The organism is Enterobacter cloacae complex sp. ESBL7 (assembly GCF_041679625.1).
Lineage (GTDB): Bacteria > Pseudomonadota > Gammaproteobacteria > Enterobacterales > Enterobacteriaceae > Enterobacter > Enterobacter asburiae_B.
Genome location: NZ_JBGORN010000007.1, coordinates 1 through 56,092, shown reverse-complemented (window position 1 = coordinate 56,092; position 56,092 = coordinate 1). Strand labels below are relative to the sequence as shown.

The window sequence follows — 56,092 nt, the reverse complement described above, 5'->3', positions numbered from 1 at the left end:
ATCGTCCGTTGGACGGTATTTGAATTCGCTACGCACAAAGCGGGAGAGCATCCCTTCACAAAACGCCAGAATCTGGCTCGCCAGCAGCGTTTCATCAATGGTGTAACCTTCGCCTTCACGCATTTTCTTTTCGCGCAGTACCTGGCGCAGCTGCGCTTCAATACGCTCGAAAAGCTGGTTAATGCGGCCCTGCAGTCTGTCCTGTTCAAACATCAGCGCGTGGCCGGTGAGGATACGGGTTAAGCCCGGATTGCGTTCACCGAAGCCCAGGATTAACAGCACAATCAGACGCAGACGCGCGGTCGTGTCTTTTTCGTCTTTCAGAATCAGGTTGATGCGCGTGATCAGGCTGTCTTCAATAAACTCGATCAGACTGTCGAACATCCGGGTCTTGCTCGGGAAATGACGGTACAGCGCCGCCTCAGACACGCCTACAGAGGCGGCCAGTTTAGCGGTGGTGATGCGTTGACTGCCATCGCTGGATTCAAGCATCAGAGCCAGAGATTGAAGTATTTCTTCGCGACGATTCCTTTTCGCGGTTTGTTTTTCTGCCATGTTACAAAATACCCCTGAAAATAAGCACTTGCCAGGCTGGCATCCACACAGCGACCGCAAACGGGCGTTTGCGGTTTGTTATTGCATTATGACGCTGTGAGATACGTGTCTTTCGGGCCGTTATTTGCGCCCGGAATGGCCGAAGCCGCCTTCGCCACGGTCGGTGGCGTCAAAGTCTGCCACCAGGTTAAATTCTGCCTGCACCACCGGTACAAAGACCATCTGGGCGATACGCTCGCCAGGTTCAATGGTGAAGCTGTCCTGACCGCGGTTCCAGACGGAGACCATCAGCTGACCCTGGTAGTCGGAGTCGATCAGGCCGACCAGGTTACCCAGCACAACGCCGTGCTTATGGCCCAGACCAGAACGCGGCAGGATCACTGCTGCCAGAGACGGGTCAGCAATGTGAATCGCCAGGCCAGTTGGAACCAGGGTAGTGGCACCCGGAGCCAGTTCTACGGCGTCATCGAGACAGGCGCGCAGGTCAAGACCGGCAGAGCCGGAGGTGGCATAGGTTGGCAGCGGGAATTGCTCGCCAACACGCGGGTCCAGAATCTTAACGTCGATTTTTTTCATCATAACGGGTAACGATCTCGTCCAGTAATTGTTGGCCCAGGAGTTCCTTGCGCTCAAGCGGTAAGACTTTATCTCCATCCTGCCAGAAAAGGTGCAGTGCGTTGCTGTCGCTGTTAAATCCTTGTGTGGCCAGCGATACGTCGTTCGCGCAAATCAAATCGAGGTTTTTGCGGGTACGTTTTTGCCGGGCATATTCTTCCACATTATTCGTTTCTGCGGCAAACCCAACAACGTATGGACGATGGCTTTTTAGTGCGGCGACACCGGCGACAATGTCCGGGTTTTTCACCATTTTTAGTGTTAATTCATCGCCTTGCTTTTTAATTTTAGCCTCGGCGATAGTCTCGGCACGATAGTCTGCGACGGCCGCACAGCCGATAAAAATCTGCTGGCTTTGCGCATGTGCCTGCACGGCGGCTTCCATCTCCAGCGCGGTGGTGACGTCAATTCGCTTCACAAACGCAGGGGTAGGCAGCGATACCGGGCCGCTCACCAGCGTGACGTTCGCGCCACGCCTTGCGGCGGCGGCGGCAATCGCAAAGCCCATTTTGCCGGAGCTGTGGTTGGTGATGTAGCGCACCGGATCCAGCGGCTCGCGCGTGGGGCCCGCGGTAATCATGATGTTGAGATGTTGCAGATCGTTGACAGGCGAAAAATGGGCTGCGGCCATATCAACAATCGTCAGCGGATCAAGCATGCGACCCGGGCCAACGTCGCCGCAGGCCTGGCTGCCGCTGTCCGGACCCCAGATAAGCAGGCCGCGTGAGGCCAGCGTCTCAAGATTATGCTGGGTGGCCGCGTTACGGTACATCTGCTGGTTCATGGCAGGAACGACGGCAACAGGCGCAGGCGTGGCCAGACAAATAGTGGAGACCAGATCGTTTGCCATACCGGCCGCAACCCGAGCGATTAAATCAGCCGTGGCGGGGGCGAGGATAACCAGGTCTGCCCATTTTCCCAGCTCAATATGGCCCATCGCGGCTTCGGCGGCCGGATCGAGCAGGCTGTCAGATACCGGGTATCCTGAAACGGCCTGCAGGCTCAGGGGAGTGATAAAGGCTTTACCGCCTTCGGTTATCGCGACCCGCACGTCAGCTCCGCGCTCGCGCAGACGACGCACCAGCTCCGGCGCTTTATAAGCAGCAATGCCGCCGCTCACGCCAAGAACGATTTTTTTACCGGCCAGGCTCATCATGATTCTTTCCTGTTGGGTTTCACCAGAGAGCGGGCATTTTATCACAATCCCCAAAGCGGGGTGATTTTGTCCTTCGACCACTTTGCGAGGCGCTACGCAAGAACGCAATGTGGCCGTCGAGCGACGGATTGGCCTGTGGCAGCATGAGGTTAAAAAGGGGAGAAAGAGCATGGAAGAAGAGGATGAGGAGCTGCTGCCGCGCGAAAAACTGCTGCGCTATGGCGTTACCCTGTTAAAAGACGATGAACTGCTGGCGCTCTTTTTACGTACCGGAACGCCCGGAAAAACGGTATTTACGCTGGCAAAAGAGCTGATCGCACATTTCGGTTCGCTGTACGGTTTATTGACCGCCGATATGGCGCAGTTTAAGCACGTTGAGGGAATTGGCGTGGCGAAATATGCCCAGCTGAGGGGCATTGCTGAACTTGCCCGCCGTTTTTACAATGTCCGCATGGAGAAGGAAGATCCGATCCTGACGCCTGAAATGACGCGCGAATTCCTGCAAAGCCAGTTAACCGATATCGAACGCGAGATCTTTATGGTGATCTTTGTCGATAACAGAAATCGGGTGCTGAAACATAGCTGTCTCTTTGCGGGCACGTTGAGTCACGTTGAGGTGCATCCGCGTGAAATTGTGCGGGAAGCGATAAAAGTGAATGCAGCGGGCGTGATCCTCGCGCATAATCACCCCTCTGGCTGTGCAGAACCGAGCAGAGCGGACAAAGAAATCACCGAACGCATTATCAAATGCTGTCAATTCATGGACATTCGTGTGCTGGACCATTTGATAATTGGCCGCGGTGAGTACATTTCTTTCGCAGAACATGGCTGGATTTAGGCTATTTCTCGCGATCCATCGGGATCTTTGTCTGTTCGGGACTTGAGCACACCGCCGAGTCAGCGTATACTACGCCACCTTTGAGAATCTCGGGTTTGGCATTTGGGCCTGGCAATCGAGAGTTCACTTAGAACTATGCGATGACCGGGCTGTAAAGCCTGACGAGGCGCCGATACCCCATACGAAGCTCGAGCTAATTTGATTTTTGGAGAATAGACATGTCCCGAGTCTGCCAAGTTACTGGCAAGCGTCCGGTGACCGGTAACAACCGTTCCCACGCACTGAACGCGACTAAACGCCGTTTCCTGCCGAACCTGCACTCTCACCGTTTCTGGGTTGAGAGCGAGAAGCGTTTTGTCACCCTGCGCGTATCTGCTAAAGGTATGCGTGTAATCGATAAGAAAGGCATCGATACAGTTCTGTCCGAACTGCGTGCCCGTGGCGAAAAGTACTAAGTACTTAAAGAGGAAATAAATCATGGCTAAAGGTATTCGCGAGAAAATCAAGCTGGTTTCTTCTGCTGGTACAGGTCACTTCTACACCACCACGAAGAACAAACGTACTAAGCCGGAAAAACTGGAACTGAAAAAGTTCGATCCAGTTGTACGCCAGCACGTACTGTACAAAGAAGCTAAAATCAAATAATTTTAGTCTCCTTGTATCGAAAAACCCCGCAACTGCGGGGTTTTTTGCATTCTGAATCTCAACGGAGGAACCATGCCAGAATTACCTGAGGTAGAAACCAGCCGTCGCGGCATTGAACCCCATCTGGTCGGCGCGACGATTCTTCACGCGGTGGTCCGCAATGGACGTCTGCGCTGGCCGGTGTCCGATGAGATCCATGCCCTGAGCGATAAACCCGTCCTTAGCGTACAGCGCCGCGCTAAGTACCTGCTGCTGGAGTTGCCCGACGGCTGGATTATTGTCCATCTGGGGATGTCCGGGAGCCTGCGCATTCTTACCGAAGAACTGCCTGCGGAAAAGCACGACCACGTCGATCTGGTGATGAGCAACGGCAAAGTGCTCCGTTACACCGACCCACGGCGCTTTGGCGCGTGGCTGTGGACGAAGGAGCTGGAAGGTCATAACGTGCTGGCGCATCTGGGCCCGGAACCGCTTTCAGACGCGTTTAACGCGGAATACCTCAAGGCGAAGTGTGCGAAGAAGAAAAGCCCGATTAAGCCCTGGCTGATGGATAACAAGCTGGTGGTCGGCGTGGGGAATATCTACGCCAGCGAATCGCTGTTTGCGGCGGGGATCCATCCCGATCGGCTGGCCTCTTCGCTGTCGGCGCAGGAGTGCGAGCTGCTGGTCCGGGTGATTAAAGCCGTATTACTTCGCTCGATTGAGCAGGGCGGGACAACGTTGAAGGACTTCCTGCAAAGTGACGGCAAGCCGGGCTATTTTGCCCAGGAGCTGCAGGTGTATGGCCGTAAAGGCGAACCGTGCAGAGTCTGCGGCACGCCAGTGATTGCCACGAAGCACGCCCAGCGCGCCACGTTTTACTGCCGTCAGTGCCAGAAATAGGGTTACTTTAGCTTTTCCATCAATGCCTGGTGGACGTTAGTCGGCAGGAAATGGGTGACGTCGCCGTGATGACGCGCCACCTCTTTTACCAGCGTGGAAGAGATAAACGACCACTCTTTGGAGGGCATCAGGAACACGCTCTCCAGCTCCGGCATCAGGTGGCGGTTCATGTGCGCCAGCTGCATCTCATACTCGAAGTCTGCCACCGCGCGCAAACCACGGATCAGAATATTGGCCTGCTGAGCGCGGGCGAAGTTTGCCATCAGGTCGCTAAACCCGACCACCTCAACATTCGGCAGATGCGAAATGGCATCGGTGGCGAGCTGTACGCGCTCGTTGAGATCAAACATTGGCTTTTTGCTGGGGCTGGCGGCAATGGCCAGGATCACCTTGTCGAACATGCACGCCGCACGGGTGATGATATCAAGATGACCGTTGGTGATCGGATCGAAGGTACCCGGATAAATCGCTTTTGTGCTCATGGCTCACGTTTTCTCTGAGTAGCCGCGGCAGAGCGCCCACAGCTCGGTGTATTTGTTGAAAGTATACTGGGCATTCACAACCGCGAGTAACCAGCCCTGCTTGCCGTCCAGGACGCCACCACGCAGCAGCAGCGTTTTCAGGAACGCGCCCAGCGTGTGGGTGAAGATACCCGTCAGCGAGGCCTTCTTGCCGCGCTGGTGACGCTCCTGAGCCCATGCGGTGGCATAGTTGAGCTGTTTACGCTGGAAGCTCGCGAAATCACGACAGGTCAGGTGCAGCAAATCGCCCGTCAGGGGAATGACCAGGGCGCTATCGCAGCTCAGGGATTCATGCACCAGATTGTCGTTGTATTGATACCGCTCGCGCTCGTAGAGGCGCATCACGCGGTCAGGGTACCAGCCGCTGTGGCGCATAAAACGGCCAAGAAAGTAGTTGCGGCGGGCAATGCTGTACACGGCGCCAGGCTGGGGCGAGGAAAGCACAGCCTGAATGGCCTGCTGAAGCTCAGGCGTGATGCGTTCGTCGGTGTCGAGCATCAGGACATAATCACCTGTGGCATAGCCCTGCGCGCGCTGGCGCTGGATGCCATAGCCCTGCCAGTCAGCGTCGACAAAGACTTTTGCGCCCGCTGCCCGGGCAACGTCCACCGTGTTGTCCGTGCTTCCGGAGTCAAGAATGACTATCTCGTCAGCCCAGTCAACCGACGCCAGGCAATCCGGAAGCAGGTCGGCGGCGTTTTTGGCGATCATCACGACCGACAGACGCGTTGACATCAGTGGCTCCGCTGGGGCAGATAAGGTTGCAGAAGCTGCAGCAGTCGGGTCAGTGCGCCCTGGTTCTGGTGCAGCACTTCGACGGCATGGCGCCCGTACCACAGGCGATAATCTTCGTCAGTCAGAAGGGTCGATACCTCTTTAACCACCGAATCCGCATCGGTCACGGTAATTAAACCATCGGCCTGCTGTAGTTTCGCGCAGATATCTTTGAAGTTAAACGTGTGCGGCCCCATCAGCACCGGAATAGCGTGGGCTGCCGGCTCCAGCGGGTTATGACCGCCGCGCTCGACCAGGCTGCCACCGACAAACGCGAGGTCAGCAATGCCGTACAGCAGCATCAGCTCGCCCATCGTATCGCCAATCACCACCTGGGTGCTGCCGGAAGGAATTTCACCGCTGCTGCGCAGCGTGAAGCTGAAGCCGCCTTTCTGCACCATTTCACGGGCATCTTTAAAACGCTCCGGATGGCGAGGCACGAGGATCAGCAATAAATCAGGGAATTTTTCCAGCAGCTTGCGGTGAGCCTGCAGGATGATTTCTTCTTCGCCATCATGAGTACTGGTGGCAATCCAGACCTGACGACGCGGGGCCCACTGGCGACGCAGCGTGATCGCACGGGCGGCGAGTTCAGGGGTAACGGAAATATCGAATTTCAGGCTGCCCGTTACCGCAAGCTGGTTGCGTTTCAGGCCCAGAGAGATAAAGCGTGCCGCATCTTCTTCGTTCTGCGCGGCAATCAGCGTAATTTTGCTCAGCAGGCGGCGCATAAACTTACCCAGCTTGCCGTAACCTTTCGCCGAGCGATCTGACAGGCGGGCGTTGGCAATGACCAGCGGGATTTTACGGGCATGCAGGGCGGAAATCATATTCGGCCACAGTTCGGTTTCCATCACGATCACCAGCTTCGGGCGAACGGTATTCAGGAAACGATTCATGGCGCAGGGCAGATCGTAAGGCAGATAGACGTGCTGCACGTCTTTACCGAAAGCGGATAACGCGCGCTCCGAGCCGGTTGGCGTCATCGTCGTGACGGTGATTGGCAGCGAAGGGTAGCGGTGACGCAGGGCGCGAACCAGCGGGATCGCCGCCAGCGTTTCACCGACAGAAACGGAATGCAGCAAAATACCGTCCGGTACGACTTTATTGCGGCAGAAGCCATAGCGTTCAGCCCAGCGTTTACGATACGCAGGCGCTTTTCGGCTACGAAGCAACAGTCTCAGCCACACCAGTGGCTGAATGATGTAGAGCAGAGCGGTATACAACAATTCCAAGCGATTATCCGTTTTTTTAGTTTCGGCGGGCAAATTCTAAGCATTTAGGCCAGGTAAAGCTATCTCTTATGCCAGATACCGTTTCAAACGGAAATAACGTCGACCCAGCCGCCAGCGCAGACGCGGACTTTTTGCACTTTTCCAGATGAGTTTCCAGATGCCTGTTTCGAAGAACTCTTTAATAATCATTGATTTCTTCTTCTCATCCTTCATGTTGTCGAAGGTGTGAATAATGCCCAGGCCCTCTTTGGCAATTTGCCAGTGGCAGGCAGGGATCCCTTTCACTTTATCCGGGTAGCGCTGATTGATGGCGTCGAGCATCTGCAGGATTTTCATGTAGTGACGCGCGGAACGAATCAGCGTGTCGTCATTGTCCGGCATATGGGACACCGATGCAGAGTGAATGTAGTAGTCGTAATAACGTTCACTGGTGTACTGAACCCGCTCTGCCGCAAGCAGCACTTCGGTGGTCCACGGGATATCCTGATGGCGCAGGCCGGGTTCGAAATGGAAATTGTGTTTACGGATAAAGTCGTGGCGATAGATGTTCAACCAGGTGACGTGAAGGAATTTACGAGAGTCCAGCGCCATTTTTAACCACGCAGGGCCAGCCATGACCCCTGTCGAAGCCAGTTTGTCTTCAGGGAAGATCGGGCGCGAGGGTTTCTTGTTATTCTCCCAGACGTAGTTCCCGTTACAGGTGGCGACATCCAGATCCTGCGTGACGGCCATATCCAGCAGGTGTTGGTACATGCCGGGTTTAAAGACATCATCAATATCCGGGAAAGAAAGATATTGACCCGTCGCAACGGCCAGACCGGTGTTACGCGCGATGGATACGCCCTGGTTTTGCTGTTCTATGACCTGCAGCTGCGGCAGTTTTTCTCGCCAGTTTTCGACGATCTCCATCGAGCGGTCAGTAGAGCCGTCATTGACAATGATGACTTCCATGCTGTCGATGCGTTGATTGACAAGGCAGGTAAAGAACTGATCCAGGAAAGCTTCACCGTTATAAACGGCAACCACCACGCTTAACAATGGGGCTGAATTTTGCATAAGAAACCTGATTATTTTTGATTGTCGACCAGAGCAACATATTGCTGGCAAATGGCATTGATACCGAACGACGCGATGGTTGTATCGCCAACGACCGGCGGGGCGGTATAAATATCCGCCAGCGTTTTTGCCAGTGACTCGTCATTTAACTCTGCCAGCCCGCGCGCTAAAGCGCCGGTGAGGATTTCGGCAGGGCCTCCGGGGCAATTTGTACTGACCGGTGGCGTCTGGCAGATAATGGCTTCGACCAGCACATTACCAAAACCTTCGCAGTCAGAACTTAACACTAAAAGGCGTGCCTCTTTAATCCAGGGATAGGGATTAGACTCGAACGGGCGGAAAACCGTTTTGTTTTCAATACCCAGCTCGGCAGCAAGCTGCTTGAGTTTTTGAATTTGAGCGTCAGATCCATTGCCCATCATGACCAGCGTGGTGTCAATTTTACTCAGGGCGAACGCACGTAAGAGTCGGTCGTGGCGTTTGTGCTCATGGAAGCGGCCAACATGAATAATGTAATCCTTTCCCTGCATCTCGAAGGGCGCATCCGCCAGACGCTGAATTTCAGGAATATCGAAAGGATTATGGATAACCGCTTTGCGTCGAAGATTGAGCGACAGCGTCTCGGAAAGATCTGTCAACACGGCGCCTGAGACGGCGACAACGTTGCGGTTTTCGTAGGTATGACGAATTTTAAGATGTTTAAACCAGCGCGAAAGTCCGCTGCGATGGCGAAGATAGGAGAACGAGAACATGCCGTGCACGCAGAACCAGACTTTATCACGTTCCAGCGCGCGGCAGTGCGACACAATGCGGTCGGTTTTGTGCAGGTGAGAGAACACCACATCAAATTTGCCGCTGCGCTCAGCTTGCTCAATCGCCTGATCCAGCAGTTGGGCGCGGCGTGGGATTTCCGTCAGCTTTCGCCACGGTTTTTTACATGTGTCCTGAACAACCTGATAATCGATGCCGTCCGGGATGGCGTAGTCGCACACTTTCCGCAGAGAGAATAGAGAGACCTGATGTCCCATTTCTATTAATCCACGGGAGAGTGTAAGAACCGTTTTTTCAGCTCCTCCACCGGGTAAACCATCAATAATCATTAGGATGCGCATTTTTAATCCAGTAATTTTTGATAAAGCGTAATAAGCTGACTTGATAGTTTTTCGGGAGTGGCGTCTTTTACACGTTCACGTGCCGCTCGTCCCATATTGTTATTTTTTTCCAGTGAAGGAATGGCGGCTACCGCTTCCTTCAGTGTACTGATATCAAGTGCGTCACAATAAAATCCGTTCTGGCCTTGTTGAATAAACTCTGCACCACCGCAACTCTCTGAAGTAATGACGGGCAAGCCGCAGGCCATCGCTTCAAGAATGACGTTAGGAAAGGGATCATACAGCGTTGGCAACAGTAAACCATCGGATAGCTGATAAAAAGGCAGAGTTTCTTTTTGCACCCCCAGGAAACGGATTTGCCCCTCGCAGCCTAACGAACGGGCGAGGTCGCGATAACGACGTTCTGCTTTATCTTGCCCAACCACAATCAGCCAGGCTGATGTTCCAGCGATAGCGCGTATGGCGCTGGCTAATCCTTTTCGTTCAAACCCTGAGCCAACAAAACAGAGCACAACGGCATCGGCTGGCAAACCAAATTGCTGGCGCAGCATCGCACGCTGTGCCTCCTGGGCCGGAACGAAGCGGCTGGAATCAATAGAATTATAAATCACATGAATTTTATTTGCGTCAATATCAAAGTCTTCAACGATTTCGCGTTTGATCATCTCCGCATTACAGATTACGGCTTTCAACTCAGGCGCCTGATACATTTCCCGTTCCGCACGCATCACGTAGCGGTGATAGCGGTCATACATCAGCATTTGCGCACGCCAGGCAGGTAAAATACGTGCGCGCTGCAGCAGCCAGCGACGATGCACCCCATCACCCGCGCGATAGATATCACAACCCGGGATGCGCTCATGGCTTTGAACAATATCAAACTGCTGTTGCTGCCACAGCGCGCGCGCGGCCTGTGCAAATCCGCGCTCTCGACTGATGCGGCCCCATTTTTGAGGGTTGCAAATATGGATATGCCAGTCGTCTTGCTTCTCTCCCTGCCACTCACGCGTGATGACGTTGAGCTCAAGGTTCTGATTGCTCAGCGCGGTGAGAGCGCGCGAAACGAAGCGTTCCGCTCCGCCATCAGGGCGATACTTTTGGCGAACAATGGCCAGACGATGGTTTTTCATGACAGATATCTCCTTGCGGCGGAGACGACAGCATCAACGGGAATGGCGTCGAGATAGCGTTCTTTCGTTTTGGTATCAATGGCATCCGGATCGGGTAGCGGGCCGTAATCGCCGGCCCAGATGACTTCACCGTTGACTTGCCATGGAGACCAAAACGTGAGTTTAGAAGGACCAAACAGCGCCACGCAGGGTGTTTGCAGCGCGGCGGCCATATGCATTGGAACGGAGTCAACGCCGATAAAAAGACGCGCATGATCGATAAGTGAGGCCAGCTGGCGCAACGTTAGCTGGCCCGCCAGCGAGACGACTCCCGTCTTTGGCGAGGCGGCGAGAATGCGATCGATCATCGCCAGCTCTTTTTTATCCGGCCCCGCGGTGAGCACAACCGTATGACCATCCTGCTGCAGTGCAGTAATGGTTTGCGCCATTTTGTCTTCGCTCCAGCATTTAAAGAACCAGCGGGACGTCGGCTGGATCACGATATAGCTGTCACCCACAGCCGTCTGCGTCAGCTTTTGGCGGGCATGATGCCAGTCTTCTGCGGTGTAAGCCATGGTGACGGCAGGCTGCGGCGCGACCGGTAATGGCGCCAGAATGGAAAGATTCTGTTCGACCGTATGCAGGGATTTGTGGCCGTCGACAGAGACCAGATCGGTGTGACAAAAACGCCAGAATGCACTGTTGCGTTTGTTAAACGCGAATCCGAGGCGAACGGGTGCACCGGTGAAACGGGTGACGATCGCGCTACGCCATTGATCGGCAAGGTTAATCACCAGATGATAATGCTGATTTCTTAACGCACGCAGCAACTGCCACTCTTTTTGAAGATGCTTGAGCGTGCCAAGCTGTTTCCATTTACGATCGATTCCATAAATTGTACCGATCGCCGGATGCGCGGCGAGCATATCGCGCGTTTCTTCATACAGCAGGACATCAATCTGCGCCTGCGGCCATTTTTGACGTAGCGAATCAATGACGGGAGTGGTCAGCAACATGTCGCCATGATGGCGGAGTTTGATAAGTAAAATGCGCAAATCAGGTGTGTCAGGTAAGTTATTCATCATCATCTTATCGGCGTTGTACTGATGGCAATTCTAATAGACCTGATAGCGACTTGCACTCTTTCTCCATAATCTCAGTAATTTCCCTGGAAGGGTTTACTCATGCTTTGGAGAGTGCGTAACATAGCGCTAACTTTCCTGTCTTGCGGACTCATTATGAACAAACCAGCGTTTATCATCACAATTGATACTGAGGGCGATAATCTCTGGCAAAATCACCGCGTCATTAAAACGGAAAATGCGCGTTATCTGGCGCGTTTTCAGGCGCTTTGTGAGCGTTTCGGCTTTAAGCCCGTGTGGCTGACCAATTACGAGATGGCGATCGAACCCGTTTTCATCGAATTCGCCAGGGACACAATCGCCCGCGGTCAGGGGGAGGTGGGAATGCACCTTCACGCATGGAATAGCCCGCCGGAACACGATCTCACGGGCGATGACTGGCGATGGCAGCCTTATCTGGTTGAATTTTCGGATGAGGTGATGCGCGAAAAAGTGCTGTTCATGACCCGCCTGCTGGAAGAGACCTTCCAGACCAAAATGTTAAGCCACCGTGCCGGACGTTGGGCATTTGACAGTCGCTACGCAAAATTGCTCGTTGAACTGGGTTACCAGGTGGATTGCTCCGTGACGCCACGCGTGAACTGGCGCAATGCGAAAGGCGCCCCGCAGGGTAATGGCGGAACGGATTATCAGCATTTCCCCGACCACGCCTATTTCATGGATTTAGACAATATTTCCCGGGCAGGCAATAGCCCATTACTCGAAGTGCCGATGAGCATTCAGTATAAACACCCGTCGTGGTTGAACACGATCAAACAGGGTTACGACAGGCTTCGCGGTAAATACCGCTCTCCCTCTGTGAACTGGCTAAGACCGTCCGGTGGGAATGCGGCGCAAATGATTCAGGTCGCACAGCAATGCCTGTCGCAGGGAAGTGAGTACGTGGAGTTTATGCTTCATTCGTCGGAATTTATGCCTGGCGGAAGCCCAACGTTTAAAGATGAGGCGGCGATTGAAGGGTTGTATCAGGATTTAGAAACGCTCTTTAGCTGGTTATCAGATAAGACGGTAGGGATGACGCTGGCGGAGTTTTATCAATACAAGAAAAAATAATGCCCGCCAGGCGGGCATTATCATTAGCGTTGCCTGGTTTGCGAAAAGGGGGTACTCAGCGCAAACACGGTGACAAAGAAGATTAAAGCTTCAGAACTCAACAGTATGACGTCAGTCAGGCCATAGAGTAATAAAAGAAGCATGGTCGTCAGCAGCAGGCCATTTCTGTTTTTAAGGGCGTAAGCGATCATCGATATATAGAAAAACACTAATATCGCCAGCCCTGGGATCCCCTGCAGAGAATATTTTTCAATAAACTCATTGTGCAGATGCACCCTGATAAACTCGAGTGCAGCCGCGAGGTGTGGGTGCCCATTTTTCACATATTGCTGTGTCCATATTTCGCGGTCTTCAACTGACTGCCCTAAAGGATGGGCCAGCCCGTTTTGAATGCCAACACTCCACATAGAAAAACGTGCGCCGAGTGAGGTTGCATCATAGCCTTTCTGATAACTTTCAACTTCAGCTTGTGTTTGTTGTATCTTAGGTAAGATTAATGGCTTGTAGCTAACGATAACAATACCCGCCACAATACATAAGAAAATCAGCGTAGATTTAAGGTGGATTCTTCTGAAGTGATAAAGCGTGAGTACAATCGCCAGGAGTAGATATAACCCCATTGCGGCACGGGTGCCCGTTAGAAGAATGACGAAATAAGATATTAAGATGATAAGTCCTGCGGCTACATACAGTTTGATATTTTTCTGTAGATAAAGGCTATATACAAACGCCAGTGACAATACAGAATAAACATAGGCCGACACGGTCGCACGGTTTATGGCCATCTCGATACGCCCCATACCCTGTGAAGCCTGCCATAAGCCATAGCCAGTGGCGAGTATAAACCCTGCACCAGAGGCGTATAAAAAATATTTCTGGAAGGATGCTCTATCAATATAAGACTTAAACCGGTCAAGGTAAAAAATGAGAATACTTGCCAGAATTAATTTTTTACTTGCACCGAGATAATCGCTATAAACGTTCAGACCTTCGCTATGATATTCATACACCAGATACCAGCCAAGATTAAGCAGGCCAATCAATAAAATCGGCAATGCGATAGAAAAAGGACGCACTGTGATTTTTTTAAATTCGCACGCCAAGCCGATAATGCTGGCATAAATCGCAATATAGAAAAACTCCCGCTGCTTACCTGAACTCAGCAGCGCCAGCGCAAGCGAAATAAGGCTCAAAATCAGCGTCAGCTGATAAAGCCGCAGTTTTACTTTTTCCATAATGCCTCAATGACCCTTTTTTTGTAGCTGAAACGTACATCTTTGGTGAAGAAGAAAGAGAGAGAATAAAGTGCATTGACCCGCTGTTTAACCAGTTTGAGTTGCTGGTCAGTCAGATGCTGTCGGTGGTTTCTGTAGATATCAAACCAGTGACAATTCACAAGATGCTTAAAAGAACGAGGGAATGTTTTTTCCATTTGTAATGTGCAATCAACCAGCGTAGCGATTTTACTGGCGTCGAGACGGCTCGACAAACTGTCGTTACGTTTGATGTAATAATAGTGTCCCTGACGCTGATAGACTATTTTACTCGATTGCATCAGCATGCCGGGAAACACGGCGAAATCTTCATAACAAATCATCGAAGGAATCGGGTTATTTACATACAATTTCCGATGAATGAATTGCCCTATGAGATGTGCCTGAAAATCTTTGTGCTGCAGGAACCGCTTTATTGCCTCATGTTGTGACAAAGCAACAGGAGAGAACCCCTGCCAGTCGGCTGTAATTTTTTTGGTGTCGCGAATTTCCAGCAGGCGCGTCAGGAGCATTTCAGGGCGCTCTGATTTGAGAAACGCCACAGCGTCCCTGATGCTGCCCGGTTTCATCCGGTCATCGCTATCCAGCATGGTGATGTATTCACCTGTGGCCAGCGAGAGGGCACTGTTTCGAACATGGCCTACGTTACGGTACTCGACGTATCGGGATTGCGCATTCGGAAGTATTGGCAGCCACGCTTCAATAATATCCTGCGTTGAGTCATTGGAACTGTCGTTAAAGATAATGATCTCTACATCATCCCCCGCACCCTCAATCGCGTTTTGCAGGCTTTCTAGCGTGGTGTGAAGCGTATCTTTGGCGTTATGCGCGGCAATAATGATGCTTAGAAAAGCCATAATAATTAGTTTCCCTGAGCATCAAAGGAGTATGCGTCTGTATTAATTGTGGGTAACTCGCAAATGAAGTGTTTGAGTTCACGTAGCGCTTCGTCTGTTACAGCGAAGAGTTCTTCCCGGCTCTGTGAGAAGTAATATCGTGTTTCAAAAACATATGAGCAAATGTTGTCATCATTACCAATCAGCAATACGTTGCCCAGCGGACGCTGTTCATAGTGGCAACAAGGCCCGAACAGTAAGATTACCGGCACGCCGACCGCATCGGCAATATAGATATTCCCCGAATCAGACGCGATATAGCAATCCATTTTAGAAATGGCCCACGGCAGCTCTTCAAGCGAGATTTTGCCAATCAGGTTAATAAAGTTGGGCAGTTCACCGTAAGCGCGGGTGATATCATCCATCCACGATTGTTCATTCGGGGCGCCAAACACATAAAATTCGCAGGGCAGGTCGGCGAGACGATCGGCAATTTGCTTCCAGATGACCGGCGGAACGGTTTTCGCTTTATTCCCGGCGGCTACGCTGATGCCAATGCGGATCACGCCGGGTTTATCGAGGATTGCCGGATAGGTCGCAGGTTTGAAAAGTGGCTTTGTGGCGTGCTTTGGCGAGTCTTGCCAGGTTAAGGTGCGATCGGCCAGTTTGAGATAGTTCGTGACTGAAAGAGCCTTCTTACCGTGTTCAACAGTACCGTCTGCCGTTGCATAGAAAATACCGTGATACCATCTGCGCGTGTAAGTGCTTAAAAACTGTTTGTTTTTAGCGTTACACACGGAGGCGAAAAAGAGGTTCACGCTGTTGGGTTGCAGGAGATAGACATTGTCATAGCGGTTCATGATCCGGCAGGCAAAGACCAGCTTTCGCCACAGGTTACGCTTATGCTGCTCGATAAAAAAAATCTCATCGATCGTCTCATCATGCTTCGCCAGCGCACCTACGCTACGACTGATGAGCACGTCGCTTGTTTGCAGGTATGCCAGAAGGGGCGTTGCATTAACAAAATCGCCGATTTTTGCTGTCTGAATGACCAGGTTTTTACCTGTCTCTTTGCGGAACAGCTTCCGGATAAGCTTCACCGGAAAGAGTAAAATCAGCAGAAATACGTAACTCATGCGTTAGATATCCCTGTTGGAAAGCCAACGGCTGCCCTGTAAAAATGAAAAAATAGCATCTGCGCTGATATCCTTCGTTTGCTGGGTCGGGCTGACCATCTGATGCTGGTTTTTACCGTAACCCCCGATCAATCCGGGATCGGTCGGACCAAAAATCGTAATATTCGGACGATCCAGCGCCGCGGTTAAATGGCTTAAACCTGTATCAACGGAAACAACAGCATTCGCTCCCGCCAGCTGCGCGGCAACCTGCGCCAGCGTGAGTTTCGGCAATACCTCGACGTGTGAAAAACCTGCTGCCAGACGCTCTGCACGCTGCCGCTCATGTTCAGCGCCCCAGGGCAGTTTAATATGGATGCCGGTAGGTTGCATTAGTTCAATCAGGCTTCGCCAGTGCGTTTCCGGCCAGTGTTTATCGTCGCGCGTTGTGGCATGCAGGAAGACAAGATAAGGCTGCGCACAGGGATCTGTATTGCGCAAAAAGTGCTGCGCAATGGCGTAGTCGCCCTGGGTTTCCGGTTTCGCATAGCCCAGACTTTTTGCAAACAGCTCGCGGGTACGTTCTACGGCATGCTGTTGCTTTACGATGTGGTGGCGACGGTTATAGAACAGGCTCGCCAGCGGTTCGCGGGCGGTATGCCAGTCCATGCCGTGCTTTACGCCGTGTGCCAGACGCGTCACCAGCGCGGCGCTTTTCACCAGCCCCTGGGCGTCGATGATGGCGTCGTAATGCTGTGCCCGCACCGCCTCACGGAAGGCTTTGCGTTCGGCTTTAATCGGCGCGGAGAACCACGCTTTGCGCCAGCGACGGATCGCCACCGGGATTACGCGGTCAACCGCTTCATGCCAGGTGGGGATCTGCGCGAAGCCTTCTTCCACCACCCAGTCAAAACGAATGCCGGGAATGGCCCGCATGGCGTCCGTCAGTGACGGGAGCGTATGCAGAACATCGCCCATCGAAGAGGTTTTAACGATCAGTACCCGCATTCGTTATCCTTCTTCGCTCAACAGCAGTTCGTTAAGCTCTTCGAGAACGCGCTCTGGCGTAATGTCGATCAGGCTCTGATGGTAGCCTTCTGCGGCATCGCCCTTGCGTACTTTGTGATAGCCGGTGATCAGGCGGATGACGCGCGCTTTATGAGAAAGCGGGGGCGTGAAGTCCGGGCTACTTGGGCCATACAGCGCCACCAGCGGGCGGTTGAGCGCGGCGGCGACGTGCATCAGGCCCGAATCGTTGCTGACCACGGCCTCACAGGCGGCAATGAGAATAACAGCCTGTTCAAGCTGCGTTTCTCCCGCCAGGTTGCGGCACCAGGCCTGCTGTTCATTACTGAGCGTCGCGAGAATTTCGTTGCCTGCCTCGTGGTCCTTTGCCGAACCGAACAGGACAATCTGGTAGCCTTCGTCAATCAGCTGTTTCGCCAGCTCCGCATAGTGATAGTGCGGCCAGCGTTTCGCCGGGCCGAACTCGGCGCCGGGGCAGAAGCCAATCATCGGGCGTTCAGACGATAGACCAAACGCGTTACAGGTCTGGGATTTTTCACCGTCGTTAACCTGAAGCTGTGGCCACAGCAGCGGCTGCGGCAGGTCTTTCGCACTGCGCATCACGCCTTTGTCGTAGGCCAGCGCCACATAGCGCTCCACCATCAGCGGCCAGGCCTCTTTATCCAGCACCCGCGCATCGTTCAGCAGGCCGTAGCGCATTTCACCGCGCCAGCCGGTGCGATGTGGGATGCCCGCAAAGAAAGGCACCAGAGCGGATTTAAAGGAGTTTGGCAGGACATACGCCCGATCGTAGCGCTTCTCGCGCAGGCTATGACCGAGCTTGCGGCGTTCGCCAATTTCCAGCGCCCCGTGGCCAAGCGGCATCGGGATCGCCTCGTTCACTTCCGGCATACGCGACAACAGCGGACGGCACCACGCGGGTGCCATCACGTCGATTATCGCCTGGGGATAACGCGCCTTGAGCGTGCGATAGAGACTTTGCGACATCATCATGTCGCCCACCCATGACGGGCCGATCACCAGAATCTTCATACTTATGCGTCGCGGTTCAGCCAGGCCATATATTCCGTTACGCCTTCGGCAACGGTCTTGAACGGCTTGTCGTAGCCTGCGGCGCGCAGGTTGGTCAGGTCAGCCTGGGTGAACGCCTGATAACGGCCTTTCAGCTTGTCAGGGAACGGAATGTACTCGATGCTGCCTTTTTTGTGATACGCCAGCGTTGCGTCAGCCACCGCCTGGAAGGACTCTGCGCGGCCGGTACCCAGGTTGAAGATGCCGGATACGCCGTTTTCCCAGAACCACAGGTTCACTGCGGCTACGTCGCCCACGTAAACGAAGTCGCGCTTAAAGCCGTCGCTGCCTTCGAACAGTTTCGGGCTTTCGCCGTTATTCAGCTGGGTGTTCAGGTGGAACGCCACGCTCGCCATGCTGCCTTTGTGGCCTTCGCGCGGTCCGTAAACGTTGAAGTAGCGGAAGCCGACGATCTGCGAGTTTGCTTCTGTCAGAACCTGACGCACGTACTCGTCGAACAGGAATTTGGAGTAACCGTAGACGTTCAGCGGCTGCTCGTACTCGCGGGACTCGATAAAGTCCGAGGTGCGGCCGCCGTAGGTTGCCGCGGAGGAGGCATACAGGAACGGAATTTCACGCTCCAGGCAGTAGTGCAGGATCTCTTTGGAGTACTGATAGTTGTTGTCCATCATGTACTTACCGTCCCACTCTGTGGTGGAAGAACACGCACCTTCGTGGAAGATGGCTTCGATCTCGCCGAACTCTTCACCTGCCATAATCTGGATAAGGAAGTCTTCTTTATCCATGTAGTCAGCGATGTTCAGATCCACCAGGTTGACGAACTTGGTGCCGTCTTTCAGGTTGTCAACCACCAGGATGTCGGTGATGCCTTTGTCATTGAGAGCCTTAACAATATTGCTGCCGATAAAGCCCGCGCCGCCGGTAACGATGATCATAACTGTAACCTTTGAAGTGTGGAGCCCGGGGACAATCCCGGACGCTAATGTCTCTATCATATCATTAGTATGGCTGCCCTTCAGCCATTCACCTTCACAGCGCAGGGGTACGCGTGATTTATGCTGCAAAAACGACAAGAGATGACGTGTCATCTCGTCATGAACTATAGGTTTGGGTAATATGTCCCGAAATTTGCCGAGTCTGGAGAATTGCAATGCGTGGTGATTTTTACAAACAGTTAAACAGCGACCTCGACACCGCACGTGCGGAAGGGTTGTTCAAGGAAGAGCGTATTATCACGTCTGCCCAGCAGGCGGACATCACCGTTGCCGACGGCAGCCATGTGATCAACTTTTGTGCGAACAACTACTTAGGTCTTGCGAATCACACTGAGCTGATTGCCGCTGCAAAAAACGGCATGGACACCCACGGTTTCGGCATGGCCTCCGTACGCTTTATCTGCGGTACGCAGGACAGCCACAAGCAGCTTGAGCAAAAGCTGGCGAGCTTCCTCGGAATGGAAGACGCGATTCTGTACTCCTCCTGCTTTGACGCCAACGGAGGTCTGTTTGAGACCCTGCTTGGCGCAGAAGATGCGATTATCTCCGACGCCCTGAACCACGCCTCCATCATCGACGGCGTTCGCCTGTGCAAAGCGAAGCGTTTCCGCTACGCCAACAACGACATGGTTGAGCTGGAAGCGCGCCTGAAAGAGGCGCGTGAAGCGGGTGCTCGCCACGTGCTGATCGCCACCGACGGCGTGTTCTCCATGGACGGCGTGATCGCCAACCTGAAGGGCGTGTGCGACCTGGCGGATAAATACGACGCGCTGGTGATGGTTGATGACTCTCACGCGGTCGGTTTTGTCGGCGAAAACGGCCGTGGCTCGCACGAATACTGTGACGTGATGGGCCGCGTGGACATCATCACCGGTACGCTGGGCAAAGCGCTCGGCGGCGCGTCCGGCGGCTATACCGCCGCGCGTAAAGAGGTGGTCGAGTGGCTGCGCCAGCGCTCCCGCCCGTATCTGTTCTCCAACTCCCTGGCACCGGCGATTGTTGCCGCCTCCATCAAAGTGCTGGAAATGGTGGAGTCCGGCGCTGAGCTGCGCGACCGCCTGTGGTCCAACGCCCGTCTGTTCCGTGAAAAAATGAGCGCCGCAGGTTTCACCCTGGCCGGTGCCGATCACGCCATCATCCCGGTGATGCTGGGCGATGCGGTCATCGCGCAGAAATTTGCCCGCGAACTGCAGAAAGAAGGGATTTACGTCACCGGGTTCTTCTTCCCGGTGGTACCAAAAGGTCAGGCGCGTATCCGCACCCAGATGTCTGCGGCGCATACGCCTGAACAAATTGAACGTGCGGTGGAAGCCTTTACCCGCATCGGCAAACAGCTGGGCGTAATTGCCTGAGGACGTGTGATGAAAGCGTTATCCAAACTGAAAGCGGAAGAAGGGATTTGGATGACCGACGTGCCGGAGCCGGAAGTCGGTCATAACGATCTGCTGATCAAAATTCGTAAAACCGCCATCTGCGGTACTGACGTTCACATCTACAACTGGGATCAGTGGTCGCAAAAAACCATTCCGGTACCGATGGTTGTCGGTCACGAATATGTCGGCGAAGTGGTGGGTATCGGCCAGGAAGTGAAAGGCTTCCAAATTGGCGACCGCGTCTCCGGTGAAGGCCATATTACCTGCGGCCACTGCCGTAACTGTCGCGGCGGGCGTACGCACCTGTGCCGTAATACCATTGGCGTGGGCGTAAACCGCCCGGGCTGCTTCGCGGAATACCTGGTGATCCCGGCGTTTAACGCGTTCAAAATCCCGGACAATATCTCTGACGACCTGGCCTCCATCTTCGACCCGTTCGGCAACGCGGTGCACACGGCACTCTCCTTCGACCTGGTCGGTGAAGACGTGCTGGTCTCCGGCGCGGGCCCAATCGGCATTATGGCCGCTGCGGTGGCGAAGCACGTGGGCGCGCGCAACGTTGTGATCACCGACGTGAACGAATACCGTCTGTCGCTGGCGCGCAAAATGGGCGTCACCCGCGCGGTGGATGTTTCGAAAGAGAGCCTGACCGACGTGATGGAAGAGCTGGGCATGACCGAAGGCTTTGACGTTGGCCTGGAGATGTCCGGCGCGCCGCCGGCATTTCGCACCATGCTCGACACCATGAACCACGGTGGCCGTATCGCGATGCTGGGTATTCCGCCGTCAGACATGTCTATCGACTGGAACAAAGTCATCTTCAAGGGGCTGTTCATTAAGGGCATCTATGGCCGCGAGATGTTCGAGACCTGGTACAAGATGGCGGCGCTGATCCAGTCCGGTCTGGATCTGTCCCCAATTATTACTCACCGTTTCTCCATCGATGAGTTCCAGCAGGGCTTCGACGCGATGCGTTCCGGCCAGTCAGGGAAAGTGATCCTGAGCTGGGATAAGTAATGAAAAAAGGGGCCTGAGGCCCCTTTTTTACTGATTCTTTTTCTCTTCGTCCGTCAGGTAACGCACCTTGCGGGTGTAGTCCTGGCCTTTGAACAGCAGTTTGTTATTCGGCGATTCAAGATACTTCTGCCATTCGGAGAGAGGGAAGCCGCCGTGCGCGCCAATCACCTCTTTCGGTACAACGGCTTCCTGACCACCGATCTTCTTGGAGACCGGCCAGTTCATCCAGTCACCCAGGTTAACCGTTTTTAAATCCAGCATGTCCAGCAGCGCGGCGAGCGGCAGCTGATCGGTCGGCGGCTGCGTGTCGTCCATCAGCTCCCAGGTATCCTGGAACAGCGTCAGCCACAGCGGGCAGATACGGCGCCAGGTTTTTTTTGTTGCCGCAAGAAACGCGCCGTTAACGTGATCGACCAGATACGGGCGCACCGTCTCCTTGTAATACGCCGGCACTTTCTCCGCTGGCGCACCGTCCAGCTTGGCAATCATTTTGCCCTGACGGAAGCTGGAGTAGATATGCATGTCGGCCATGCTGATCTCGGGCATCTTGAGTAGGTTGAGATCGGAATCGATCATCAATATCCCTTCACCGCGCGCCTGCAGCGGGGCGTTAAGCTTCACCAGACGGCTGAGGTAGATTTGCTTATAGCGGTAACCTTCCTCACGAACCGGAAGATTAAGCGTCACTACGCGGGTTTTAGGCGGCAGTACCCCAAAGGCGGATTCAGGCTGATCGCTGACGATGACGATTTCGCTTACCCCGGTGGCATAACGTTCCGCGAAGGTGGCAGAGAGTAATGCTTCTTCGACGAAATCTGCGCCGGTACACGGAATCACAATAGAATCCACCGCAGCAAGCGCGCCCGTCACGGGCAGAGAGCTGTAAGGAATGTTGTGTCGCCCGGTGATATGACGATAGCGAGCATTAAGAAATTTAAACATAGTTATCTCGTTTGGTTAGTGCGCGCCAAGCACGGCTTCGACACCGCTGACATAGTTTTCGATGGCATAGGTATGACAGACGTTCTGGTATGCAGCCGCAGCCAGTCGAGCCCGCAGCTCCGCGTCTGCCCAGATATTGTCCAGATGCTGTGCAAGCTGTGAAACATCGCTCCAGGGGAAGAGCAGCCCTGTCGAATCATGATCAATCAACTCTGCCGTGCCGGTCACCTGAGAGCCAATCACGGGGATATTGAGAAGCATCGCTTCCAGCACCACGCGCGGCAGCCCTTCGCTTTTTGAGGCCAGAATAAAGGCGTCAAACGTAGCGAGGTAATTAAATGGGGTATTCTGAAAACCGGTGAAGATGACGTGGTTTTCAATTCCCAGCGCTCGGGCCTGTTCCGCTAAAGCGCGACGCTCGGCACCTTCTCCGACCAGCACCATTTTCCATTTCGCCTCGGGATGCTTCTGGCTGAACTGTGCCAGCGCCTCCAGCGTGTGGTGGTTGGCTTTGCGAGGGATTAACGACCCAATACTGCCGAACACAAACGTGTCGTCATCGATGTTCAGGCGCTGGCGCATCGCGCGTCGGTCAGGTAAAGGCTGGTGGATGTCGATGGCATTATTGACCGTCGTACACAGTTCGGGCCGGACGCCATGCTGAAGCAACACGCGTTCAACGCCGTGCGAGACGGCGATGATTTTTGTGGCATGGGCATTAACCAGCTTTACCAGCGGCGGGGTCAAAACGGGCTCAATGCGGCAGTGCTGGATCAACCGCGCCTGCAGGTTCGCCGCCGCCAGATAGCCTTCCTCGTTTGAGCCCGGCTGGTTATTCATATAGAGCGTATCGAAACCGCCCTGCGTGAAAAGGGTTTCGATTTTGCTGACGTTAGGCCTGATGCGCCACATGATATCCACGTGACGCGTCAATGCCTTGCGGGCGCCGCGTGAGAAAAACAGCAGGCTACGTCCCGCTTCCTTCAACAATTTGGCCCAGACCGGCTGCGGACGTTGAGGGATCACGATGAGCGGGATGCCGATGCCGTTGAGCACCTGGCCAATCGTCTCACCTTCAGCACGACTATAATCACTGTAAAAACAACAGGTAATATCGAATTTATCGCGATTGATTCGCTTCAGGAGCTCAAGCATACTGTTGGTGCCTCCCCCCCATTCTTTACCCGTATCCAGGAGGAGAATTTTACTTTTGTGCGGCATGTCTGAATCCGTGTGCTACCCTTCATCTGACTGCATTATAAAGAATCTGTTGAAATAAAATAGATTTTTCTATTTTATTTCCCTTCAGAATTAGACAAAATTTCAAGCTTGCTTATTTGAAAAGTGTGATTCAGGACTTTAATCGTCTCTCCTCATTTATATAGTATTAATAATATTAATTTAGGCTGCTATTGAGAGTGGGAAAATGTTTAAAATAACGGTCTGCTTATTAACGTTTAATTCAGAAAGATTATTGCACGATGTTATCCCGCCTCTTTTGAAAATAGCGGATGAAATTGTCGTGGTCGATTCTGGCAGTACGGACAAAACACGATATATTTGTGAAAGTTTTGGACTGCTACCTGTCTATAAAAAATTTAGCTGGCATGGCGAGCAGATGAACCATGCCATATCCTTAGCCAGCAATGACTGGGTCCTGTGCATCGACAGCGACGAAATTCTTGACCACGAAACGGTTAATGCCGTTTTAACGTTAAAAGCAGGCGATGAGCCAGACCCCGGAATAGCATGGCGAATATGCCGCCACTGGTTTGTTCTGGGTGAAGAAGTCCGGACGATTTATCCAGTTTCATCCCCTGATTATCCTGTGCGTCTTTTTAACCGTAAACAGTCCCGGTTTAATAACCGACCGGTAGACGATCAGGTCGAAGGTTTTCTCCGTTGTGAACGTATTCCGGGTTATGTAAAACATGATACGTTTCCCACGCTGCATGAGCTTTTTAACAAATTAAATTGTTATACAACCCGCCTGGTTCAACATCAAAAAATACGGCCCTCTATAGGGCGCGGCGTAATCAGCGCCATCGGGGCTTTTTTCAAATGGTATCTGTTTAGCGGCGCCTGGCGTAAGGGCAAAGTGGGGGTGGCGACGGGACTGTATGCCACAGCCTATAGCTTTTTGAAGTATTTCAAATCCTGGTATCAGCATCAGGAAAAAAAAGAGTCCGTTGCTAACGAGCAGACGGACTCTCAGATTGCGAAATAAGCGTCAGGCTTTCTTACCCCATCCCTGCCACTGCTGCTGGACGTATTTCACCAGGGTACTGTTACTGATGCTGTCTCCGATGACGGAGAAGAAGCGGGTCGCATAGACCGGTTCAAGCGGTTGCTTCGGTACACAGCGCTTCACGCCGCGGAACGGATTACGCGGCGCTGTTGGGACGGGCTGCGCAGAATTTGGTGTAGAGGTATCTACCTGCGGCTCGTTCAGCAGATCGCTCGGACGCACCAGCGTGATATCGGCAGGCAAGGTCGGCAGCATCTGCTGCAGGACGCGAACGGTAGACGGGTGCGGGTGACCGATGGCGATGGCTGAGCCATTGCGGCGGGCCAGCTGTACCGCGCGATTAAACTGCATGCGGATATCGGCTTCGTTCTGGGTATCATCCAGGAACACCTTGCGCTTAATCACCTTTACGCCGGTTCCCTGAGCGGCACGCATCGCCTGGCTGTTGCCGATAGTCATGCTGTCGAGGAAGTAGAGGTTGTAACGCTCCAGCGCCTGCATCACTTTGAGCATCCCGTACAGGCTTGATGTCATCGCGCTGCCCATATGGTTGTTCAGCCCTACGGCATACGGCACTTTGTTATAGGCGTCGCGGATGATGCGCTCAATCTCCTCGCTGCTCATGTCCGGGCGCAGGGTGTCTTTTTCCAGCGGCTGCTTGCTGAGCGGGACCATCGGCAGGTGGATCAGCACCTGATGACCGCTGTTATGGGCTTTGGTCGCCATCTCACGCGCGTGGGGCGCATTTGGAAGGACGGCGACAGAGATGGCCGACGGCATCGCCAGCACCTGATTTTCATAGTGTGGACGATAACCGAAGTCATCAATCACGATAGCGAGTTTACCTGCGTATACCGGTGCAGCCAGCGCCAGCGCGCTGACGACGGAGAAAACCATTCGACGAAATTGAAGCAAAACTTATCTTCCCAACCACGGCTGTGGATTGACCGCCTGACCCTGGCGACGAATTTCGAAATAGAGTGACGGGCGGCCCTGACCGCCACTGCTGCCCACAAGGGCGATGGGTTGGCCTGCGCGCACCTGCGTGCCGACGCTGACCAGCGCGCTCTGGTTGTAGCCGTAAAGGCTCATGTCACCTTTACCGTGTTCGACCACCACCACCAGACCGTAACCCTGCAGCCAGTCAGCCAGAATCACGCGGCCATCGGCAATGGCTTTTACTTCGCTACCTTCAGACGCACCGATAACTATTCCTTTCCAACGTAGCTCACCCTGCAGCTGTTCGCCATAGCGATGCAGAATTGAACCGCGAACGGGCCAGAAAGCCTGACCGCGAGGAGAGCCCAAACCGCCGGTACGCGACATCAGGGAACGTTCGCTCTCGCTTGGCTTGTAGGTAGTGCCTTTGCGGGATGCTTCCTGCTGCTTATCGCGAACGGCCTGCGCCTCGCGAGCCTCTTTTTCGGCGCGCGCTTTCGCCGCCGCTTCCGCACGGGCGATGCTGTTACGCAGTTTTGATTCGTTGGCGCGCATTTCGCTAAGCTGGCTCTGACCTTCCTGAATGGAGGATTCAAGGCCGGAAAGGGTTTTCTTACGCTCGTTGCGCGCCTGCTCAAGCTTCGCCTGCTGGGCCTGCTGATCGTAAAGCAGCGTCTGCTGCTGGCTCTGCTTCTCTTCCAGCTCGGCTTTTTGCGTGGAGACCTCTTCGCGCGTCTGCTTCAGCTGCGCGATCGTCTCCTGACGCGCCTGGTTGAGATAGCCAAAGTAGGCCTGCAGGCGCTGGCCGCGCTGGCTCTCTTCGCCGCTGAGGATCAGCTGGAGTCCGGTATGTTCACCCTGGCGGAATGCGGCGTCAAGCTGTGCGGCAAGATTACGCTCCTGCGCGTCACGCTGGCGCTCGAGTTTGGCAATCGACGCGTTCATCTCGTCGATCTGTTTATTCAACTGGGCGAGGGTGTTTTGCGTTTCACGGAGTTTACGCGTGGCGGCGGAGATCGCCTCTTCCTGCTGCTTGAGCTGGGCGAGCAGGGCGGAGCGCTGCTGCTGCTGCTGGCGTACCGCACGCTCTTTGGCGGCGATATCGGCCTGAATGGATTTCAGCTGGTCGCGGTCATCCGCGTGGGCGGATGCGGCGCACAGCAATACGCCAGCGCTGAGTGCGCTGGCGTAAAACAGAGGTCTGACTGATAACCTAAGCGGCTTCACGACCCATGTGATTGAAAAAATCGCCTTTCCCCTCATGGGGAGCGATTATTCCACGATGAACAGCGGCTTACCAGTCATCTCTTCAGGGATCGGCATACCCATCAGCGACAGCATGGTTGGCGCGATGTCAGAAAGCTTGCCGCCTTCCACTGCTTTCAGTGATTTATCACCCACATAAATCAGCGGAACAGGCAGGTTGGTATGGGCCGTGTGGGCCTGGCCGGTCGCCGGGTCGCGCATCTGTTCAGCGTTACCGTGGTCAGCGGTGATCAGCAGCTGACCGCCAACGGATTCAACCGCTTTCGCTACCTGCTCAACGCAGTGGTCCAGCGCTTCAACCGCTTTCACTGCCGCTTCCATCACCCCGGTATGCCCAACCATGTCGCCGTTCGGGTAGTTACAGATGATGGTGTCGTACTTACAGCTCTTGATGGCCGCAACCAGTTTTTCCGTCAATTCGGCAGAGCTCATTTCTGGCTGCAGATCGTAGGTAGCGACTTTCGGAGAGTTGATCAGAATTCGGTCTTCGCCTTTGAACGGCTCTTCAACGCCGCCGTTAAAGAAGAAGGTCACGTGCGCGTATTTTTCAGTTTCGGAAATACGCAGCTGCGTTTTGTCGTTCTTAGCCATCCACTCGCCAAAGGTATTTGCCAGAGATGCTGGCGGATACGCGCAAGGCGCTTTGATGTCTGCCGCGTATTCGGTCAGCTGGATGAAATCGAGGTTTACCACTTTCTTACGGGCAAAACCGTCGAAGTCGCTGTTGACGAACGCACGGGTGATTTCACGCGCGCGGTCAGCGCGGAAGTTCATGAAGATCAGCGCGTCGCCATCTTCCATGGCGGCGTCGGCCTGGCCTTCAGCACGAATCACGGACGCTTTCACGAATTCGTCGTTTTCATCACGTGCATAGGCCGCTTCCAGCGCCTCAACGGCGGTCGCGAACTGGAATTCACCTTTTGCCAGGGTCATCAGATCATAGGCCTGTTCAACGCGATCCCAGCGGTTGTCGCGGTCCATAGCGTAGTAACGGCCAATGATGGACGCTACGCGGCCTTTGCCCAGCGCGGCGAATTTCTCTTCGAAGGCTTGCAGAGAGCCTTTTGCGCTACGTGGTGGCGTATCGCGACCGTCCAGGAAGGCGTGCAGATAGATTTTTTCCGCACCGCGCTCGGCGGCCAGTTCAACCATCGCCATGATGTGATCTTCGTGGCTGTGAACGCCGCCAGCAGAGAGCAGGCCCATGATGTGTACGGCCTTGCCAGCGGCAACGGCTTTATCGACCGCGCCAGACAGCGTTGGGTTGGAGAAGAAGGTGCGTTCTTTAATTTCAACGTCCAGACGCGTCAGATCCTGATACACAATACGTCCGGCGCCCAGGTTTACGTGACCGACTTCGGAGTTGCCCATCTGGCGGTCCGGCAGACCCACTTCCAGGCCAGACGCGTCAATCAGCGTATGCGGACGTTTCGCCCACAGGGCATCCATGACCGGAGTTTTGGCGTTGAAAATAGCGTTATCCTGGCTATCTTCACGGTAGCCATAGCCATCCAGAATCACCAGTACCATAGGTTTTTTAGAAACCGACATTGCGACAACCTCATGCTCAAGAGTCAAAATTTGCGTAATTTTACTACAGCTGAATCGATCAAATAGCCGCAGAAGATCAAAGAAAGCGCAGGGGCAAGATGTACACCAGACCATTTTGAGGCATTTTTTTAGGTGGCATGCCGCAGAAAATGGATTAGGTTATGGTCGCTGGCTGTATTTGCCAGAACGCACAGGTATACTCCTGTCCTGGTTTTTTTTATCACTTAGTCGGGAGTAGTTACCCTCCATGCAAGAAATTATGCAATTCGTTAGCCGCCATCCGGTTCTGAGCATCGCGTGGATTGGCCTGCTGGCTGCTGTGCTGTTCACCACATTTAAGAGCCTGACGTCTAAAATTAAGGTTATCACCCGTGGTGAAGCGACGCGTCTGATCAACAAAGAAGATGCCGTCGTGGTCGATCTGCGTCAGCGTGACGATTTCCGTAAAGGTCACATTGCGGGCGCAATCAACCTGCTGCCAGCTGAAATCAAAGCGAACAACGTCGGTGAGCTTGAGAAACACAAAGCCCAGCCGATTATCGTTGTCGATGCGACCGGCATGCAGGCACAGGAATCTGCCAGCGCGCTTCATAAAGCAGGCTTCGAAAACGTAACGGTGCTGAAAGAAGGTATTTCCGGCTGGAGCGGGGAAAATCTTCCTTTGGTACGCGGTAAATAAGGAGTTCAGTCATGGCCAATATTGAGATCTATACCAAAGCGACGTGCCCGTTCTGTCATCGTGCGAAAGCGCTGCTGAACAGCAAAGGCGTCACGTTCCAGGAACTGCCGATCGACGGTGACGCGATTAAACGCGAAGAGATGATCAAACGTAGTGGTCGCACGACGGTTCCGCAGATTTTTATTGATGCGCAGCACATTGGCGGCTGTGATGACTTGTATGCGCTCGATGCCCGTGGTGGACTCGATCCGCTGCTGAGCTAAGAGACTTTAGGACAATTAAAAAGGGTATTTCCATGTCAGAACAAAACAACACCGAAATGACTTTCCAGATCCAGCGTATCTACACCAAGGACGTCTCTTTCGAAGCGCCAAATGCGCCACATGTTTTCCAGAAAGATTGGCAGCCAGAGGTTAAACTTGATCTGGATACCGCATCTACCCAACTGGCAGATGACGTGTATGAAGTCGTGCTGCGTGTGACCGTTACCGCGTCCCTGGGCGAAGAAACTGCATTCCTGTGTGAAGTTCAGCAGGGCGGCATCTTCTCTATCGGTGGTATCGAAGGCAACCAGATGGCGCATTGCCTGGGTGCGTACTGCCCGAACATTCTGTTCCCGTATGCGCGTGAATGCATCACCAGCCTGGTTTCTCGCGGTACATTCCCGCAACTGAACCTTGCGCCAGTTAACTTTGATGCGCTGTTCATGAACTATCTGCAGCAGCAAGCTGGCGAAGGTGCTGAACAACATCAGGATGCCTGATGAGCACTGTTAATGCGTCAATGACTGTGATCGGTGCCGGCTCATACGGCACCGCTCTTGCCATCACGCTGGCAAGAAATGGTCACGAAGTGGTTCTCTGGGGCCACGATCCAAAACATATCGCAACGCTGCAACGCGACCGTTGTAACGTGGCGTTTCTTCCGGATGTTCCGTTCCCTGACTCCCTGCACCTTGAAAGCGACCTTGCGACCGCGCTGGCGGCCAGCCGCAACATTCTGATTGTGGTTCCGAGCCATGTATTTGGCGACGTGCTCCGTCAGATTAAGCCGCTGATGCGCCCGGATGCGCGCATTGTCTGGGCGACAAAAGGACTGGAAGCCGAAACCGGACGCCTGCTGCAGGACGTTGCCCGTGAAGCGCTGGGTGATGAGATCCCGCTGGCGGTCATCTCCGGCCCGACCTTTGCCAAAGAGCTGGCCGCTGGCCTGCCGACGGCGATTTCGCTGGCCTCCACCGATCAGGCCTTCTCAGACGATCTTCAACAGCTGCTGCACTGCGGCAAGAGCTTCCGCGTCTACAGCAACCCCGATTTTATCGGCGTGCAGCTGGGCGGTGCGGTGAAGAACGTGATTGCGATTGGTGCCGGGATGTCAGACGGCATTGGTTTTGGTGCCAATGCGCGTACGGCGCTGATCACCCGAGGACTGACCGAAATGTCCCGCCTGGGCGAAGCGCTGGGTGCCGATCCGGCCACCTTTATGGGAATGGCTGGCCTGGGCGACCTGGTGCTGACCTGTACCGACAACCAGTCTCGTAACCGCCGCTTTGGCATGATGCTCGGACAGGGCAGCGATGTTAAAGGCGCGCAGGAGAAGATTGGTCAGGTGGTTGAAGGCTACCGCAATACCAAAGAAGTCCGCGAGTTGGCGCACCGTTTCGGTGTCGAAATGCCAATAACCGAGGAAATTTATCAGGTATTGTATTGCGGAAAAAATGCGCGCGAGGCAGCATTGACCTTATTAGGTCGCGCGCGCAAGGACGAGCGCAGCAGTAACTAGTCGGAACCGTTGTCACCTGAATGACCCAGCCAGCGCAGAACTGGCTGGTCATTAACTATCGTCTGGAGTAAGCAATGCCGTGTGAAGAACTGGATATCGTCTGGAACAATATTAAAGCCGAAGCCCGGGCGCTGGCCGACTGCGAGCCTATGCTGGCCAGTTTCTACCACGCGACGCTACTCAAGCACGAAAATCTCGGCAGCGCGCTGAGCTATATGCTCGCCAACAAGCTGGCTTCCTCGATCATGCCTGCTATCGCCATTCGTGAAGTGGTGGAAGAGGCTTACGCCGCAGACCCGGAAATGATCGCCTCTGCCGCCTGCGATATTCAGGCCGTGCGCACGCGTGACCCGGCGGTCGATAAATATTCTACGCCGCTGCTGTACCTGAAAGGCTTCCACGCCCTGCAGGCTTACCGCATCGGCCACTGGCTCTGGAATGAAGGCCGCCGCGCGCTGGCGATCTTCCTGCAAAACCAGGTTTCCGTGACGTTCCAGGTCGATATTCACCCGGCGGCAAAGATTGGCCGCGGGATCATGCTCGACCACGCCACCGGGATTGTCGTCGGGGAAACGGCGGTCATTGAGGATGACGTCTCGATCCTGCAGTCGGTTACCCTGGGCGGTACCGGTAAAACCAGCGGCGATCGCCATCCGAAAATCCGTGAAGGGGTGATGATTGGCGCGGGTGCCAAAATCCTCGGCAATATTGAAGTCGGGCGCGGCGCGAAGATCGGCGCAGGCTCCGTGGTGCTCCAGCCCGTGCCGCCGCATACCACCGCCGCTGGCGTACCGGCGCGCATCGTCGGTAAACCAGACAGCGATAAGCCTTCCATGGACATGGATCAGCACTTCAACGGCATTCACCATACGTTCGAGTATGGTGACGGCATTTAACTTCTGAGAATGGCGCCCGGATACTCCAGCTGGCGCCAGGCTTCATACACCACCACCGACACCGCGTTCGACAGGTTCATGCTGCGGCTGTCCGGCATCATCGGAATACGGATTTTCTGCTCGGCGGGCAGGGCATCCAGGATCGTGGCCGGCAGGCCGCGGGTTTCCGGGCCAAACATCAGATAGTCACCTGCCTGATAGCTCACGGCGCTATGCGCTGGCGTGCCTTTGGTGGTCAGGGCGAACATGCGCTGCGGCTTCTCTGCTTCCAGAAACGCGGCGTAATCGTGATGGCGAACGACGGCGGTAAATTCATGATAATCCAGCCCTGCGCGACGCAGGCGTTTGTCGTCCCACGTAAAGCCCATCGGCTCAATGATATGCAGACGAAAACCGGTGTTGGCACACAGGCGGATAATATTGCCGGTATTCGGCGGAATTTCTGGTTCGAATAAAACGATGTTAAGCATGCTGCCCCCTTAATTGCGGGGGCAGAATAGCAGAAAAGAGAGGAACTACGCGACGCCGGGTTCCTGCGAGCGGCTGTACAGCATTTTGTAGACGGTTGCCGCAGCGGCCACCAGAGCGGGCACGCTGAGGATCATTAAAATACTGTCTGCCTGCCACTGCATAGCGAGAAGCTGGGCGCTGGTCATGGTTCCCGCCACGCCGCCAAAGCGGCCGATCCCCTGCATCCAGGCGATGCCCGTCGCGCGGCACTCGGTAGGGTAAAAGGTGGCGGCCAGGGTTTGCATGCCCGATTGCGCGCCGTTCATCGCGATCCCCATCAGGAAAATCAGCCCGCCAAACAGAGCGATATGGTTATGTTCAATACCCAGTAAAAGAATAAGGCCCATTGTCAGCACGAAACCACACGCGACAACTTTATGCGCTTCCCAGCGGTCCATCATCCAGCCCGCGAGCAGAATGCCTGCGGTACCGCCGAAGGTGAACAGCGAGGTGAGCCAGGCGGATTCAGCCAGAGCATAGCCCATCCCCTGCATCAGCGTCGGCATCCAGCTAAGCAGGACGTAGTAAATCACCAGCCCCATAAAATAGGTCACCCACAGCATCAGGGTGCCGGGCAGCCAGGGCATAGAAAACAGCTGCGACACGCTCCCTTTTTTAGATGCGACTTTCTCCTCCGCCAGGAAAAAGCCCGTGACGCCATCCAGCGTGCTGCGGGCGAACCGGCTGGCGATACGGCGGACCTGCATGACGTCCTTCCCGCGCTGCACCAGAAACTTCACGGACTCCGGTAAAAACAGCCCCAGCAGCAGCGTTAAAATCAGCGGCGCAATCGCCCCGGTCAGCAGCACGCTTCGCCAGCCGTGGTGGGGGATAAGCCAGGAAGAGATCGCGCCGCCGCCCGCCGCACCCAGAGGGAAGCCGCAGTACATGGTATTAATCGCCATGGCGCGACAGCGCTGGGGGGCAAACTCGGAGATCAGCGTGATGGCGTTAGGCATTGCGGCGCCGAGCCCCAGGCCCGTCAGAAAGCGCCACAGCGTGAGGGTATTCAGACTTTGCGCCCAGGCCGTCCCCAGGCTCGCAAGGCCGAAGAACAGGCACGAAAAGACCAGCACGCGCTTGCGCCCCATCCGGTCCGAAACCGGACCGGCAATCAGCGCGCCCAGCGACAGCCCCAGCAGCGCCGCGCTCAGCACTGGCCCCAGATCCTGTTTGTGTATTCCCCATTCTGCCGACAGCGTAGGCGCGATGTAACCCATCGCCGCCGTATCAAAACCATCGATCGCCAGAACCAGAAAGCCCAGCACAATGAGCAGCCAGTGAAACCCTGAAAAAGGACTCTCATCGATCACCTGCTGAATATCCACCTTACCTGAATACGCCATACGCTCCACTCCAATCTGATGTTGTTTTTGTGTTCTTGTATTTGCTTGTCTATACAATTGCGGGCGGCAGGTGGATGTCAAATTTTCTTATCTAATATGTTATCTGGATGTTATTTTTGGCGTAAAAAAGCGCCCGAGGGGGAAATCGGGCGCGTGAGAAAGAGGGGTTAACCGGAGAAGGTCAGGCCGCGTTTCCCTGAGCCAGGGGAGCCAGCGCCGCCGGTAATTTGCTTAACTCCTGCACCAGAGAATCCTTACTGATTTCGCTAATCGTTCTTGCACCTGTCAGCGTCATCGCTACCTTCATCTCTTTTTCGATCAGGTTGAGCAGATTCGCCACCCCTGCCTGGCCCGCCGTCGCCAGCGCATACAGATACGCGCGCCCCAGCAGCACGCTGTCGGCGCCGAGCGCAATCATGCGCACCACGTCCAGCCCGTTGCGGATGCCGCTGTCGGCCAGGATCGCAATATCGCCTTTCACCGCATCGGCGATGGCCGGCAGAGCGCGTGCGGAAGAGAGCACCCCGTCAAGCTGGCGTCCGCCGTGGTTAGAGACCACAATCCCGTCTGCGCCAAAGCGTACCGCGTCGCGGGCATCTTCCGGATCGAGGATCCCTTTGATCACCATCGGGCCGTCCCAGAACTCGCGGATCCACTCCAGGTCTTTCCACGAGATCGACGGATCGAAGTTGTTCGCCAGCCAGCCGATGTAATCCTCCAGCCCGGTCGGTTTACCGAGGTAAGCCGAGATATTCCCGAGATCGTGAGGCCGACCGTTCAGGCCGACATCCCACGCCCACTGCGGATGGGTCACGGCCTGCCAGTAGCGGCGGAGCGCGGCATTCGGGCCGCTCATGCCGGAGTGGGCATCACGATAGCGCGCGCCGGGAGTCGGCATATCGACGGTAAAGACCAGCGTGGAGCAGCCCGCCGCTTTGGCTCGCTCGAGCGCGTTGCGCATAAAGCCGCGATCGCGCAGGACGTACAGCTGGAACCACATTGGGCGCTTGATGGTCGGGGCGACCTCTTCAATCGGGCAGACGGACACGGTGGAAAGCGTAAACGGAATGCCTTTGGCATCCGCCGCAGCCGCGGCCTGCACTTCACCGCGGCGGGCATACATACCGCACAGGCCCACAGGCGCGAGCGCGACGGGCATGGAAAGCGTTTCGTTAAACAGTTTTGTCTCAAGGCTCAGGTCAGACATATTCTTCAGCACGCGCTGGCGCAGAGCCACCTCCGACAGATCTTCCACGTTGCGGCGCAGGGTGTATTCGGCATACGCCCCGCCGTCGATATAGTGGAACAGGAACGGGGGCAAAATGCGCTGCGCCGCGGCGCGATAGTCACTGGCTGCTGAAATAATCATGCTTTGTTCTCCCTGGAAATATCACTGTCGCCAGGCAGACGGGTAATACGCGCCTGTCGGGCCTGGTCTTCATCGAATCGTTTAATGGTGGTGTGCACGAAACCGAGATGCGCCATCATCGCTTTGCGTGCGGCCTCGGCATCACCGGCCAGAATGGCGTTGAGCACCGCCTCGTGTTGTTCGGTCAGCTGGGCAAACACAGGCGGAACCAGATACATGCGCTGACGGCTCTGCTTCACGGAGGATTGCAGCAGGTCGAAGAACCCGCGCATGGTCTGCAGAAGCACCACGTTGTGCGACGCCTCGGCAATCGCCAGGTGAAAACGGACGTCCGCCTGGGAGGCGATATCCGGGTCGCTGCTCTGCGTGGCCTCAAAGCAGGCGATGAGTTTCTCTTTGTCCGCGTCGGTTGCCCGCATGGCCGCGTGCCAGGCGGTACTGGTTTCGATGGCGTGACGCGCTTCAAGGATGTCGAAGCTGTAGTCCGGGTCGTTCTCCATCAGCGTTTTCAGGGGCTGCACGATGTTTTGCTCGGACCAGTCGTCATGCTGCCAACGCACAAAGGTGCCGCCGCCGCGACGGCTCACCAGCACGCCTTCGCTGACCAGCGTCGCCAGCGCCTCGCGCAGTGAATTGCGCGACACGCCAAGCTGGGCGGCGAGCTGGCGTTCGGCGGGCAACTTCATGCCCGCTTCAAGCTGTTGTTCTTCAATCAGCGCCCGCACGCGAGAGGCAATCTCGTCGGACAGGCGTCTGGGCATCACTATCATGGGATCATCCAGGTTAAGACATAGGCCTGCAGGGTGGTGATCACCCCCACCATGCAGGTGAATATCAGGCTGTGTTTCACGGTAAAGCGGAACAGATCCGACTCTTTACCGACCAGTCCCACCGCCGCACAGGCAATGGCGATGGATTGTGGAGAGATCATTTTCCCGGTCACGCCGCCGGTGGTATTCGCCGCCACCAGCAGGACGTCCGACACGCCAATCTGCTGGGCTGCCGTTGCCTGCAGCGCGGCAAACAGGGCGTTAGACGAGGTATCTGACCCGGTCAGGAACACCCCCAGCCAGCCGAGGAACGGCGAGAAGAAGGTGAAGGCGTGGCTGGTATGGGCCAGCGCCAGCGCCAGCGTCGATGACAGGCCGGAGTAGTTCGAGATAAACGCGAACGCCAGCACCATGCCGATGGAGTAAATCGGCAGCATCAGCTCTTTAATGGTCGCGGCAAAGGTCTGCACCGCGGCCGCAGGCTTCATGCGCAGCCACACCACGGAAAGGATAGCGGCAAACAGGATGGCGGTACCGGTGGCGGAGAACCAGTCGAATTTATAGACCGCGGCATACGGCGTAGCGGCGTGTACCACCGGCGGCATACGGGCGACCATCTTGTCGAGGAACGGTACGGAGATGTTAATCACCATGTCGTACAGCGCGCCGCCCGGGGCGAACAGGGCTTTAAACGGCGGAATGCTCCACAGGGTCACCGTTGCGGTCAGGAACAGGAACGGCGACCAGGCTCGGATCACCTGTCCTGCCGTATAGCCCGTACGCGCCAGGGTTTGATCAACCTGCGAGGCGCCTATGTCGGCGAAGCGGAAGATACGCACCGGCTGCCAGCGTTTCAGGAACAGCGTCAGACAGACCAGCGACACCAGCGAAGAGATGATGTCCGGCAGCTCCGGGCCGAGGAAGTTCGAGCTGAGGTATTGAGCGATAGCGAACGAACCGCCCGCCACCATCACCGCAGGCCAGGTCTCCTTCACGCCGCGCCAGCCGTCCATAATCGCCATGATCCAGAACAGGACGATAATGGTCAGGAAGGGCAGCTGGCGGCCAACCATCTGGCCGATCTCGAAGCTGTCCAGCCCGGTGACCTGTCCGGCCACCAGAATCGGAATACCCATCGCGCCAAACGCAACCGGCGCGGTGTTCACAATCAGGCACAGACCGGCGGCATAGAGCGGGTTAAAGCCCAGACCGACCAGCAGCGCGGCGGTGATCGCCACCGGTGCGCCAAAGCCTGCCGCACCTTCCAGAAACGCCCCGAAGGAGAAGCCGACAATCAGCATCTGCAGGCGCTGGTCCGGCGTGATGGAAAGAATCGACGAGCGGATTATGTCGAACTGCCCGGTTTTCACCGAGATTTTATAGACAAAGACCGCCGCGATGATGATCCACGCAATCGGCCACAGGCCGTAGAAGAAACCGTAGACGACGGAGGCCAGCGCGCGATCGACCGGCATTTTGTAGAAGAACAGCGCCACCATCAGAGCGATGGCAACGGTATACGTCGCGGCGAGGTAGCCCTTCAGCTTGAGCTTAATCAGCGCAAAGAAGAAGAACAGGATCGGAAGCGATGCGATCAGGCTCGACAGCCAGATATTTCCGGCCGGGTCGTAGTTTTGTTGCCAGAGGCTCATGCAGGTCTCCTGGGGACCAGACAGCCTGCGCTGCGGGTGAGTCTCCGCTCAACTCTGCATCACAGGTTGTGTAAAAGTGGTCCTGCCAATGTTGTGTTGTAGGGTTAATGACAATGAATGGTTAACCAGATGTTATGAGCTAGCAATGGTTTTGTGAGCGAAAATAACGGAATTGTGAACCGGGGAAGAAAGAAAAGGGGGATTGGTTGGGCCAATTTGAAGTGGGGTGGGGCCTGATGCCCTCACCCCGGCCCTCTCCCACAGGGAGAGGGGGAAGTATCAGAACGCGGTCTTACAAAAGCCCGTCATCTCTTTCAGGCCCATTTCGCGGCCAAGCTCGGTCATCGGGTGTACCACCACCAGACCACGGACGCTTTTCTTCAGCTTACCCATGTCGGCCTGTTCTTTTTTGGTGATCGCGCGGCGGTGCGGCATGTTCATCAGCTTCTGCGCTTCTTTGCTCAGCTTCTGGCCTTTCACTTCGCGCAGACGCTCGATTTCTGTTTCCAGCGTGGCGGCTTCTTTTTCCAGCTCGGCGTACTTCTCGGCGGAATCGACCAGTGACAGGCCAGCCATCTGGTGGCGGATCAGATCCAGACGGTCGCTCAGGCGTTTAATTTCGTTCTTTTCGACTTCTTTCATGACAAATAACTCTGAAAACGGGGAATTTACAGGGAAGGATACACCAATGTGAGCAGGCTTACTTCTGAAACGCTTTTTTTAAGCTGATTCGGGAAATCAGCTCAGTCAGGGAGAGCACCATCGTGGAACGCACAACCTGTTGATAACGCAGCTTTTGCATCGCGTAGAGCTCAGGGTCGCTGTTATCAAAATGGGGAGCAGGGGGGAGCGCGCTGACGCAGTGCAGCTCGCCGAAGGGCCCCAGGATCTCATCATCGGTAAAGGTGTACTCGTTACCGTCATGATTGAGCTCTTCGCGCAGCGCCATTAACAGCTCCGCATCTTCATACTCTTGTCGGTTGAGCACGCCAAGACCATAAATCAGCTTCAGACGCACGGATAAATCGCCCAGCGGTCCGTCTCCGTCCAGTAACGGTTCTACAGCATACTTTACCGCGTAGTCGTCTTTGCGAAACACCTGAAGCACCAGGATATTCACCGCCTCGGTTAACAGTTCGACGGCGGCGATCAGAAAGCTTCGTACGGTTTTGCCAGCATTCAGACGCTCAAGCACACGATTTTCAAAGGCCTGGGTTTGTTCCATTATTGCCTGCATATCTGACAATCTATTATCTGGGCGCAGGTTAACCTGCGCCGCACTGTGCATCATTTGGTTGCGTTGTATGCGTTAACCGCCTCCACAACCACGTCGCTGTTGGCGTCCAGACCGGAAATCTGCGCCAGCGCAGCCTGCGCGCCTTTGTCATCAATCAGCTGAGCCAGTTCCTGCGCCTGTGGGTCCTGCTCGCTGCGATAGTGCATCGCGGCGGCAATCCCTTTCACCAGGTTGGCGTGCGGCAGGCCGTATTCCAGCGTGCCCAGCAGCGGCTTAATCAGACGGTCGCCCGCGCTCAGTTTGCGCAGAGGCTGACGGCCCACGCGCTCAACGTCATCTTTCAAATACGGGTTTTCAAAGCGACCGAGGATTTTCTGGATGTATGCTGCGTGTTTATCAGCATCAAAACCGTAGCGTTTGATCAGCACCGCGCCGCTCTCTTCCATTGCCCCTTTTACCACCGCGCGGATCTTCTCATCGAGGATCGCGTCACGAATGGTCTGATGACCGGCCAATTTTCCGAGGTACGCGGTTATAGCATGCCCGGTGTTCAGCGTGAAGAGTTTGCGTTCGACAAATGCCATCAGGTTATCGGTTAATTCCATTCCCGGAATGGTCGGCAGGGCGCCTTTAAACTGGGTTTTATCAACGATCCACTCGCTGAAGGTTTCCACGGTCACTTCCAGCGGGTCGTTGGTGGCGGATTCAGACGGCGGAACGATGCGATCCACGGCGGAATCCACAAACCCAACGTGCGCTTCAACCCAGGCTTTGTCTTCGTCGGCTACAGCGTTGAGCACGTGGCCTTTCAGCTGCGTGGTGCCGCGCACCATGTTTTCACAGGCGATGATGTTCAGCGGAGCGTCGATGCCCTGCGCTTTACGTTTTGCCAGGCCTTTCGCAACCGCAGGGGCGATGCGCTCAAGGACGACCGGACCCACGGCCGTGGTGACCAGATCGACGCTGGCGATCAGGTCGATAACGTCTTCCCCGATGCTGCTGACCGCGTTGACGCCGGATACCGTCTCAACCTGCTCGTTTTCACCGACTACATGGACCTGATAGCTATGACGCGCATTCAGGGCATCCAGGACCACCTGATTCACATCGGCGAATGTCAGCGTAATGCCCGCGTCTGCCAGCAGTTTACCGATAAAACCACGACCGATGTTACCTGCGCCAAAATGTAATGCTTTCATAGTGTTAACCTTCATCAATGTTTTTACCCGAGAGGGCTGGGGTGAGGAACTTTTCCCCTCACCCTAGCCCTCTCCCCAGAGGGGAGAGGGAAGAGAACTTATTTGTTAAGAAGTGCCAGGACTTCTTCCACGCTGGTGGTGCTCGCCAGACGCGCAATGACAGATTCATCATCCAGCGCGTTGGTCAGGCTGGTAATCACCTGAATGTGCTCGTTGTTGCGAGCGGCGATACCAATCACCAGACGGGCGATGTCGTCTTCTTCTTCACCGAAGCGCACGCCCTGCGGATACTGACAGAATACGACGCCGGTTTTCAGGACGCGATCTTTCGCTTCAACCGTACCGTGCGGAACCGCGATGGATTCGCCCAGGTAGGTTGGCGTCAGTTTTTCGCGTTCCAGCATTGCGTCGACATATTCAGGCTGAACGTAGCCGCCTTTCACCAGCTGCTCGCCGGCAAAGCGAATCGCTTCTTCTTTGGTTGCTGCTGTGCGACCGAGGAAGATGTTTTCCGCACCCAGTTTGAACAGGTGGGCGTTGCTTTCGTCAAAGCTGTCCTGCAGGCTTGAGCGCACTTTCACTTCGTTGTCTTCGTGACGCTGCGCCGCAACCAGACGTTCGGTCAGGCTGGTGTACAGGCCGCTGTCGAGGAAGTTGGTCAGCGAGATGTGCTGTGCCTGCGGCACCTGGCGCATGGCGCGTTCGGTCAGGTCGCGGTGCGTGATGACCAGGTCAACGTCCGGCGGCAGGCTGTTAATGGCGCTGTTGGTGACGGAGATGTTGGTCAGACCCGCATCCTGCACTTTCTTACGCAGCACGCCTGCACCCATTGCGCTGGAACCCATACCGGCGTCACAGGCAACGATGATTTTACGCACGTGGCTCAGGTCGTTAGACACGTCGCCAGCCGCCAGCGGGGTCGCGCCTTTGGATTCGGCTTTCATGTCGTGCATACGACGGGTCGCCGCTTCAATATCGTCGTCTTCTTTCACTTTGCTGGTTTTCAGCAGGATAGAAGAGACCACGAAGGAAACGGCCATGGCCGCACAGATGGCCGCGATGTTCGCGAAGTACGCCCCTTTTGGTGTCATCGCCAGCACCGCCAGGATAGAACCCGGAGAAGCTGGAGACACCAGACCGCCGCCCAGCACGCTCAGGGTGAACACGCCGGTCATACCGCCAAGGATAACGGCCAGGATCAGACGTGGGTTCATCAGCACGTACGGGAAGTAAATTTCGTGGATACCACCCAGGAAGTGAATGATTGCCGCACCGCCAGCAGACTGCTTAGCGCTGCCGCGGCCAAAGAACATGTACGCCAGCAGAACGCCCATGCCCGGACCCGGGTTCGCTTCAATCAGGAAGAAGATGGACTTGCCGAGATCGTGAGACTGCTGAATACCCAGCGGCGAGAAAATGCCGTGGTTGATGGCGTTGTTCAGGAACAGGATTTTCGCCGGTTCAACGAAGATAGACGCCAGCGGCAGCATGTCGTGCGCCACCATAAAGTTAACGCCTGCCGCCAGAATTTTAGACAGCACTTCAACCGCTGGGCCAATGCCGAGGAACGCCAGAATCGCGAGGATCATCCCGATGATGCCCGCAGAGAAGTTGTTCACCAGCATTTCGAAGCCGGATTTGATCTTACCATCAACCCAGACGTCGAATTTCTTAATCGCCCAGCCGCCCAGAGGACCGGCAATCATTGCACCGAGGAACATCGGCATATCCGCACCGACGATAACACCCATGGTCGTGATGGCACCCACTACGCCACCACGGTCACCGCCCACCAGACGACCACCGGTGAAACCGATGAGCAGCGGCAGGAGATAGGTAATCATTGGGCCAACAAGTTTCGCCAGCGTTTCGTTAGGCAACCACCCTGTCGGAATGAACAATGCAGTGATGATACCCCACGCGATAAACGCGCCGATATTTGGCATCACCATGTTGCTGAGGAAACGACCAAAGCTTTGAACTTTGATCTTGAAATCGGATGACATAAAACACCCCTTCTTCTGTTTACGCTTAGGCTTGCGGCCCGAGGTTTATTGTTAATGAGGCGGCAGAGGTAGCCGGGCCCTGTTCTGATGCTGTGAAATCTGGCACTGAATCGTTCAACTGTCCAGACAGCGAAAATTTGTGTGATGCATGTCACGTAAAGGTAGGGGGTGTGGATGTCAATGAGGTGATCCTGGTCACAAAAAAGGTGGGCAAAAAAAATACGATGGCGAGAAATACGGCAAAAACCACCCTTTTTTGTGACGGTTGTCACGATTTGGTTTTGTGTGTTTGTTTCTGGATTGTGACTGATTTCACAAAATATTTTTATGCAGATTTCTCCGGCTGCGATCGGCGGCAAACTCTGCTTAGCGATTCGGCGTCAGGATGGCATAGCGCGACACGTTAAGCTAAAAAACCACTTTTGATGTGTGGTATGGCGAAAAGTTAAAACGTGGATTACGCTCATATTGTAAGGTTAAGTATATTATTATTCAGGATATATTTTGACACGCTTATAAACTTGCATGGAGATATTATAAAAACCGATACTCCCCGGCTCTGAAATAACCAGCATACCTTATGTATTTCAAAATAAATTAATTAGGTTGCGTACTGTTTTATTAATTCAATGAGTTGACGTTGTTTAAGTGAGGAGAATATGTTTCTCAACTATTTTGCGCTGGGCGTATTGATTTTTGTATTTCTGGTTCTTTTTTATGGAATCATCGCCATCCATGACATTCCTTATAATATGGCCAAAAAGCGTAACCATCCGCATGCCGATGCGATTCATACGGCAGGCTGGATTAGCCTGTTTACGCTTCATGCCATCTGGCCGTTCCTGTGGATATGGGCCACGCTGTACCGTGAAGATCGCGGCTGGGGGATGCAAAACCACATCACCAAGCCTGATGAGGTTCCGGGCATGGATGCGCTGGCCAAACGCGTGGCCGAATTAGAACAAAAGCTGGCCGCGGTACAGCCCGCCGCTGATAAAAACACGCTGGAGCGCTAATCATGGATCTGTTAATTATTTTGACCTATGTGGCATTTGCTTGGGTGATTTTTAAAATATTCCGTATTCCGGTAAATCAGTGGACGCTTGCCACCGCGACATTAGGCGGGGTGTTTATTGTTGCCGGGCTTATTCTGTTAATGAACTATAACCATCCGTACACCTTTACGGCGCAAAAGGCGGTTATTTCTATTCCAATTACGCCGCAGGTTACCGGGGTGGTCAGTGAAGTGACCGATAAAAATAACCAGCTAATTAAAAAAGGCGAAGTGTTATTTAAACTGGATCCGGGCCGCTACCAGGCGCGCGTCGACAGACTCCAGGCCGACCTGGTGACCGCAACGCACAATATCGACAATCTGAAAGCGCAGCTTTCGGAAGCGGTCGCCAATACCACCCGCGTGTCGGCTGAACGCGATCGTCTGTTTAAAGATTATCAGCGCTACCTGAAAGGCAGCCAGGCAAAGGTGAATCCGTTTTCTGAAAGCGATATCGACAACGCGCGGCAAAATTATCTCGCACAGGATGCGATGGTGAAAGGCTCCGTTGCCGAACAGACGCAGATTCAAAGCCAGCTGGACAGCATGGTGAACGGCGAGCAGTCGCAGATTGCCTCCTTACGCGCGCAGCTTGCTGAAGCGAAATACAACCTGGATCAGACCGTGGTCCGTGCGCCAAGCGATGGCTACATCACCCAGGTGCTGATCCGTCCGGGGACGTACGCCGCCGCGCTGCCGCTGCGTCCGGTGATGGTCTTTATTCCTGAACAGAAGCGTCAGATCGTGGCCCAGTTCCGTCAGAACTCGCTGCTGCGTCTGAAGCCGGGCGATGAAGCGGAGGTGGTGTTTAACGCGCTGCCGGGCCAGGTGTTCTCCGGGAAGCTCACCGCGATTCTGCCGGTGGTGCCGGGAGGCTCCTATCAGGCGCAGGGCGCGCTGCAGTCGCTGACGGTGGTGCCGGGAACGGACGGCGTGTTGGGTACGATTGAGCTGGATCCGAATGCGGAAGTCGATGCGCTGCCAGACGGTATCTATGCCCAGGTGGCGGTCTACTCGGACCATTTCGCCCACGTCTCGGTGATGCGTAAAGTATTGCTGCGCATGACCAGCTGGATGCACTACCTCTACCTCGATCACTAATCCTTCCAGGGCAGGAATGCGACACGCATACCTGCCCTTTTTTCATCGCTTGATCCATACTGACTTTTTTCCGGCATCAAGGATCAGGCAATGAAACTCATCGGTAGCTACACCAGTCCCTTCGTGCGAAAAATCTCGATTCTCCTGCTGGAGAAAGGGATTGAATTTGAATTCATCAATGAACAGCCCTATAACGCTGAAAACGGCGTCGCGCAGTACAACCCGCTGGGGAAAGTCCCGGCGCTGGTGACGGACGAGGGTGAATACTGGTTCGATTCCCCTATTATTGCGGAGTATATCGAGCTGCTGGGCGTTGCCCCGGCAATGCTGCCGGCTGACCCAAAAGCGGCGCTGGCAGTGAAGCAAATTGAAGCCCTGGCCGATGGCATTATGGATGCGGCGTTAACCTCCGTGCGTGAACAGGCAAGGCCCGTCGCCCAGCAGTCGGAAACGGAACTGTTACGCCAGCGGGAAAAAATCAGCCGCAGCCTGGACAGGTGCGAACAGCTTATCCGGGAGGGCAAAATTCAAACCGACAGCCTGAACCTGGCAACTATCGCTATCGCCTGCGCCATCGGCTATCTCAACTTCCGACGGGTTTCCCCTGGCTGGTGCGTCGACCGTCCGCTGCTGGTGAAACTGGCAGACACGCTTTTTAGCCGCGAGAGCTTTGCCCGTACCGAACCGCCAAAGGCTTGATGCGGGTTATAACACTTCGGCGTCGGAGGCGGTACAATCCCTCCACATGTTAACTCCCTCTCCCGTCGGGAGGTCCGTAAATGGTCTGTTGATATCTACCAGATTCAACAGGCCTCTACTCAATCCTCGCTATTCCTCTATTCTTGTGGATTTTTCTTCTCTTTACTGTCTATCATGGTAAACATAACTCAACGGGAATCAAGGAACTCCTGGGGGCTATTTTAGGGGCCATTTCTAACCAGAGGAGCATATTGATGAATTTAACCGTCCGGCAGATTGATACTGCCAAACCTGCTGACAGAGACTATAAACTTACCGACGGTCAGGGACTGTACCTGCTTGTCAAAAAGTCAGGGGCCAAATACTGGTGCTTAAAATATCGCTTTTCCGGTAAAGAGAAAAAACTCAGCATTGGTGTTTATCCTTCGATTACCTTAGCTCAGGCTCGGGCGCACCGAGAGAGCGCTCGTAAGCTTCTGGCAGAAGGAAGGGATCCTTCACAGGAAAAGCAGGCAAAAAAGCGGGCTAGCTCGACGAGTGCATCCTGTACTTTCAAGATTGTTGCACAGGAGTGGTTTGACCACAAAGCACGTCAGTGGACTCCCCGGTATCTGGAAGACCAAATTGCACGTATCGAAAATAATCTCCATCCAGTTATTGGAAACCGTCCGGTTTCGGATATTAAGCCAATGGAAATACTTGAATGTTTGCGCAAAATTGAAACGGAAGGCAAGTTGGAGACTTTGCGTAAAACCCGCCAGCTTTGCGTACAGATTTTTGATTATGCTATCGCTACAGGGCGTACTATCCTCAATCCAGCATCGTCGTTGAATACCGTCTTATTGTCGCCCGTACGAGAGAACAACCGGGCTTTGAGCGAATCTCAGCTCCCGGAGTTTATTCAGTCTCTAAAACACTCAGATAAATTGATGGCACTTGCTACGTATTTATTACTCCTTACAGCTTTGCGTTCAGGAGAACTTCGATTGGGACGTTGGGAGGAGATCGATTTTGAGCAAGCACTATGGCATGTGCCTATGGAGCGCATGAAAATGCGTCGCCCACATGTAGTCCCTTTGTCCCGACAAGCTCTTGCTCTGTTGAGAAGCATCAAAGAGTCAACCGCTGAGTTTGAATCTGAATATATTTTTCCGGGCGTTCGTTATCCTAACAAACCTAGACATCGAAAATGTCTTAATGACTTTTTGCAAGAGCTTGGTTGGCACCATCTAACAACAGCGCATGGTTTTCGCCATACATTCAGCACTATTGCGCATGATAATGACTGTAACTCAGCCTGGATTGAATTACAGTTGGCCCATGTGGATAAAAACAGTATTCGCGGCACCTACAACCATGCGCAGTATTTGGATGGTCGTCGCGAGATGATGCAGTGGTACGCTGACCATATCGATAGTCTGAGCCGTGGCAAATAAAAACGACATAAAACCGGACGCTCAGCCTTCATGGTTGAGCGCCTTTCATTTCATAGCAGCGCTTTAACTCCCCATCAAATACTACCACTGCATTTCATTTTAAATAAACTGATATTTTATTTAATTTTCCATGCGCAATTCATAACGTAAAACCTCGCTATAAATCCTTTAGGTCGGTCTCCTGAATCCTGTGTGGCAATTCACATTTTACTCACCCCAAGCTGGAAACAGACCAAATGAAAAAAATCCTCATTTTTGTATCACTGGCAGCACTGCCTTTTCTCATTGAGCGCTTGCTGGCACTGATTCATCTCATCGTGCTCTCAGTGCTGGCTCAATAACCACCTTTTATTCGTCCGGCAACGCCGGACGGCTCAGTTTCAACTCACATCTAACTCAACTCAGGTGCAAAATGCGCATTTATATCGACGATGGCTCGACCCACATCAAAATGCTGTGGGAGCAGCACGGCAAGACATTTACCCACATCAGCCCCAACAGCTTCAAACGTGGGTGGTCAGCCACGTTTGGCAGCGGTAAGCCGTTTAACTACACTGCTGGCAAAGAAAAATACTCGTTTGACCTCATTTCTCCCGATACCCTCACCACCAGCAATATTGAATGGCAGTACAGCCCGCTCAACGCGGTGGCTGTACACCATGCGCTGCAGACCAGCGGTCTTGCGCCGCAGTGCGTGGATATCGTGGTGACGCTGCCGCTGGCGGAGTTCTACGACGAAGATGCTCAGTACCGGCTGGATAATATCGAGCGCAAGAAACGGAGCCTGCTGCAACCTGTGGTACTGAATAACGGTCACGTCTTTACCATCACCCGCGTTACCGTGCGCCCGGAGTCCATTCCTGCCGGGATTGCGCTGTGCGATCAACTCTCGGCTTCCAACTCGGTGCTGATAATTGACCTCGGCGGAACGACGCTGGATATCTCGCAGGTGGCAGGCCAGATGTCTTCTGTCTCACGTATCTACGGCGATCCGGCGTTAGGCGTGTCTCTGGTGACTGATGAAGTGCAACAGGCATTGCGTAAAGCCGGTATGGCGCTGTCCCGCTACAACGTGGACCGGTTGATTATCAAGCGTTTCGATGACACGTACCTGGCGAACAACATCAACGACCCGAGGGCTGTCGATTCCATAAAACAGGCTATCCACAGCGGTATTGCGCGTTACCGGGTTCGGGTTCTGGACGCGGTTGATCGCTTCAAGGGCTATACCCACGTTGCTGTCGTGGGTGGCGGAGCTTGTCTGCTGGCTGATGGCATTCGTACTCACGTTAACCTGCGCGAAGATCGTTTCTTTGTGGCTCAGGATCCGCAGTTCGCACTGGTGCACGGCCTGAAAGTACTGGGTTAATAAGGATGTCTAATGAACCGAAGAAAAATACTGATTTACCTTCGCCCTGCCACACATGCCAGCGAACGTTTTGCGGATGCGCGAATTGAGGCGCATCACCGGGGCGATCGCGGTGAGTTATCGCGAACGGCATTACTGGCTGGTATAGCGCTGGGCGAGATTGACCGCCGGTTACCATCGGTACTGGCCGCATTGCTGGCTGACAACACGAGCACGGAAACACTGCGCACTATGCTGGTCTCGTTTCTGAACATTCAGCCAGGATCGCATCAGCCTGTAGCGGTAGCGGTTACAGAGCGACAACCAGAGGTAACGGAACGGTCTACCAGCAGTGTTTCGGCAAAGAATCTGGCGGGTTCTCTGCCGGAATAACTTTACTATTGATGTTATATCGTTACATCACCAAAGATAAAAAAACAGGACGCTCAGCCTTCATGGCCGGGCGTCCTTTTCTCGTCATGTTCTTTTTTTATTTTCTGCTCACTCTGTGAGACCTGCCGTCTTCCTTAAACATCTGATTGCATAAGGGGAGAGCAAATCACTCCATGCGCTCACGAAGAAACGACAGTGCCATATCAAGCATATTACTACTCCCAGTTGATGTGTGCTGGGAAACAAATATTTAGCCAATATTTATCGACGCTGAATTTATCTCCTGGAAACGAATAGCACCTCGAGCCCATTTATCCCCTGTTCTCGCAGCATTATTCAGACCTGTTGGATTAGATAGTAGCCAGGTACCAAGTCGCTTATTCGCCACATTTGAATAGTATCTTTTTTTACATAAATCAATAAAATCCTGCATCCGAATTGCAATTTCATCTGGGAAACGAATTTTTACATCCTCCGAATATCTGATTTTCTCTACATAGTGTAGACAGTTCGGTAGTGGAATATTTTTTGACCATGCGACCATTGGCATGGCTACTGCTTGTAGTCGTGACCTTTTAGGCAAATAAGACACATTTATGTCAAAGATTATTCCATTTGCTTCAACCCAATAGTGGCTCGGATGAGTTTCATCTCCTCCACCAAACCCCTCTATTAATGCTTTATTCCCGTCAATGGAAAGGGTTAATGCTCCTAAATTCCCACCAATAATTGAGGATTTGATTCCCTGGTTTACAAAGATTGAGTGAATTGCACATGCACTGTACAAGCATCTGGCATCATAATCATCAGGAAAAGATTTTTTCATACACCAATCTATAATGGCAAATACTTCCTCAATTTTTAAGCTACCAATTCGCATAAGCAAGTATCCTCTTCATGTTGTCACCAATACTCTCTTCAGGTCTGTACGTTTACAGAAGATTACAGCAATTGGCCTGCTGATACTTATAGTGCCCACCTCATGCACATGACAGACTGTCGAAAAATGTTAAATTAAACCTGAGCCTCTTTAAATACCACTGTCTGAAAGCAAACGTAACACCGAAAAACCATCGTCATCAGGCAACCGTTCAGCATGCAGATTACATTGCGCCAGCAACGCAGGAATGCCGCTGATATCGCCGGTAAGTCGTAGCTCCATCGGCTTGATAAGTTCGCCTCTGTCGGTGAACACCTGGTGCAGTTCGTCTTTTGGCGTGTAGATCGCACAGACGTTACCCGCTAATTTAGCTTTGTCTTCCCACTCTTTTGCCGACACCAGCCAGTCTACCCAGCCCATCGTCCGAAGCGTGTCGATCATGTACGTAAAACGAAACAACGTGCTCTGCTGCGTGAGCTCGCCAGAACTGGCGAGCCAGATGTATTCCACTTTGCTGTAAAGCCTCGCTGATGCCCCGTAACGCTTACCCTGCTCCTGCAGCCAGATGATGTCCGATGCTAACGTTCGGGGAAACAGTTTACGCTTCTGCGCCGTCAGCAGCCATTGCATGATGAACATATGCGTCTGCAGGGCAGAAAGCGCTCTGCCTTCCTGTCTGGCAAGGCCAACTGCCACCAGGATACACCATGCCAGGTGCGCAAGTTCTTCGGTCGGGCGTTTTGGAAGGGTTGCTGTCAAACGGCACTCCAGATTATGGTATTAATGAGCGTCACGCAGATTATCGCATCGGTTCGTTATAAGCCGCTACCTGGCTTACACCTGGTTCATGTGGATCGATATGAATCATCACGTTGAGTACATTGTGTCTGGTCATCACCTTGTTGCGCGCACTAACAGCGATATCATGGCCTGCGCTAACCGACAGCTCGCCAGGAACCTCAATATGCACATCCACCAGAATGAGATCGCCAGACTTACGGGTTTTCAGGTCATGAAGGCCAGCAACACCTGGCGTGGAGAGAAGGGTCTCTTTGATTGCCTGCTCTGCAACGGAATCTATAGAGCGATCCATCAGGTCATGCAGGGCATTAAATGCGAACGAATACCCCATTCGGGCCACCAGCACGCCAACAATCAGCGCCGCAATCGGATCGCAGTACGGATGCCCCATGAGATTCCCGACGATACCAATTGCCACTACCAGTGATGACGCCGCATCCGAGCGGGCATGCCAGGCATTCGCAATCAACAGTGAAGACTTGATCCGCGTTGCGACGGCCAACATATACCGGAACAACAGCTCTTTTGCCGTCAGTGCGCCCAGGGCCACCCAAAGGGCGACGATGTGGACAACCGGAATGGTCTCAGGGTGCAGTATTTTCCCGACTGCCGACCAGAGCATGCCAACCCCCACACAAAACAATATTGCGCCCAGTATCATCGAGGCACCATTCTCATAGCGCCAGTGTCCGTAGTGGTGATCGCTGTCTGACGGCTGACGACTTTTGAAACTGGCAATCAGCACAACAACATCGGCTACTAAATCCGAAAGCGAATGAATGCCATCGGCAATCAGCCCCTGTGAGCCTGAAAATATTCCCACCACTATCTGCATAAGCGACAGCAAAATGTTCACGATAACACTGACCAGCGTACTTTTTCTGGCAGCCCGTGAACGTGCATTAAACGCATCAGCATTAAGGGTTTCAGGGTTCTGCATGATAATTACTTTCCAAAATATAAACGGTAATACTGAATTATTCAGAATAGATGACGGGTTATGGTTTATTTTTAAAAGTGGAGTATTGCAAGTAATGCCGAATATCAACAATCTCTGGTAACATATTTAACAACGATATTCCTTATTAAAGGACGGTTCTCTGTAAAAGAAAACCGCCCTGATTCATGACTTATTTAGCCAGCGTGCTGACCGCTTTTTTCTTTGCCTTTCGCACCGCTTTCTTTTTCGCATGTTTTTTGGTGGCCTTTGTGGCTTCAGACTTCACCGTGGTGCTCTGCGCATGCTGAATGGTCTGACTCAATGGTGATACTGGCTCTGAAGCAAAAGAACCCGCAGCATAAAGGGACAGCGTAGCCCCCAGCAAAACAACCGATAACTTTGACATGGCAACCTCTCTGGTATTTTCAGGGAATATCGCTCCGGAAGATGGAACCGGGAGACCCGCAGAGTCAATACAGATAACCGTCACCGGTTCACCGGGAATTATTTATCCCTGTTTTTCTGTGGCTTAATTCTGAATGCCGAACCAGAATAGCCCGTCGAGTGCGGTTACCTGTAGCCCACTTTCCAGCGCCAGTCTGAGCCGCTCGCGTGGTACTTTCACGTCTTTGGCTATCTGCTGATAAGGCCTGGCTGTTACACCAGTGGGATCCAGACGCCGGATGCGGGTGACCATGCGGTACTGAAACTCGTCCGGTATTGTGTTGAGATCAGTTTGCAGGCTCCAGACGCAGCCAAAGCGCTTCCCGTTGAAGACAGCCTCTTTTTGATTAAGCTGTAATTCGTCGCGCAGCGCGGCGATCAACTGGGGAGTGCGTATCAGCAGCAGCCGAAAAGGCAGTTCAAAGCTGGTGACATAATCGACGTTCAGCAGGGCAAAACGCAGACGTTCTGCCGCTCCGGCTTTCAGGTGTCTGCATTCTTCCTGAACATCAGCCCACTGTCGGGTCAAACGGGGCGTCTCGCCATCGCATGAAAACTGGTATTTCTCGATCTGGTAGTCAATTCGCCCCATGGTCATTTTCTCTGTGTTAGCAGGTAGCAGCCTGGTCTTCGGAGACACCCGCATCTGCTGCTGGCAACAGTGACAGCAAACCCCAGCCAGCATGTTGCTCACCCGTGGTGTAACGCAGCTCCCGCGCATCAAACGCATCTCCAACATCACAGGGATCACCAACGACGATGAAATCCACCGGCGCGGACTGCTGGCCCTGCTCCGTAAAATGGCGCTGCAGTTCTGATTTTCTCACCAACAGCGCGGATACGTCCGCGTATTCAGCGGACAGAGTTTCAGGTACCCACTCTTCGTCCGCAACCACAGCATTAACCCAGCCCTGTGATTTCAGGTGCTCAATCGCATGGGTCAGGCGAAATAAATCCGACTGCTGCGTCACCGGCTCCGTGCAGGACTGCCAGAGGTATTGCAGCCGCTGCTGTAAATCCGCAGCAGGACCTTTCATTCGCCCCAGACGCAACAGGCTGTCAATATCCTCAGCCACAGAACGGGGAAAACGGCGCTGTTTTTGCGCGACAGCAAGCCAGCGCAATAAAAACGTGTGAATGGTCAGCGGTGAACGTGCCTGGCCCTCCTGCTGAGCCAGTCGCAGCGACACCAGTGCACACCATGCGAGATGTGACAGGTCAGCCAGTGATTCTTCAGGAGGTAATGCAGTATGATTCGTTTTATTCATGGCGGGGATTATATCGGCAGCACGTAGAGCGGAAAAGGGCTGAAGGCCGGGGGGATAATATCAGCGCCGGGCGTGACATCTTTCCTCATCGTCAGACTGCACGCTCAGGCGCAAATAACACTCGTCCGGGCGAGAGTAACGGGTACCGTCATTGCCTTAATCTGCGTGGTAAGCTGGTTAAAGGGCGTTGTGAAGACTCCCCGGGCAACGCGGTTCAGGATGACTGGCGTTATATTCGTGACGTTTTTACGATTTGCGCCAGTTACCGTTGTCCATGCATCAATGAGCATCTCGCTAATCCTCTGCCGAACCCTTTCATCGTGGACTCTCCCCAGCGTCTCAAGGTTGAGCAGCAGCACCATTTTGCATTCTGGTGCGCTGGCCGCCTCCCATATCCAGCGTAACAGCGTCGGTGGTGAACTCTGTCGCTCCTGCTGACGTTGCCACGAATATTCGCCAGTGCGCTGCCAGACTTCGGTATGAAAACGCAGAATCAATGACCGGTAATCGGCCATGCTCTCTCGATACGGCAGCGTCAGCGTAAAGCTGAACGCCACCAGCCGTGGGTAATGGTCAACGGCCTGTTGTAAAAACATACGAATGGTGACCGGGGTGCACCGTAACGTCGCGCTGAACTCACATTGACGGCAGGGGCCACTCGTGCAACGCCAGTTTCCTGCCTGCAGTGATTTCGGGTCAACAAGGTCAGGGCTGCAAGTGCTGAGGCAGTAGTGATGCCTCAGGTCTCCGGGTTTCTGCGTCAGGTGTTTGAGCAAGGGGTTGCGGGCATCGATTTGTGCTGTAAGCCACGCGCCGTCAGGCGTGCAGACTGTTTACTGTGTCAGGGACGAGAGTGTGGAGAGCGGGATAGTCGCTCAGGGTATCAGGATACTGCGCGGGGGCATCACCCAGGACTGGCGAAGCAGTACGCCGGGAACGGCAGTAACTCCTGCAGACGTTCTTCAGGCCAGGAGGGCAGACGCGTCAGCACGTCGGTCAGCCACGCATGCGGCTCCAGACCGTTCATTTTCGCTGTTTCCAGCAGGCTCATTATCTGCGCGGCACGAGCTCCTGCCGCCAGTGAACCCGCGAAGAGCCAGTTAGAGCGGCCCATCACCACCGGTCTGATAGCACGCTCACAGCGATTGTTGTCGAGCGGTAGCGAGCCATCATCAAGGAAGCGGCTGAGCGTTTCACGTCGTTTCAGCATATAGTTTATGGCCTTACCCAGCGCGGAGCTTTCCGGGCACGCTTCTTTTTGCTGCTCCAGCCACAACCACAGCTTGTCGACAATGGGCCGGGAGTAGCGCTGTCGCCACTGGCGGATCTTTTCTGCCGGTCGATGCCGGATCTTCTTATCCAGCCGGTACAGCCCGGCGATCTGTCTGACCGCCATCGCCGCACGCGGATCCTGGTTCGCTTTATACAGATCGGCGAAGCCACGGCGGGCGTGGGCCCAGCATCCAGCCAGCGTGATCCCCGGGACGTTTTCCTCCAGGGTCTTATAAGCCGTATGCCCATCAACAACCAGCGAACCGCGCCAGTCCTTAAGCCAGGTCGCAGGATGTTCATGTCCACGCCCCGTCTGACTGTCGAAGCAGACGATCGACGGACCACTTTTTTCTCCGCTGACATAGGCCCACAGATAGCCAGAACGCGTTTTACCGCCTTTGCGGGTATCCAGGATACGCATGGTGGTTTCATCGGCATGCAGCACGCTGCGGGTCAGCAGTTCCCGGTGCAACAGTTCCTCCAGCGGGTTAAGCGCCACACCGGCTCCGCCCACCCAGCCCGCCATCGTGCTGACCGGTAGCTCAACATCTGCCCGGGCGAAGATATGCTGCTGGCGGTACAGGGGCTGGTAGTCACGGTACTTGCTGACCACCACCTGCGCCACAAGGCTGGCTTCTGCTATACCTTTCGGGATGAGCTGTGCCGGCATCTGACCGCTGAACACCTTTTCACAGCAGGGGCATCCATACTGAGGACGAACATACTGATTGACCACAAAGCGCGCCGGGAGGTACTCCAGCTTTTCGCTGATCTCATCGCGGATGAAGCGAAGCGCCACGTTGCAGTCGGCGCAGGTATCCGACACCGGTGGGATAGTTTTTTTGATTCGAGGAAGTTGCGACGGCAGTGCTTTTCGCACAGGACGGGAAGCTGATGATTCTTCTGCGTCTTCCTTTATATCCTGCTGCAGCAACGCGTTCAGCTGCGTTTCTGCAGCGGCGATATCCGCTTCGGTATCTTCTTCGAAGAGCTGACGCTGCAGGCCGGACAGCATTTCGGTTTTACGGCCGAAGCGTTGCTGACGCGCCAGCATCAGCGCCTCTTCCAGCAGTCGGATACGCTGATCTTTTGCTATCAGCTCGGCGTTTTTCTGCAACTGAAGATGATGATTCTCGTCCACCACCTTTCTCACCATGGCAAGGGCCATAGCGCGGAGCTGTTCGATGTCAGTGGTGGTGGAAAGAAGTGATATATCCATACCGATAATTATACTCCGGCATGGATATTCAAGGTTTTTCATGATGTTACCGGGTGTTATTACGGCGAGGTAATAGCAGGAACACTCTCCTCGTGGAAGACCCATTTGGCGAGGTCGTGGCCGTTGAGCTGCTGCCAGTCAACGCCGGTAATCAGCCAGTTAAATTCATCCTGAGTGAGCGACCAGGCTTTGTCGCCCGCACGAGGCCAGCGGAAGTGTCCCTTATGCAGACGACGAACGCACAGCCAGACGCCGTGTTTGTCCCAGCGCTGCACCTTAATGCGCGAGCGGGCCTTGTTGGTGAAGACGAAGGCTGCCCCTTCGTGCCACGATGATTTCAGCTCGTCCTGGACATACTGCGTCAGCGTGTCAATTCCGCGCCGCATATCCACCGGTTTGACCGCGAGAAAAACGTTCTCAGGCGTCAGCATGTTTGAGCGCTCTGAAGACATCGGTGAGCTGAGTGGTGTGACAACTCATACGGATGCCGCCAGGCAAAAACAACATGACGGGATCGTTGGCGACCGGAGGAGCCGGAACGACGGGCTGCGCAGTAGCAATGCGTACGGGTATCAGCCCGGAGTCATTAGCCCTGCGCTCCGCTTTGGTATCCTGCGGCCATTCCCGGAAGGTGGAAAACTTGATGCTATGTAATTCGCAGTACTGCTGGCGGGTCAGACCGCTGGTTCGCCAGCTGGCCACATGCTGTCTTTTTTCTTCAAGCGTATAGATTTTTCGTTCCTGCATGATGTTCCTCAATAACCAGATAACTGGAGGGAAAACCGATGCTAACGAACCAAAAGACAATTGGAAGATGAGTTCACCGCGACGTTACTGTTTATGTCCCGGTGCAGAGCAGCATCACGCACCGGACCGTGAACACCCCGGTGCTGAGCAGCAGCAGGGTGACCAGTATCACCACCCCGGCACAGGCAATGCCCTCGGGGTGCGACTTTCGCGCCGCATTCAGCAGGGCCACCGCCAGCAGCAGGCACCACAGCCCCACGACCAGCTCCAGCCACGGCCCCACCGGAAGCAGTCCCGCCACGCAGACCCACCACAGACCGGCCGCCGCCAGCGGACCGCCCGTCAGCAGGGTGCACAACACGGAATACTCCCCCCGCAGCCAGCGCAGGGGTCCCGCCTGGTTGCGGCGAAAAATACAGCGGTCACGCCGTCCCGGCAGGACCACCACCACCACCCAGACGCCGGCCGACAGGGCCGCCGCGCCGAGCATCCACAGACAAAGCACCGGAAACTCCGGTAACGTATCAATCGGGACCATCTGACCTCCTTATAACAGAGTACAGGCCGGTGCCGGCACGGAGCTGCAGCACTCCGCCATCTCACCGCCCGAGTGTTGATTACCCGGTACCGTTTCCGGTCGGGTCGGCGTGCTCAGGGTGTGCTGTGTGCCGTGACGGTTCACCGCCCTGCGGACAGCCACTCTGCAGCCAGTCCAGAAAATCTGTTAACGGCAGGGG

General features: G+C 54.4%; 59 protein-coding genes and 1 pseudogene (1 of these 60 cut by a window edge). 19 read left to right on the top strand and 41 right to left on the bottom strand.

What is annotated here, in order from left to right:
- From slmA to coaBC, 3 genes are all read right to left on the bottom strand, one after another.
- Positions 1 to 555, bottom strand: the 5' portion of a protein-coding gene (slmA, locus tag ACERY3_RS19375) for a nucleoid occlusion factor SlmA (protein WP_010426428.1). Its footprint begins 42 nt before the window's first position; 555 of the gene's 597 nt are visible here — the first part of the coding sequence; its start codon is at positions 553 to 555; its stop codon lies beyond the left edge, outside the window.
- Between the two features lie 120 nt (positions 556 to 675).
- Positions 676 to 1,134, bottom strand: a complete 459-nt coding sequence (gene dut / locus ACERY3_RS19370) for a dUTP diphosphatase (protein WP_008502691.1) — start codon at positions 1,132 to 1,134, stop codon at positions 676 to 678.
- On the bottom strand, positions 1,112 to 2,323 hold the full coding sequence (coaBC, locus tag ACERY3_RS19365) for a bifunctional phosphopantothenoylcysteine decarboxylase/phosphopantothenate--cysteine ligase CoaBC (protein ID WP_087823747.1): 1,212 nt from the start codon (positions 2,321 to 2,323) through the stop codon (positions 1,112 to 1,114). Before coaBC ends, dut begins: the two co-directional genes overlap by 23 nt.
- A gap of 172 nt (positions 2,324 to 2,495) precedes the next feature.
- On the opposite strand from coaBC, the gene radC reads away from it, so the two are divergent.
- The 4 genes from radC (at position 2,496) to mutM (ending at position 4,691) form a co-directional block, all read left to right on the top strand.
- The gene (gene radC, locus ACERY3_RS19360; protein ID WP_064673818.1) at positions 2,496 to 3,164 is read left to right on the top strand and encodes a DNA repair protein RadC; all 669 of its coding nucleotides are present in this window, start codon (positions 2,496 to 2,498) and stop codon (positions 3,162 to 3,164) included.
- Positions 3,165 to 3,382: 218 nt separating this feature from the next.
- On the top strand, positions 3,383 to 3,619 hold the full coding sequence (rpmB, locus tag ACERY3_RS19355) for a 50S ribosomal protein L28 (RefSeq protein WP_002436699.1): 237 nt from the start codon (positions 3,383 to 3,385) through the stop codon (positions 3,617 to 3,619).
- A gap of 22 nt (positions 3,620 to 3,641) precedes the next feature.
- On the top strand, positions 3,642 to 3,809 hold the full coding sequence (gene rpmG, locus ACERY3_RS19350) for a 50S ribosomal protein L33 (protein WP_003024094.1): 168 nt from the start codon (positions 3,642 to 3,644) through the stop codon (positions 3,807 to 3,809).
- Between the two features lie 72 nt (positions 3,810 to 3,881).
- A complete protein-coding gene (gene mutM, locus ACERY3_RS19345; RefSeq protein ID WP_058841852.1) occupies positions 3,882 to 4,691 on the top strand; it encodes a bifunctional DNA-formamidopyrimidine glycosylase/DNA-(apurinic or apyrimidinic site) lyase in 810 nt (269 codons plus the stop codon).
- A 2-nt stretch (positions 4,692 to 4,693) separates the two neighbouring features.
- Here the strand turns inward: mutM and coaD are convergent, their stop codons facing one another.
- From coaD to rfaQ, 7 genes are all read right to left on the bottom strand, one after another.
- A complete protein-coding gene (gene coaD, locus ACERY3_RS19340) occupies positions 4,694 to 5,173 on the bottom strand; it encodes a pantetheine-phosphate adenylyltransferase (RefSeq protein WP_023334018.1) in 480 nt (159 codons plus the stop codon).
- 3 nt (positions 5,174 to 5,176) lie between these two features.
- The gene (locus ACERY3_RS19335; RefSeq protein ID WP_058841853.1) at positions 5,177 to 5,947 is read right to left on the bottom strand and encodes a glycosyltransferase family 2 protein; all 771 of its coding nucleotides are present in this window, start codon (positions 5,945 to 5,947) and stop codon (positions 5,177 to 5,179) included.
- Positions 5,947 to 7,221, bottom strand: coding sequence for a lipid IV(A) 3-deoxy-D-manno-octulosonic acid transferase (gene waaA, locus ACERY3_RS19330; RefSeq protein ID WP_058841854.1), 1,275 nt, complete (start codon positions 7,219 to 7,221; stop codon positions 5,947 to 5,949). The genes ACERY3_RS19335 and waaA overlap by 1 nt, the downstream gene beginning before the upstream one ends.
- Before the next feature lie 66 nt (positions 7,222 to 7,287).
- Positions 7,288 to 8,277 (bottom strand): glycosyltransferase, encoded by a 990-nt coding sequence (locus ACERY3_RS19325; RefSeq protein WP_045887675.1) that lies wholly within the window; start codon positions 8,275 to 8,277, stop codon positions 7,288 to 7,290.
- Positions 8,278 to 8,288: 11 nt separating this feature from the next.
- The gene (locus ACERY3_RS19320; RefSeq protein WP_058841855.1) at positions 8,289 to 9,389 is read right to left on the bottom strand and encodes a glycosyltransferase; all 1,101 of its coding nucleotides are present in this window, start codon (positions 9,387 to 9,389) and stop codon (positions 8,289 to 8,291) included.
- Between the two features lie 2 nt (positions 9,390 to 9,391).
- On the bottom strand, positions 9,392 to 10,519 hold the full coding sequence (locus ACERY3_RS19315; protein ID WP_045143053.1) for a glycosyltransferase family 4 protein: 1,128 nt from the start codon (positions 10,517 to 10,519) through the stop codon (positions 9,392 to 9,394).
- Complete coding sequence (gene rfaQ, locus ACERY3_RS19310; RefSeq protein WP_072196584.1) at positions 10,516 to 11,586, bottom strand: putative lipopolysaccharide heptosyltransferase III; 1,071 nt, start codon at positions 11,584 to 11,586, stop codon at positions 10,516 to 10,518. The genes ACERY3_RS19315 and rfaQ overlap by 4 nt, the downstream gene beginning before the upstream one ends.
- A gap of 150 nt (positions 11,587 to 11,736) precedes the next feature.
- On the opposite strand from rfaQ, the gene ACERY3_RS19305 reads away from it, so the two are divergent.
- Positions 11,737 to 12,693, top strand: coding sequence for a polysaccharide deacetylase family protein (locus ACERY3_RS19305; protein WP_373226281.1), 957 nt, complete (start codon positions 11,737 to 11,739; stop codon positions 12,691 to 12,693).
- 23 nt (positions 12,694 to 12,716) lie between these two features.
- Here the strand turns inward: ACERY3_RS19305 and ACERY3_RS19300 are convergent, their stop codons facing one another.
- Genes ACERY3_RS19300 through rfaD form a run of 6 tightly spaced genes read right to left on the bottom strand, consistent with a single transcriptional unit; the run spans position 12,717 to position 18,911 of the window.
- The gene (locus ACERY3_RS19300; RefSeq protein ID WP_319877045.1) at positions 12,717 to 13,928 is read right to left on the bottom strand and encodes an O-antigen ligase family protein; all 1,212 of its coding nucleotides are present in this window, start codon (positions 13,926 to 13,928) and stop codon (positions 12,717 to 12,719) included.
- Complete coding sequence (locus tag ACERY3_RS19295; RefSeq protein ID WP_058841858.1) at positions 13,916 to 14,824, bottom strand: glycosyltransferase family 2 protein; 909 nt, start codon at positions 14,822 to 14,824, stop codon at positions 13,916 to 13,918. The genes ACERY3_RS19300 and ACERY3_RS19295 overlap by 13 nt, the downstream gene beginning before the upstream one ends.
- Before the next feature lie 5 nt (positions 14,825 to 14,829).
- Positions 14,830 to 15,939: a glycosyltransferase family 9 protein gene (locus tag ACERY3_RS19290; RefSeq protein WP_058841859.1), complete on the bottom strand. Its 1,110-nt coding sequence runs from the start codon at positions 15,937 to 15,939 to the stop codon at positions 14,830 to 14,832.
- Positions 15,940 to 15,942: 3 nt separating this feature from the next.
- Positions 15,943 to 16,926 carry a lipopolysaccharide heptosyltransferase RfaC gene (gene rfaC / locus ACERY3_RS19285; protein ID WP_058841860.1) on the bottom strand — a complete coding sequence of 328 codons (984 nt, stop codon included), beginning with the start codon at positions 16,924 to 16,926 and terminating at the stop codon, positions 15,943 to 15,945.
- 3 nt (positions 16,927 to 16,929) lie between these two features.
- On the bottom strand, positions 16,930 to 17,976 hold the full coding sequence (gene rfaF / locus ACERY3_RS19280; protein WP_058841861.1) for an ADP-heptose--LPS heptosyltransferase RfaF: 1,047 nt from the start codon (positions 17,974 to 17,976) through the stop codon (positions 16,930 to 16,932).
- Between the two features lie 2 nt (positions 17,977 to 17,978).
- Complete coding sequence (gene rfaD, locus ACERY3_RS19275; RefSeq protein WP_373226280.1) at positions 17,979 to 18,911, bottom strand: ADP-glyceromanno-heptose 6-epimerase; 933 nt, start codon at positions 18,909 to 18,911, stop codon at positions 17,979 to 17,981.
- A 215-nt stretch (positions 18,912 to 19,126) separates the two neighbouring features.
- Between rfaD and kbl the strand changes: the two genes are divergently transcribed.
- Positions 19,127 to 20,323 carry a glycine C-acetyltransferase gene (kbl, locus tag ACERY3_RS19270; RefSeq protein ID WP_373226278.1) on the top strand — a complete coding sequence of 399 codons (1,197 nt, stop codon included), beginning with the start codon at positions 19,127 to 19,129 and terminating at the stop codon, positions 20,321 to 20,323.
- A 9-nt stretch (positions 20,324 to 20,332) separates the two neighbouring features.
- A complete protein-coding gene (gene tdh / locus ACERY3_RS19265) occupies positions 20,333 to 21,361 on the top strand; it encodes an L-threonine 3-dehydrogenase (RefSeq protein ID WP_023309906.1) in 1,029 nt (342 codons plus the stop codon).
- Positions 21,362 to 21,388: 27 nt separating this feature from the next.
- Here tdh and ACERY3_RS19260 read toward each other — a convergent pair whose 3' ends face one another.
- Together ACERY3_RS19260 and ACERY3_RS19255 are read right to left on the bottom strand one after the other, a co-directional pair.
- Positions 21,389 to 22,303 (bottom strand): hypothetical protein, encoded by a 915-nt coding sequence (locus ACERY3_RS19260; protein ID WP_373226277.1) that lies wholly within the window; start codon positions 22,301 to 22,303, stop codon positions 21,389 to 21,391.
- Positions 22,304 to 22,318: 15 nt separating this feature from the next.
- Positions 22,319 to 23,524, bottom strand: coding sequence for a glycosyltransferase (locus ACERY3_RS19255; RefSeq protein WP_373226275.1), 1,206 nt, complete (start codon positions 23,522 to 23,524; stop codon positions 22,319 to 22,321).
- A 205-nt stretch (positions 23,525 to 23,729) separates the two neighbouring features.
- On the opposite strand from ACERY3_RS19255, the gene ACERY3_RS19250 reads away from it, so the two are divergent.
- The gene (locus ACERY3_RS19250; RefSeq protein WP_373226274.1) at positions 23,730 to 24,530 is read left to right on the top strand and encodes a glycosyltransferase family 2 protein; all 801 of its coding nucleotides are present in this window, start codon (positions 23,730 to 23,732) and stop codon (positions 24,528 to 24,530) included.
- A gap of 3 nt (positions 24,531 to 24,533) precedes the next feature.
- On the opposite strand, the gene ACERY3_RS19245 is transcribed toward ACERY3_RS19250, so the two are convergent.
- Genes ACERY3_RS19245 through gpmM form a run of 3 tightly spaced genes read right to left on the bottom strand, consistent with a single transcriptional unit; the run spans position 24,534 to position 28,307 of the window.
- Entirely contained in the window at positions 24,534 to 25,466 is a 933-nt protein-coding gene (locus ACERY3_RS19245; RefSeq protein ID WP_373226273.1) for a divergent polysaccharide deacetylase family protein, read from the bottom strand.
- A 3-nt stretch (positions 25,467 to 25,469) separates the two neighbouring features.
- Positions 25,470 to 26,729, bottom strand: coding sequence for a murein hydrolase activator EnvC (envC, locus tag ACERY3_RS19240; RefSeq protein ID WP_229231479.1), 1,260 nt, complete (start codon positions 26,727 to 26,729; stop codon positions 25,470 to 25,472).
- A 33-nt stretch (positions 26,730 to 26,762) separates the two neighbouring features.
- Positions 26,763 to 28,307 carry a 2,3-bisphosphoglycerate-independent phosphoglycerate mutase gene (gene gpmM / locus ACERY3_RS19235; RefSeq protein WP_248235535.1) on the bottom strand — a complete coding sequence of 515 codons (1,545 nt, stop codon included), beginning with the start codon at positions 28,305 to 28,307 and terminating at the stop codon, positions 26,763 to 26,765.
- Between the two features lie 247 nt (positions 28,308 to 28,554).
- On the opposite strand from gpmM, the gene ACERY3_RS19230 reads away from it, so the two are divergent.
- The 5 genes from ACERY3_RS19230 to cysE all read left to right on the top strand — a co-directional run bounded on the left by ACERY3_RS19230 (position 28,555) and on the right by cysE (position 31,664).
- Positions 28,555 to 28,986, top strand: coding sequence for a rhodanese-like domain-containing protein (locus tag ACERY3_RS19230; RefSeq protein ID WP_023309913.1), 432 nt, complete (start codon positions 28,555 to 28,557; stop codon positions 28,984 to 28,986).
- An 11-nt stretch (positions 28,987 to 28,997) separates the two neighbouring features.
- Complete coding sequence (gene grxC / locus ACERY3_RS19225) at positions 28,998 to 29,249, top strand: glutaredoxin 3 (protein ID WP_023309914.1); 252 nt, start codon at positions 28,998 to 29,000, stop codon at positions 29,247 to 29,249.
- 32 nt (positions 29,250 to 29,281) lie between these two features.
- Complete coding sequence (gene secB / locus ACERY3_RS19220) at positions 29,282 to 29,749, top strand: protein-export chaperone SecB (protein WP_003860835.1); 468 nt, start codon at positions 29,282 to 29,284, stop codon at positions 29,747 to 29,749.
- Positions 29,749 to 30,768, top strand: coding sequence for an NAD(P)H-dependent glycerol-3-phosphate dehydrogenase (gpsA, locus tag ACERY3_RS19215; RefSeq protein ID WP_023309915.1), 1,020 nt, complete (start codon positions 29,749 to 29,751; stop codon positions 30,766 to 30,768). The genes secB and gpsA overlap by 1 nt, the downstream gene beginning before the upstream one ends.
- A gap of 74 nt (positions 30,769 to 30,842) precedes the next feature.
- Positions 30,843 to 31,664 carry a serine O-acetyltransferase gene (gene cysE, locus ACERY3_RS19210; RefSeq protein ID WP_008502718.1) on the top strand — a complete coding sequence of 274 codons (822 nt, stop codon included), beginning with the start codon at positions 30,843 to 30,845 and terminating at the stop codon, positions 31,662 to 31,664.
- Here cysE and trmL read toward each other — a convergent pair.
- From trmL to ACERY3_RS19165, 9 genes are all read right to left on the bottom strand, one after another.
- Entirely contained in the window at positions 31,661 to 32,134 is a 474-nt protein-coding gene (trmL, locus tag ACERY3_RS19205; protein WP_373226272.1) for a tRNA (uridine(34)/cytosine(34)/5-carboxymethylaminomethyluridine(34)-2'-O)-methyltransferase TrmL, read from the bottom strand. The two genes, cysE and trmL, sit on opposite strands and share 4 nt — an antisense overlap.
- 45 nt (positions 32,135 to 32,179) lie before the next feature.
- Complete coding sequence (locus ACERY3_RS19200) at positions 32,180 to 33,520, bottom strand: aromatic acid/H+ symport family MFS transporter (RefSeq protein ID WP_033147027.1); 1,341 nt, start codon at positions 33,518 to 33,520, stop codon at positions 32,180 to 32,182.
- 181 nt (positions 33,521 to 33,701) lie between these two features.
- On the bottom strand, positions 33,702 to 34,889 hold the full coding sequence (gene lldD, locus ACERY3_RS19195) for a quinone-dependent L-lactate dehydrogenase (RefSeq protein WP_029740822.1): 1,188 nt from the start codon (positions 34,887 to 34,889) through the stop codon (positions 33,702 to 33,704).
- Complete coding sequence (gene lldR / locus ACERY3_RS19190; protein WP_023294814.1) at positions 34,886 to 35,659, bottom strand: transcriptional regulator LldR; 774 nt, start codon at positions 35,657 to 35,659, stop codon at positions 34,886 to 34,888. The genes lldD and lldR overlap by 4 nt, the downstream gene beginning before the upstream one ends.
- Entirely contained in the window at positions 35,656 to 37,311 is a 1,656-nt protein-coding gene (lldP, locus tag ACERY3_RS19185) for an L-lactate permease (RefSeq protein WP_373226271.1), read from the bottom strand. Before lldP ends, lldR begins: the two co-directional genes overlap by 4 nt.
- A 279-nt stretch (positions 37,312 to 37,590) precedes the next feature.
- Positions 37,591 to 37,953 (bottom strand): YibL family ribosome-associated protein, encoded by a 363-nt coding sequence (locus tag ACERY3_RS19180; protein ID WP_010436679.1) that lies wholly within the window; start codon positions 37,951 to 37,953, stop codon positions 37,591 to 37,593.
- 58 nt (positions 37,954 to 38,011) lie between these two features.
- On the bottom strand, positions 38,012 to 38,602 hold the full coding sequence (gene mtlR, locus ACERY3_RS19175; protein ID WP_033147025.1) for a mannitol operon repressor MtlR: 591 nt from the start codon (positions 38,600 to 38,602) through the stop codon (positions 38,012 to 38,014).
- Positions 38,599 to 39,747 carry a mannitol-1-phosphate 5-dehydrogenase gene (gene mtlD, locus ACERY3_RS19170; protein WP_032665121.1) on the bottom strand — a complete coding sequence of 383 codons (1,149 nt, stop codon included), beginning with the start codon at positions 39,745 to 39,747 and terminating at the stop codon, positions 38,599 to 38,601. The genes mtlR and mtlD overlap by 4 nt, the downstream gene beginning before the upstream one ends.
- 98 nt (positions 39,748 to 39,845) lie before the next feature.
- Complete coding sequence (locus ACERY3_RS19165) at positions 39,846 to 41,753, bottom strand: PTS mannitol transporter subunit IICBA (protein ID WP_023309922.1); 1,908 nt, start codon at positions 41,751 to 41,753, stop codon at positions 39,846 to 39,848.
- Positions 41,754 to 42,412: 659 nt separating this feature from the next.
- On the opposite strand from ACERY3_RS19165, the gene ACERY3_RS19160 reads away from it, so the two are divergent.
- The 6 genes from ACERY3_RS19160 to ACERY3_RS19135 all read left to right on the top strand — a co-directional run bounded on the left by ACERY3_RS19160 (position 42,413) and on the right by ACERY3_RS19135 (position 47,784).
- Positions 42,413 to 42,769: a DUF3302 domain-containing protein gene (locus ACERY3_RS19160; RefSeq protein ID WP_023334046.1), complete on the top strand. Its 357-nt coding sequence runs from the start codon at positions 42,413 to 42,415 to the stop codon at positions 42,767 to 42,769.
- A 2-nt stretch (positions 42,770 to 42,771) separates the two neighbouring features.
- Positions 42,772 to 43,908, top strand: coding sequence for an HlyD family secretion protein (locus tag ACERY3_RS19155; RefSeq protein ID WP_045887682.1), 1,137 nt, complete (start codon positions 42,772 to 42,774; stop codon positions 43,906 to 43,908).
- Positions 43,909 to 43,998: 90 nt separating this feature from the next.
- Positions 43,999 to 44,607: a glutathione S-transferase gene (locus tag ACERY3_RS19150; RefSeq protein ID WP_023309924.1), complete on the top strand. Its 609-nt coding sequence runs from the start codon at positions 43,999 to 44,001 to the stop codon at positions 44,605 to 44,607.
- Positions 44,608 to 44,861: 254 nt separating this feature from the next.
- The gene (locus tag ACERY3_RS19145) at positions 44,862 to 46,043 is read left to right on the top strand and encodes a tyrosine-type recombinase/integrase (protein ID WP_373226268.1); all 1,182 of its coding nucleotides are present in this window, start codon (positions 44,862 to 44,864) and stop codon (positions 46,041 to 46,043) included.
- Between the two features lie 412 nt (positions 46,044 to 46,455).
- A complete protein-coding gene (gene parM / locus ACERY3_RS19140; protein ID WP_373226267.1) occupies positions 46,456 to 47,412 on the top strand; it encodes a plasmid segregation protein ParM domain-containing protein in 957 nt (318 codons plus the stop codon).
- A gap of 12 nt (positions 47,413 to 47,424) precedes the next feature.
- Positions 47,425 to 47,784: a plasmid partitioning/stability family protein gene (locus ACERY3_RS19135; protein WP_373226266.1), complete on the top strand. Its 360-nt coding sequence runs from the start codon at positions 47,425 to 47,427 to the stop codon at positions 47,782 to 47,784.
- A gap of 250 nt (positions 47,785 to 48,034) precedes the next feature.
- On the opposite strand, the gene ACERY3_RS19130 is transcribed toward ACERY3_RS19135, so the two are convergent.
- The 11 genes and pseudogenes from ACERY3_RS19130 to ACERY3_RS19080 form a co-directional block, all read right to left on the bottom strand.
- Positions 48,035 to 48,664, bottom strand: coding sequence for a hypothetical protein (locus tag ACERY3_RS19130; RefSeq protein ID WP_373226265.1), 630 nt, complete (start codon positions 48,662 to 48,664; stop codon positions 48,035 to 48,037).
- Between the two features lie 150 nt (positions 48,665 to 48,814).
- Positions 48,815 to 49,423, bottom strand: coding sequence for a DUF2913 family protein (locus tag ACERY3_RS19125; RefSeq protein WP_373226264.1), 609 nt, complete (start codon positions 49,421 to 49,423; stop codon positions 48,815 to 48,817).
- A 40-nt stretch (positions 49,424 to 49,463) separates the two neighbouring features.
- Positions 49,464 to 50,405, bottom strand: coding sequence for a cation diffusion facilitator family transporter (locus tag ACERY3_RS19120; protein WP_373226263.1), 942 nt, complete (start codon positions 50,403 to 50,405; stop codon positions 49,464 to 49,466).
- A gap of 190 nt (positions 50,406 to 50,595) precedes the next feature.
- Positions 50,596 to 50,811, bottom strand: a complete 216-nt coding sequence (locus ACERY3_RS19115) for a hypothetical protein (protein WP_373226261.1) — start codon at positions 50,809 to 50,811, stop codon at positions 50,596 to 50,598.
- A gap of 129 nt (positions 50,812 to 50,940) precedes the next feature.
- Positions 50,941 to 51,441, bottom strand: a pseudogene (locus ACERY3_RS19110) (DNA-binding protein); the annotation flags it as partial.
- 16 nt (positions 51,442 to 51,457) lie between these two features.
- Positions 51,458 to 52,117: a DUF2913 family protein gene (locus ACERY3_RS19105; protein WP_373226260.1), complete on the bottom strand. Its 660-nt coding sequence runs from the start codon at positions 52,115 to 52,117 to the stop codon at positions 51,458 to 51,460.
- Between the two features lie 104 nt (positions 52,118 to 52,221).
- Positions 52,222 to 52,713: an inovirus-type Gp2 protein gene (locus ACERY3_RS19100; protein ID WP_373226259.1), complete on the bottom strand. Its 492-nt coding sequence runs from the start codon at positions 52,711 to 52,713 to the stop codon at positions 52,222 to 52,224.
- Positions 52,714 to 53,021: 308 nt separating this feature from the next.
- Entirely contained in the window at positions 53,022 to 54,608 is a 1,587-nt protein-coding gene (locus ACERY3_RS19095; RefSeq protein WP_373226258.1) for an IS66 family transposase, read from the bottom strand.
- Between the two features lie 59 nt (positions 54,609 to 54,667).
- A complete protein-coding gene (tnpB, locus tag ACERY3_RS19090) occupies positions 54,668 to 55,039 on the bottom strand; it encodes an IS66 family insertion sequence element accessory protein TnpB (protein WP_373226257.1) in 372 nt (123 codons plus the stop codon).
- Positions 55,026 to 55,355 (bottom strand): IS66 family insertion sequence element accessory protein TnpB, encoded by a 330-nt coding sequence (locus ACERY3_RS19085; RefSeq protein WP_373226256.1) that lies wholly within the window; start codon positions 55,353 to 55,355, stop codon positions 55,026 to 55,028. The genes tnpB and ACERY3_RS19085 overlap by 14 nt, the downstream gene beginning before the upstream one ends.
- A gap of 91 nt (positions 55,356 to 55,446) precedes the next feature.
- Entirely contained in the window at positions 55,447 to 55,716 is a 270-nt protein-coding gene (locus tag ACERY3_RS19080; protein ID WP_373226255.1) for a hypothetical protein, read from the bottom strand.
- Positions 55,717 to 56,092 lie beyond the last annotated feature (376 nt).

Coding starts and splice junctions, on each gene's coding strand:
- gpmM (WP_248235535.1), bottom strand. CDS start 28,307: ATGTCGGTTTCTAAAAAACCTATGGTACTGGTGATTCTGGATGGCTAT.
- rpmB (WP_002436699.1), top strand. CDS start 3,383: ATGTCCCGAGTCTGCCAAGTTACTGGCAAGCGTCCGGTGACCGGTAAC.
- cysE (WP_008502718.1), top strand. CDS start 30,843: ATGCCGTGTGAAGAACTGGATATCGTCTGGAACAATATTAAAGCCGAA.
- ACERY3_RS19095 (WP_373226258.1), bottom strand. CDS start 54,608: ATGGATATATCACTTCTTTCCACCACCACTGACATCGAACAGCTCCGC.
- ACERY3_RS19155 (WP_045887682.1), top strand. CDS start 42,772: ATGGATCTGTTAATTATTTTGACCTATGTGGCATTTGCTTGGGTGATT.
- ACERY3_RS19315 (WP_045143053.1), bottom strand. CDS start 10,519: ATGAAAAACCATCGTCTGGCCATTGTTCGCCAAAAGTATCGCCCTGAT.
- ACERY3_RS19320 (WP_058841855.1), bottom strand. CDS start 9,389: ATGCGCATCCTAATGATTATTGATGGTTTACCCGGTGGAGGAGCTGAA.
- rpmG (WP_003024094.1), top strand. CDS start 3,642: ATGGCTAAAGGTATTCGCGAGAAAATCAAGCTGGTTTCTTCTGCTGGT.
- lldP (WP_373226271.1), bottom strand. CDS start 37,311: ATGAGCCTCTGGCAACAAAACTACGACCCGGCCGGAAATATCTGGCTG.
- ACERY3_RS19145 (WP_373226268.1), top strand. CDS start 44,862: ATGAATTTAACCGTCCGGCAGATTGATACTGCCAAACCTGCTGACAGA.
- tdh (WP_023309906.1), top strand. CDS start 20,333: ATGAAAGCGTTATCCAAACTGAAAGCGGAAGAAGGGATTTGGATGACC.
- rfaF (WP_058841861.1), bottom strand. CDS start 17,976: ATGAAGATTCTGGTGATCGGCCCGTCATGGGTGGGCGACATGATGATG.
- grxC (WP_023309914.1), top strand. CDS start 28,998: ATGGCCAATATTGAGATCTATACCAAAGCGACGTGCCCGTTCTGTCAT.
- ACERY3_RS19100 (WP_373226259.1), bottom strand. CDS start 52,713: ATGTTTTTACAACAGGCCGTTGACCATTACCCACGGCTGGTGGCGTTC.
- ACERY3_RS19305 (WP_373226281.1), top strand. CDS start 11,737: ATGAACAAACCAGCGTTTATCATCACAATTGATACTGAGGGCGATAAT.
- ACERY3_RS19260 (WP_373226277.1), bottom strand. CDS start 22,303: ATGTTTAAATTTCTTAATGCTCGCTATCGTCATATCACCGGGCGACAC.
- mutM (WP_058841852.1), top strand. CDS start 3,882: ATGCCAGAATTACCTGAGGTAGAAACCAGCCGTCGCGGCATTGAACCC.
- gpsA (WP_023309915.1), top strand. CDS start 29,749: ATGAGCACTGTTAATGCGTCAATGACTGTGATCGGTGCCGGCTCATAC.
- ACERY3_RS19135 (WP_373226266.1), top strand. CDS start 47,425: ATGAACCGAAGAAAAATACTGATTTACCTTCGCCCTGCCACACATGCC.
- ACERY3_RS19150 (WP_023309924.1), top strand. CDS start 43,999: ATGAAACTCATCGGTAGCTACACCAGTCCCTTCGTGCGAAAAATCTCG.
- radC (WP_064673818.1), top strand. CDS start 2,496: ATGGAAGAAGAGGATGAGGAGCTGCTGCCGCGCGAAAAACTGCTGCGC.
- coaD (WP_023334018.1), bottom strand. CDS start 5,173: ATGAGCACAAAAGCGATTTATCCGGGTACCTTCGATCCGATCACCAAC.
- tnpB (WP_373226257.1), bottom strand. CDS start 55,039: ATGCTGACGCCTGAGAACGTTTTTCTCGCGGTCAAACCGGTGGATATG.
- ACERY3_RS19180 (WP_010436679.1), bottom strand. CDS start 37,953: ATGAAAGAAGTCGAAAAGAACGAAATTAAACGCCTGAGCGACCGTCTG.
- ACERY3_RS19300 (WP_319877045.1), bottom strand. CDS start 13,928: ATGGAAAAAGTAAAACTGCGGCTTTATCAGCTGACGCTGATTTTGAGC.
- ACERY3_RS19335 (WP_058841853.1), bottom strand. CDS start 5,947: ATGTCAACGCGTCTGTCGGTCGTGATGATCGCCAAAAACGCCGCCGAC.
- ACERY3_RS19115 (WP_373226261.1), bottom strand. CDS start 50,811: ATGTCAAAGTTATCGGTTGTTTTGCTGGGGGCTACGCTGTCCCTTTAT.
- lldR (WP_023294814.1), bottom strand. CDS start 35,659: ATGATAGTGATGCCCAGACGCCTGTCCGACGAGATTGCCTCTCGCGTG.
- lldD (WP_029740822.1), bottom strand. CDS start 34,889: ATGATTATTTCAGCAGCCAGTGACTATCGCGCCGCGGCGCAGCGCATT.
- ACERY3_RS19085 (WP_373226256.1), bottom strand. CDS start 55,355: ATGCAGGAACGAAAAATCTATACGCTTGAAGAAAAAAGACAGCATGTG.
- dut (WP_008502691.1), bottom strand. CDS start 1,134: ATGATGAAAAAAATCGACGTTAAGATTCTGGACCCGCGTGTTGGCGAG.
- ACERY3_RS19250 (WP_373226274.1), top strand. CDS start 23,730: ATGTTTAAAATAACGGTCTGCTTATTAACGTTTAATTCAGAAAGATTA.
- trmL (WP_373226272.1), bottom strand. CDS start 32,134: ATGCTTAACATCGTTTTATTCGAACCAGAAATTCCGCCGAATACCGGC.
- ACERY3_RS19130 (WP_373226265.1), bottom strand. CDS start 48,664: ATGCGAATTGGTAGCTTAAAAATTGAGGAAGTATTTGCCATTATAGAT.
- mtlR (WP_033147025.1), bottom strand. CDS start 38,602: ATGATGCACAGTGCGGCGCAGGTTAACCTGCGCCCAGATAATAGATTG.
- mtlD (WP_032665121.1), bottom strand. CDS start 39,747: ATGAAAGCATTACATTTTGGCGCAGGTAACATCGGTCGTGGTTTTATC.
- kbl (WP_373226278.1), top strand. CDS start 19,127: ATGCGTGGTGATTTTTACAAACAGTTAAACAGCGACCTCGACACCGCA.
- rfaQ (WP_072196584.1), bottom strand. CDS start 11,586: ATGATGATGAATAACTTACCTGACACACCTGATTTGCGCATTTTACTT.
- ACERY3_RS19295 (WP_058841858.1), bottom strand. CDS start 14,824: ATGGCTTTTCTAAGCATCATTATTGCCGCGCATAACGCCAAAGATACG.
- rfaC (WP_058841860.1), bottom strand. CDS start 16,926: ATGCGGGTACTGATCGTTAAAACCTCTTCGATGGGCGATGTTCTGCAT.
- ACERY3_RS19325 (WP_045887675.1), bottom strand. CDS start 8,277: ATGCAAAATTCAGCCCCATTGTTAAGCGTGGTGGTTGCCGTTTATAAC.
- ACERY3_RS19120 (WP_373226263.1), bottom strand. CDS start 50,405: ATGCAGAACCCTGAAACCCTTAATGCTGATGCGTTTAATGCACGTTCA.
- rfaD (WP_373226280.1), bottom strand. CDS start 18,911: ATGATCATCGTTACCGGCGGCGCGGGCTTTATCGGCAGCAATATTGTT.
- parM (WP_373226267.1), top strand. CDS start 46,456: ATGCGCATTTATATCGACGATGGCTCGACCCACATCAAAATGCTGTGG.
- secB (WP_003860835.1), top strand. CDS start 29,282: ATGTCAGAACAAAACAACACCGAAATGACTTTCCAGATCCAGCGTATC.
- ACERY3_RS19255 (WP_373226275.1), bottom strand. CDS start 23,524: ATGCCGCACAAAAGTAAAATTCTCCTCCTGGATACGGGTAAAGAATGG.
- ACERY3_RS19230 (WP_023309913.1), top strand. CDS start 28,555: ATGCAAGAAATTATGCAATTCGTTAGCCGCCATCCGGTTCTGAGCATC.
- coaBC (WP_087823747.1), bottom strand. CDS start 2,323: ATGAGCCTGGCCGGTAAAAAAATCGTTCTTGGCGTGAGCGGCGGCATT.
- ACERY3_RS19200 (WP_033147027.1), bottom strand. CDS start 33,520: ATGGCGTATTCAGGTAAGGTGGATATTCAGCAGGTGATCGATGAGAGT.
- ACERY3_RS19290 (WP_058841859.1), bottom strand. CDS start 15,939: ATGAGTTACGTATTTCTGCTGATTTTACTCTTTCCGGTGAAGCTTATC.
- ACERY3_RS19160 (WP_023334046.1), top strand. CDS start 42,413: ATGTTTCTCAACTATTTTGCGCTGGGCGTATTGATTTTTGTATTTCTG.
- ACERY3_RS19105 (WP_373226260.1), bottom strand. CDS start 52,117: ATGAATAAAACGAATCATACTGCATTACCTCCTGAAGAATCACTGGCT.
- ACERY3_RS19165 (WP_023309922.1), bottom strand. CDS start 41,753: ATGTCATCCGATTTCAAGATCAAAGTTCAAAGCTTTGGTCGTTTCCTC.